This is a genomic window from Pantoea sp. C1E2 (assembly GCF_056491465.1).
In genome coordinates this window covers 3,845,095-3,902,765 of sequence record NZ_JBSZHT010000002.1, presented here as the reverse complement: position 1 = coordinate 3,902,765, position 57,671 = coordinate 3,845,095, and the positions used below count along the sequence as shown (strand labels likewise).

49 protein-coding genes, 1 tRNA gene and 3 pseudogenes (2 of these 53 only partly in view) are annotated in these 57,671 nt (G+C 51.7%); 33 read left to right on the top strand and 20 right to left on the bottom strand.

The features are described from left to right. The 4 genes in view from ACXI0A_RS18500 to ACXI0A_RS18485 are tightly spaced (at most 25 nt apart) and all read right to left on the bottom strand, a layout consistent with a single transcriptional unit that may run on beyond the window. On the bottom strand, positions 1-1,154 hold the 5' portion of the coding sequence (locus ACXI0A_RS18500; RefSeq protein WP_476150951.1) for a fimbria/pilus outer membrane usher protein. The gene continues 1,282 nt to the left of window position 1, outside the view; the window shows 1,154 of its 2,436 coding nt (coding positions 1-1,154); it begins with the start codon at positions 1,152-1,154; its stop codon lies off the left edge, out of view. Continuing rightward, positions 1,154-1,852, bottom strand: coding sequence for a fimbria/pilus periplasmic chaperone (locus ACXI0A_RS18495; RefSeq protein WP_476151211.1), 699 nt, complete (start codon positions 1,850-1,852; stop codon positions 1,154-1,156). Before ACXI0A_RS18495 ends, ACXI0A_RS18500 begins: the two co-directional genes overlap by 1 nt. 25 nt (positions 1,853-1,877) lie before the next feature. Continuing rightward, positions 1,878-2,393, bottom strand: coding sequence for a spore coat protein U domain-containing protein (locus tag ACXI0A_RS18490; protein ID WP_476150953.1), 516 nt, complete (start codon positions 2,391-2,393; stop codon positions 1,878-1,880). Positions 2,394-2,415: 22 nt separating this feature from the next. Then, entirely contained in the window at positions 2,416-2,985 is a 570-nt protein-coding gene (locus tag ACXI0A_RS18485; protein ID WP_224933879.1) for a spore coat protein U domain-containing protein, read from the bottom strand. Positions 2,986-3,534: 549 nt separating this feature from the next. Here ACXI0A_RS18485 and ACXI0A_RS18480 point away from each other — a divergent pair. The 3 genes from ACXI0A_RS18480 to ACXI0A_RS18470 all read left to right on the top strand — a co-directional run bounded on the left by ACXI0A_RS18480 (position 3,535) and on the right by ACXI0A_RS18470 (position 9,415). Continuing rightward, positions 3,535-5,640: a putative bifunctional diguanylate cyclase/phosphodiesterase gene (locus ACXI0A_RS18480; protein WP_224933878.1), complete on the top strand. Its 2,106-nt coding sequence runs from the start codon at positions 3,535-3,537 to the stop codon at positions 5,638-5,640. 160 nt (positions 5,641-5,800) lie between these two features. Continuing rightward, the gene (locus ACXI0A_RS18475; RefSeq protein WP_476150954.1) at positions 5,801-7,891 is read left to right on the top strand and encodes an EAL domain-containing protein; all 2,091 of its coding nucleotides are present in this window, start codon (positions 5,801-5,803) and stop codon (positions 7,889-7,891) included. Positions 7,892-7,999: 108 nt separating this feature from the next. Further along, positions 8,000-9,415, top strand: a complete 1,416-nt coding sequence (locus ACXI0A_RS18470) for an aminotransferase-like domain-containing protein (protein ID WP_224934019.1) — start codon at positions 8,000-8,002, stop codon at positions 9,413-9,415. A gap of 75 nt (positions 9,416-9,490) precedes the next feature. On the opposite strand, the gene ACXI0A_RS18465 is transcribed toward ACXI0A_RS18470, so the two are convergent. After that, positions 9,491-9,973 carry a YlaC family protein gene (locus ACXI0A_RS18465; protein WP_224933876.1) on the bottom strand — a complete coding sequence of 161 codons (483 nt, stop codon included), beginning with the start codon at positions 9,971-9,973 and terminating at the stop codon, positions 9,491-9,493. Positions 9,974-10,226: 253 nt separating this feature from the next. Between ACXI0A_RS18465 and ACXI0A_RS18460 the strand changes: the two genes are divergently transcribed. From ACXI0A_RS18460 to ACXI0A_RS18410, 11 genes are all read left to right on the top strand, one after another. Next, positions 10,227-10,841: a cupin domain-containing protein gene (locus ACXI0A_RS18460; RefSeq protein WP_476150955.1), complete on the top strand. Its 615-nt coding sequence runs from the start codon at positions 10,227-10,229 to the stop codon at positions 10,839-10,841. 125 nt (positions 10,842-10,966) lie between these two features. Then, positions 10,967-12,406, top strand: a complete 1,440-nt coding sequence (locus tag ACXI0A_RS18455; protein WP_476150956.1) for a circularly permuted type 2 ATP-grasp protein — start codon at positions 10,967-10,969, stop codon at positions 12,404-12,406. Further along, positions 12,400-13,329, top strand: coding sequence for an alpha-E domain-containing protein (locus ACXI0A_RS18450; RefSeq protein ID WP_224933873.1), 930 nt, complete (start codon positions 12,400-12,402; stop codon positions 13,327-13,329). The genes ACXI0A_RS18455 and ACXI0A_RS18450 overlap by 7 nt, the downstream gene beginning before the upstream one ends. After that, positions 13,326-14,126, top strand: a complete 801-nt coding sequence (locus ACXI0A_RS18445) for a transglutaminase family protein (protein ID WP_224933872.1) — start codon at positions 13,326-13,328, stop codon at positions 14,124-14,126. Before ACXI0A_RS18450 ends, ACXI0A_RS18445 begins: the two co-directional genes overlap by 4 nt. A gap of 19 nt (positions 14,127-14,145) precedes the next feature. Then, positions 14,146-14,850 (top strand): proteasome-type protease, encoded by a 705-nt coding sequence (locus ACXI0A_RS18440; RefSeq protein ID WP_224933871.1) that lies wholly within the window; start codon positions 14,146-14,148, stop codon positions 14,848-14,850. 236 nt (positions 14,851-15,086) lie between these two features. Next, positions 15,087-16,805, top strand: coding sequence for a bifunctional ornithine lipid synthase OlsF (olsF, locus tag ACXI0A_RS18435; protein WP_224933870.1), 1,719 nt, complete (start codon positions 15,087-15,089; stop codon positions 16,803-16,805). A 122-nt stretch (positions 16,806-16,927) separates the two neighbouring features. After that, positions 16,928-17,995, top strand: coding sequence for an ATP-binding cassette domain-containing protein (locus ACXI0A_RS18430; RefSeq protein WP_476150958.1), 1,068 nt, complete (start codon positions 16,928-16,930; stop codon positions 17,993-17,995). A 24-nt stretch (positions 17,996-18,019) separates the two neighbouring features. Continuing rightward, a complete protein-coding gene (locus ACXI0A_RS18425) occupies positions 18,020-19,009 on the top strand; it encodes an extracellular solute-binding protein (RefSeq protein ID WP_476150960.1) in 990 nt (329 codons plus the stop codon). Between the two features lie 2 nt (positions 19,010-19,011). Further along, entirely contained in the window at positions 19,012-20,754 is a 1,743-nt protein-coding gene (locus ACXI0A_RS18420; RefSeq protein ID WP_476150962.1) for an ABC transporter permease subunit, read from the top strand. Continuing rightward, positions 20,742-21,860, top strand: coding sequence for an MBL fold metallo-hydrolase (locus ACXI0A_RS18415; protein WP_476150964.1), 1,119 nt, complete (start codon positions 20,742-20,744; stop codon positions 21,858-21,860). The genes ACXI0A_RS18420 and ACXI0A_RS18415 overlap by 13 nt, the downstream gene beginning before the upstream one ends. A 166-nt stretch (positions 21,861-22,026) precedes the next feature. Beyond that, the gene (locus ACXI0A_RS18410; RefSeq protein ID WP_476150966.1) at positions 22,027-24,870 is read left to right on the top strand and encodes an EAL domain-containing protein; all 2,844 of its coding nucleotides are present in this window, start codon (positions 22,027-22,029) and stop codon (positions 24,868-24,870) included. A gap of 189 nt (positions 24,871-25,059) precedes the next feature. Here ACXI0A_RS18410 and ftnA read toward each other — a convergent pair whose 3' ends face one another. Further along, positions 25,060-25,569, bottom strand: coding sequence for a non-heme ferritin (ftnA, locus tag ACXI0A_RS18405; protein WP_224933864.1), 510 nt, complete (start codon positions 25,567-25,569; stop codon positions 25,060-25,062). Positions 25,570-25,807: 238 nt separating this feature from the next. Here ftnA and ACXI0A_RS18400 point away from each other — a divergent pair, with 238 nt between their 5' ends. The 11 genes from ACXI0A_RS18400 to mrdA all read left to right on the top strand — a co-directional run bounded on the left by ACXI0A_RS18400 (position 25,808) and on the right by mrdA (position 38,646). Then, on the top strand, positions 25,808-26,911 hold the full coding sequence (locus tag ACXI0A_RS18400; RefSeq protein WP_476150968.1) for an amidohydrolase: 1,104 nt from the start codon (positions 25,808-25,810) through the stop codon (positions 26,909-26,911). A 304-nt stretch (positions 26,912-27,215) separates the two neighbouring features. Then, positions 27,216-28,805, top strand: a complete 1,590-nt coding sequence (prfC, locus tag ACXI0A_RS18395) for a peptide chain release factor 3 (RefSeq protein ID WP_224933862.1) — start codon at positions 27,216-27,218, stop codon at positions 28,803-28,805. Positions 28,806-29,063: 258 nt separating this feature from the next. Further along, a complete protein-coding gene (gene osmY / locus ACXI0A_RS18390; protein ID WP_476150970.1) occupies positions 29,064-29,651 on the top strand; it encodes a molecular chaperone OsmY in 588 nt (195 codons plus the stop codon). 95 nt (positions 29,652-29,746) lie between these two features. Then, positions 29,747-29,908 carry a DUF1328 domain-containing protein gene (locus ACXI0A_RS18385; RefSeq protein WP_007893192.1) on the top strand — a complete coding sequence of 54 codons (162 nt, stop codon included), beginning with the start codon at positions 29,747-29,749 and terminating at the stop codon, positions 29,906-29,908. A gap of 179 nt (positions 29,909-30,087) precedes the next feature. Beyond that, positions 30,088-31,140 (top strand): patatin-like phospholipase family protein, encoded by a 1,053-nt coding sequence (locus ACXI0A_RS18380; protein WP_224933860.1) that lies wholly within the window; start codon positions 30,088-30,090, stop codon positions 31,138-31,140. Further along, a complete protein-coding gene (locus tag ACXI0A_RS18375) occupies positions 31,137-31,913 on the top strand; it encodes a TatD family hydrolase (RefSeq protein WP_476150974.1) in 777 nt (258 codons plus the stop codon). The genes ACXI0A_RS18380 and ACXI0A_RS18375 overlap by 4 nt, the downstream gene beginning before the upstream one ends. A gap of 291 nt (positions 31,914-32,204) precedes the next feature. After that, positions 32,205-32,984, top strand: coding sequence for a deoxyribose-phosphate aldolase (gene deoC / locus ACXI0A_RS18370; RefSeq protein ID WP_476150976.1), 780 nt, complete (start codon positions 32,205-32,207; stop codon positions 32,982-32,984). A 160-nt stretch (positions 32,985-33,144) separates the two neighbouring features. Next, positions 33,145-34,467, top strand: a complete 1,323-nt coding sequence (deoA, locus tag ACXI0A_RS18365; RefSeq protein ID WP_476150977.1) for a thymidine phosphorylase — start codon at positions 33,145-33,147, stop codon at positions 34,465-34,467. 91 nt (positions 34,468-34,558) lie between these two features. Continuing rightward, a complete protein-coding gene (deoB, locus tag ACXI0A_RS18360; protein WP_476150979.1) occupies positions 34,559-35,782 on the top strand; it encodes a phosphopentomutase in 1,224 nt (407 codons plus the stop codon). Between the two features lie 33 nt (positions 35,783-35,815). Then, on the top strand, positions 35,816-36,529 hold the full coding sequence (deoD, locus tag ACXI0A_RS18355; protein ID WP_034828492.1) for a purine-nucleoside phosphorylase: 714 nt from the start codon (positions 35,816-35,818) through the stop codon (positions 36,527-36,529). Between the two features lie 239 nt (positions 36,530-36,768). Beyond that, positions 36,769-38,646 (top strand): penicillin-binding protein 2, encoded by a 1,878-nt coding sequence (gene mrdA, locus ACXI0A_RS18350; RefSeq protein ID WP_476150981.1) that lies wholly within the window; start codon positions 36,769-36,771, stop codon positions 38,644-38,646. Positions 38,647-38,740: 94 nt separating this feature from the next. Here the strand turns inward: mrdA and ACXI0A_RS18345 are convergent, their stop codons facing one another. From ACXI0A_RS18345 to ACXI0A_RS18325, 5 genes are all read right to left on the bottom strand, one after another. Next, the gene (locus tag ACXI0A_RS18345; RefSeq protein WP_476150983.1) at positions 38,741-39,451 is read right to left on the bottom strand and encodes a diguanylate cyclase; all 711 of its coding nucleotides are present in this window, start codon (positions 39,449-39,451) and stop codon (positions 38,741-38,743) included. After that, complete coding sequence (locus tag ACXI0A_RS18340; RefSeq protein WP_476150985.1) at positions 39,448-39,834, bottom strand: SiaC family regulatory phosphoprotein; 387 nt, start codon at positions 39,832-39,834, stop codon at positions 39,448-39,450. The genes ACXI0A_RS18345 and ACXI0A_RS18340 overlap by 4 nt, the downstream gene beginning before the upstream one ends. A 7-nt stretch (positions 39,835-39,841) precedes the next feature. Then, entirely contained in the window at positions 39,842-40,393 is a 552-nt protein-coding gene (locus ACXI0A_RS18335) for a SiaB family protein kinase (RefSeq protein WP_224933852.1), read from the bottom strand. A 10-nt stretch (positions 40,394-40,403) separates the two neighbouring features. Then, on the bottom strand, positions 40,404-41,627 hold the full coding sequence (locus tag ACXI0A_RS18330) for a SpoIIE family protein phosphatase (RefSeq protein WP_476150988.1): 1,224 nt from the start codon (positions 41,625-41,627) through the stop codon (positions 40,404-40,406). 102 nt (positions 41,628-41,729) lie between these two features. Next, on the bottom strand, positions 41,730-43,052 hold the full coding sequence (locus ACXI0A_RS18325) for a methyl-accepting chemotaxis protein (protein ID WP_476150989.1): 1,323 nt from the start codon (positions 43,050-43,052) through the stop codon (positions 41,730-41,732). Between the two features lie 194 nt (positions 43,053-43,246). Here ACXI0A_RS18325 and ACXI0A_RS18320 point away from each other — a divergent pair. Next, positions 43,247-43,322: transfer RNA gene (locus ACXI0A_RS18320), tRNA-Phe, on the top strand. Positions 43,323-43,488: 166 nt separating this feature from the next. Here the strand turns inward: ACXI0A_RS18320 and ACXI0A_RS18315 are convergent. Continuing rightward, a pseudogene (locus tag ACXI0A_RS18315) lies at positions 43,489-43,719 on the bottom strand (TIGR03758 family integrating conjugative element protein); the annotation flags it as partial. 427 nt (positions 43,720-44,146) lie between these two features. Here ACXI0A_RS18315 and ACXI0A_RS18310 point away from each other — a divergent pair. Then, positions 44,147-44,719 carry a hypothetical protein gene (locus ACXI0A_RS18310; protein ID WP_476150990.1) on the top strand — a complete coding sequence of 191 codons (573 nt, stop codon included), beginning with the start codon at positions 44,147-44,149 and terminating at the stop codon, positions 44,717-44,719. A 937-nt stretch (positions 44,720-45,656) separates the two neighbouring features. Here the strand turns inward: ACXI0A_RS18310 and ACXI0A_RS18305 are convergent. From ACXI0A_RS18305 to ACXI0A_RS18290, 4 genes and pseudogenes are all read right to left on the bottom strand, one after another. Further along, entirely contained in the window at positions 45,657-46,397 is a 741-nt protein-coding gene (locus ACXI0A_RS18305; protein WP_476150992.1) for a hypothetical protein, read from the bottom strand. A gap of 72 nt (positions 46,398-46,469) precedes the next feature. Then, positions 46,470-47,474: a nucleoside triphosphate pyrophosphohydrolase family protein gene (locus ACXI0A_RS18300; protein ID WP_476150993.1), complete on the bottom strand. Its 1,005-nt coding sequence runs from the start codon at positions 47,472-47,474 to the stop codon at positions 46,470-46,472. A gap of 892 nt (positions 47,475-48,366) precedes the next feature. Then, a pseudogene (locus tag ACXI0A_RS18295) lies at positions 48,367-48,527 on the bottom strand (lytic transglycosylase domain-containing protein); the annotation flags it as partial. Positions 48,528-48,559: 32 nt separating this feature from the next. Next, positions 48,560-49,161: pseudogene (locus ACXI0A_RS18290) on the bottom strand (TIGR03759 family integrating conjugative element protein). 363 nt (positions 49,162-49,524) lie between these two features. Here ACXI0A_RS18290 and ACXI0A_RS18285 point away from each other — a divergent pair. Genes ACXI0A_RS18285 through ACXI0A_RS18275 form a run of 3 tightly spaced genes read left to right on the top strand, consistent with a single transcriptional unit; the run spans position 49,525 to position 53,208 of the window. Continuing rightward, entirely contained in the window at positions 49,525-50,727 is a 1,203-nt protein-coding gene (locus ACXI0A_RS18285) for an ABC-three component system protein (protein ID WP_479485269.1), read from the top strand. A gap of 1 nt (position 50,728) precedes the next feature. Then, entirely contained in the window at positions 50,729-51,235 is a 507-nt protein-coding gene (locus tag ACXI0A_RS18280; protein ID WP_476147352.1) for an ABC-three component system middle component 4, read from the top strand. Further along, complete coding sequence (locus ACXI0A_RS18275) at positions 51,232-53,208, top strand: exonuclease SbcC (RefSeq protein WP_479485268.1); 1,977 nt, start codon at positions 51,232-51,234, stop codon at positions 53,206-53,208. The genes ACXI0A_RS18280 and ACXI0A_RS18275 overlap by 4 nt, the downstream gene beginning before the upstream one ends. A 26-nt stretch (positions 53,209-53,234) precedes the next feature. On the opposite strand, the gene ACXI0A_RS18270 is transcribed toward ACXI0A_RS18275, so the two are convergent. The 3 genes from ACXI0A_RS18270 to ACXI0A_RS18260 form a co-directional block, all read right to left on the bottom strand. After that, on the bottom strand, positions 53,235-53,720 hold the full coding sequence (locus ACXI0A_RS18270; protein WP_476147354.1) for an STY4534 family ICE replication protein: 486 nt from the start codon (positions 53,718-53,720) through the stop codon (positions 53,235-53,237). Between the two features lie 440 nt (positions 53,721-54,160). Beyond that, positions 54,161-54,652 (bottom strand): type VI secretion system tube protein TssD, encoded by a 492-nt coding sequence (locus ACXI0A_RS18265; protein ID WP_476147355.1) that lies wholly within the window; start codon positions 54,650-54,652, stop codon positions 54,161-54,163. A 247-nt stretch (positions 54,653-54,899) separates the two neighbouring features. Continuing rightward, the gene (locus ACXI0A_RS18260) at positions 54,900-55,421 is read right to left on the bottom strand and encodes a tlde1 domain-containing protein (RefSeq protein ID WP_476147356.1); all 522 of its coding nucleotides are present in this window, start codon (positions 55,419-55,421) and stop codon (positions 54,900-54,902) included. 497 nt (positions 55,422-55,918) lie between these two features. On the opposite strand from ACXI0A_RS18260, the gene ACXI0A_RS18255 reads away from it, so the two are divergent. The 3 genes from ACXI0A_RS18255 (at position 55,919) to ymcF (ending at position 56,814) form a co-directional block, all read left to right on the top strand. Continuing rightward, positions 55,919-56,086, top strand: a complete 168-nt coding sequence (locus ACXI0A_RS18255) for a YhfL family protein (protein ID WP_064511320.1) — start codon at positions 55,919-55,921, stop codon at positions 56,084-56,086. 361 nt (positions 56,087-56,447) lie between these two features. Continuing rightward, entirely contained in the window at positions 56,448-56,660 is a 213-nt protein-coding gene (gene cspE, locus ACXI0A_RS18250; RefSeq protein WP_476147357.1) for a transcription antiterminator/RNA stability regulator CspE, read from the top strand. Next, positions 56,596-56,814, top strand: a complete 219-nt coding sequence (ymcF, locus tag ACXI0A_RS18245; RefSeq protein WP_058959276.1) for a cold shock small protein YmcF — start codon at positions 56,596-56,598, stop codon at positions 56,812-56,814. Before cspE ends, ymcF begins: the two co-directional genes overlap by 65 nt. A gap of 62 nt (positions 56,815-56,876) precedes the next feature. Here the strand turns inward: ymcF and ACXI0A_RS18240 are convergent, their stop codons facing one another. After that, a protein-coding gene (locus tag ACXI0A_RS18240; RefSeq protein ID WP_476147358.1) for a 2Fe-2S iron-sulfur cluster-binding protein crosses the window boundary here: on the bottom strand, positions 56,877-57,671 show its final stretch. 1,248 nt of this gene lie beyond the right edge of the window; 795 of the gene's 2,043 nt are visible here — the last part of the coding sequence; the start codon falls outside the window, past its right edge; it ends in the stop codon at positions 56,877-56,879.

Below are 57,671 nucleotides of genomic sequence, written 5' to 3'. Positions count from 1 at the left end.
AATCCTCCTGCGCCGCCAGTGGCCACGCTATCGCTGCCTTCAGCATGGCTCTCCAGCGTTAGCCAGTCGGTTAACCCGTAACGATAAGAGCCACTGGCTGCCGCTGCGCCATAGTCAAAATTTTCCAGCCCGTAGTTTTCACGAATGGCACCGGCCGAGAAGGAGTAATCAGACAATCCTTCACGCAGCAGGCTGCTGGAGACATAAAACGGCAGCGTGGTGGTGACCTGGCGCCCCACGGCATCGGTGGTGGTGATCACCGCATCGCCCGCGCCATTGACGAAAGGCACATTGGTCAGCGACCACGGCCCCGGCTGCACATTGGCTTGCGTGCTGCGATAACCGTTAATAAACAGATCGACGGAAGAGGGCACTGCGGCCTGACCGGAAAACGCTGGAAGCGGGTAAGTCACCAAATCCGGTCGTACGCTAAAATCACGCGCAATCTGCACGCCTCCCAGACGCACGCTGTTACTCCAGCTCAGCGCATCGGTAACCAAATCACCGGCGCGCCAGCTAATCGCATCGTTCTCATCTTCATTGCTGAACCAGGTATCGTAGCGAATGTATCCCTCTTGCTGACAGCTTACGCCACCTTCAAGCTGCTGGGTGTAGACGCCATTGGTGGAGAATTGTCCGACGGGGCCAAATACGCGCAGCTCATTCCAGCTCGACAGGCGCGACCCGGCATTATCGGTACGGGTGGCGTAAAAGTCGTAATTGAGCAGCGCACCGTTACTGGATCGCCCTGGATAGCGTGGGCCGCGCTGATCTTTACCGATCACCTGGCCGGGCAGCCAGGCGGGGGGAACGGTGAGCAACAGACGCTGGCGGCGTTCGTCATAGTCCACTTTCACATCCGTGAGTTGATTCACATCGATTTGCTCGCCCTGAAGTTTCTCCGCGGGGATGCCAGCACGCTGTAAATCGCCACTGCGCAGCCAAAAGTTCCCGTTTTTACGCTCAACCGGCACGATATCGCCGCGAGCGTTCTGGTTCACCACCAGCTCCAGCATGTATTGCTGCCCACTGGTGGTGTTTTCCAGCGCAGGGGGCGGTGGTAGTTCGGAAAAGGTCTCCGCACTACTGATTTGAGGTAACAGACACAGCACGCTGGCCACGGCCAGTGCGCAGGGATGCAGCGAGAACGTCATCAGCGCGCGGCCGCGCTGCTCCAGTGTCCTTTATTCACTTCGGCAGAGAGTTCACCGCTCACGCTGCTGGTTAATGGCCAGCGGTTGCTGCTGTTTGCCAGCACATAGCCAAACAGGCCATTGCCCAGGCGGCGGCCCCCAATGGTGACGTTACTCAGTCGCGCATGGCCGTTGCCGCGGTTGGTGAGTTCCAGCCAGCGCTTGCCACCGCTGTCCACCTGCTGCCAGCTTAGTTGTGGCTTCGCGCTGTCGCTGGTCACGCCGCTGCCGTAGACAAACAGCGGAACCGAATAGCGCATCTGGAAGGTTAATCCCGCCTGATTTTCACCGGGCGTGCGCGGCGTGGGGATTTCATCCAGCACCACGCGATAGGACATTTCGCGTCCCGCTTCCGGTGGACCCTGTTTAATCAGGCGCACCAGCTGTTTCTGACCCGGCTCCAGGCGCACCATTGGTGGGCTGGCGACCACTTGCTGTTGCGTTTGATACTGTTCCTGGCCGCCCACCTGCTGCCAGCTAAAGATGCGCACCTGCATCATGGTGGTGGCATTACCACGGTTCTCCAGCCATAGCTCGCTGGCTTTTTCGTCGGGGTTGATGGCGGGGTCAATGGGCCAAATCATCAGCGAATTGGCGGCGTGGGCGGCAGGCATTAGGGCCATGATAAACAACAGTAACAGGGCGCGCAGGTTCATGATTATTCATCCTTCTTTATCACTTCCGTCACCAGCTAAGCGTAACGGTTAAGGTGTCGGTATAAGTGCCGGCGCGCGTGGGGCCAGGCAGCGTTAACAGGCCATAAATCGGCAAAGTAATGTTATTGGCGTTGCTGTAACTCAGCGCCACGGCGCTACTCACGGGAATCGCCGTGGTGTGTGCCGCGTTGGTATAGAGGTAATAGGGCACCGTATTGGTATTGCCCGAGACCTTGAGATTGCGCGTAGTGGAGTAATTGCTGCCGCCATTGATACTCATGCTCACGGCGGTGCCTGGCGTGCAGGCAAGGGTGATGGTGGTGTTTTGCACATAGCTGGCGCTCACGCTGCTTGTTGCCACACCGGATTGCGTGCCGAAATCAAGCGTGCCAAAGACCCCGGTATTGGTACCGGAGACGACACAGCCTGCCACTACTGATGCAGAGACCTGGAAGGTTGCGGTTGGCAACCCCCAGGCAGAGACACTCCCTATCAGCAGGGCCAGACCGCCTGCAATGTGCGCCCAACGCTGCACCACGGCCACCCTGATTACCCCACAGCTAACCTCAGTAGTTCACCGCTACGTTTATGGTGTCGGTGTAAGTGCCAGCCGGGACCAATGGGTTAAATCCGCCCCCGACGACTCGACCGTAAATGGCGTAGTTGGTGCCTAACGTCGGGTCGGTGGTGCCGCTGGCGGCAATGTTGGTGTTGTTCGCGATCGCGGTGGTAAATGCCGCATCGCTATACAGGGTATAAGCTATGCCTTGAGTGTTATTAGAACCGAGGATCAGATAGCGCGGCTGGCCGCTGACGGTGCCATAAATGGTGGCAGGTGCAGCGTTACTGCTGGTGACCTGCACGTTGAATGTCTGGCCGGTGGTACAGCGAACAAAGATACCGTTGCCTGATGCGCCGACCAATGTGGCGTTCAGGGTATCAAAGGTCGCTGCGCTACTACCAAAGTTCAGGGTACCGAAGTTAACCCCCGTCGTGGCTGACTGACCATTCACCAGACAACCCGTGGTCAGGGTCAGGGTCGCATTAATGGTTCCCGATGTGGTGGCGGCAAAAGCCGCTGTGGGTGCGAGCACAACGCTCAGGCTGGACGCCAAAAGAAAAAGCTTGAGTTTCATAATCATTCCTTACTGATTATCCAAGGTCATTGCTTTTTCACCTGGTGATTCATTTATGAAAACAAATCCGAATTCGAACAAGAGGCGCGATCGGCCTGACAGCGTAAGTGCCCGACATCTAGGAATATTCTTAGATGATGGGTTTATGATTTATATCAGTTTTCTTTACTATAGATCACGAAATCGCCACCTGTGACGTTGCGCTTCGATTTTTCACTAATCAATTCACACTTTTCACCGATAACTCAGTAATCGCAAGGGGTGACAACCGGTTAAAAAAACTAAACAGCGAGTGATTTAACCCTCTACCGCGATTAACCGTTCAATGCTATGTTCGTGCATTAATCAGATATTATTAATTTTTCTGACTGCGACAGACGATGAAAAACAAAAAACATAATGCGGTGTTTCCAGAATTATCTGGATCGGCTCCTCCCTCTGCCTCACTGCATGCGGTCATTACTCACCCTTAATCAATGTTCTCGAACTCTTTGAACTTTTTTGACGATACAGCACCTGCTCCGCAGCGGGCTGAGTTTAGGAGCGCACATGCTGCTGGTTACCTGGGATAGCGTTCTGGTCACGGTTTCACTCATCGTGGCCTTCATTGCTGCGTTTACCGCACTGGATACGGCCGGACGCGTCGCGGTTTCACGCGGCTGTCTGGCAAAAATGTGGCTGGCCGGCGGCGGCACGGCCATGGGCATTGGCATCTGGGCGATGCACTTTATCGGCATGCTGGCGATGATGATGCCGATGACCATGCGTTACGACATTACGCTCACTGCACTTTCACTGCTGGTGGCTATTCTCTCGGCCATTTTTGCCTTTGCACAGGGCGTACAGGGCAGCCATCTGACCCCGCGTCGGCTGGTGCGGGGCACCTTGATACTCGGCAGCGGCGTGGTGGCGATGCATTACATCGGCATGAATGCCTTGATGATCGAACCGGCGATTCGCTGGAACATGCCGCTGGTCGCGCTCTCGGTGGTGATTGCTTATGCCGCCTCCGGTGCGGCACTGTGGCTGGCGTTTCATCTGCGCCAGGGCGAGAGCGTGTGGATTATGCGCGTCTGTGCCGCGCTGGTGATGGGCATTGCCATCGCCGGGATGCACTACACCGGCATGGCCGCGGCGGAGTACAGCATGCCGAGCACCATGCAGCAGCATCATGGCATCAGTGAGGATGGACTGGCGGTGTGGGTGACCATTATCACGCTGTCTATTCTCGGCCTCACGCTCTTAGTGTCCATGCTGGATGCCCAGCTACGTGCGGCGCGTCTGGCCGCCAAGCTCAAGCGTGCCAACAGCGAACTGCGCCAGCTGGCGATGCATGACAATCTCACCTCGCTGCCTAATCGCGTGCTTTTGGAGCAGCAGCTGACGGCACAGATCAAACAAGCCACCTTGCAGGATGAAACCTTTGCGCTGATGTTTATGGACCTTGACGGCTTCAAGGCGGTCAACGATACCTGGGGTCATCACGTGGGCGACCGTCTGCTGATCGCCGTGGCTGAGCGCCTGCGCATGCATTTGGGCGAGGGCGTGCTGCTGGCCCGACTCGGGGGCGATGAGTTTGTGCTGCTGTGTCCTCAGTACAATGACCTGCAAGCCTCGGCGCTGGCGCAGCAGTTGGTGAATGCCATCGATTTGCCGTTTGAGCTGGATCGCTATTCGCTGCGGGTATCCCTCAGTATTGGCATCGTGGTGTTCCCGCTGCACGGCCGTAGCCAGCAGGAGATGATGTTCAACGCTGACTCCGCCATGTATCACACCAAACACAGTGGCCGAAACGGCTGGTGCCTGTTTGAGCCGGTGATGAGCGCCGTGGCCCAGCATCAGCTGGCGCTGGCGAATGACCTGTGGAACGCACTGGAATATCAGGAAATGTGCCTGTTCTATCAGCCAAAGTTCCGCGCAGGCGGCACGGTGCTGATAGGCTTCGAAGCGCTATTGCGCTGGCAGCATCCGCGTCGCGGCTTGCTGATGCCGGATATGTTCCTGCCGCGCGCAGAGAAAACCGGGCAAATTGTGGCGCTGGGCAATTGGGTAATCAATGAAGCGTGCCGTCAGTTGAAGCAGTGGCACGATGAAGGCCATCGAGACTGGACCGTGTCAGTGAACCTTTCGGCGTTGCAGTTCCATCAGCGCGATCTTATCGACAGCTTGCGACATGCACTGATGCGCTATCAGCTGCCAGAGGGCGCGCTGATGCTGGAGATTACCGAGAATATCGCGATGCGCGATCCGCAGTTTAGCCAAATGCGCATTGCCGAACTGCATCAGCTAGGTGTGAAAGTGGCGATTGATAACTTCGGTATCGGTTATGCCAACTTGCTGCATCTGAAACATCTGGAAGCCACCGAGCTGAAAATCGACCGCGCCTTTATTAACAGCCTGCGAGCCGACAGCGAAGACGCCACAGTGGTGAGCGCGATGCTGACGCTGGCTCAAAGTCTCAATCTGCGCATGGTGGCAGAAGGGGTGGAAACTGAGGAGCAGCAGCGTCTGCTGACAGGACTCGGTTTTGACACGCTGCAGGGCTATCTGCTGGGCAAGCCCACACCGGCAGAGCGTATCGGTGAATTTACCGCTTCGCTTAATACACAGCCGCTGTTGTTTGCTGAGCAGCCGCTGCCGCTCACCAGCGCCTAATAAACAATTTTTATTTTCTTCCGCATCGGAAGGTTTCATCGTTCAAAGACTCAAATCGGCAGTAATTCTGCCGATAAATTACACAATAAAACCAATGGCATTTTCTTTTTCTTCACAACACCACAGCTGAATTACAACGGCTTTAACTTGGGAAATCACTATGTTAGTGACTTCGTACGATTCGTTTACCGTCATCGTTTCCATTCTGGTGGCGATGCTGGCCTCATTTACCGCGCTGGATATGGCGGGACGCGTGGCTTCTTCAACTGGCAAGGTGGCGCTGGTTTGGTTATTGGGCGGTGGATTCGCCATGGGTGTGGGCGTCTGGGCGATGCATTTCATCGGCATGTTGTCGATGAGCCTGGATATGGCGATGAGCTACGATCCGCTGCTGACGGCCACTTCGATGGCGGTAGCGATACTGGCGTCGATTTTTGCCTTGTGGCTGGTGTGCTCATCACATGAACTCTCCTGGCGGCGCTTAACGGGCGGGGCTTTTGTGCTCGGTTCCGGCGTGGTCGCCATGCACTACATGGGGATGGCGGCGCTGATGTTTGCGCCGGGCATCACCTGGAACTGGGGCTGGGTTGCCGCATCGGTGGTAATTGCGCTGGTGGCCTCGGGCGCGGCGCTATGGCTGGCCTTTAACCTGCGTGAAGGACACGGACGCGTGACGATTTTGCGTCTCGGTGCTTCGGTGGTGATGGGCTGCGCCATTGCCGGTATGCACTACACCGGCATGGCGGCCGCCAGCTTCCCGATGATGAGCCACGCCACGCACATTGGCGTTAACAGCAACTGGCTGGCGATTGTGGTCACAGTGGTGACGCTGGCGATCCTCGGCATTACGTTGCTGGTATCGATGCTGGATGCACGCCTGCAAGCGCGCACCTCAATCCTTGCGCACTCGCTGGCGGAAGCCAACCGCGAGCTGGCACAGCTGGCACTGCACGATAACCTGACGCGCCTGCCAAACCGTATTTTGCTGGAAGATCGTCTGGAGCAATCCATCAATAAAGCCAACCGCGAGAAATCGCAGTTTGCACTGATGTTTATGGATTTGGATGGCTTCAAAGCGGTCAATGACGCCTTTGGTCACCATGTGGGTGACAACCTGCTGATTGCTGTCGCCGAGCGCATGATCGGCCAGATGAAAGGGCACTACACGCTGGCGCGCATGGGCGGCGACGAGTTTGTACTGCTGATCGAAATCGATGAGCCCAATGATGCGGCTGCGGTGGCGGATGCATTGGTGAAAGCCGTCGATCGTCCGTTTGATATTTCACGCTATGAGCTGGTGGTGTCGCTGAGTATCGGCATCGCGGTTTATCCTGGCGACGGTAAAGATGAGCGCGAGCTGATGTTTAACGCCGACGCTGCCATGTACCACACCAAAAACAACGGCCGCAACGGCTACAACTTCTTCCAGCCATCGATGAACACCCTGGCGCAGTCGCAGCTACAGCTGAATAACGATCTGTGGCAGGCGCTGGATAACGGAGAGTTGCGTCTGTTCTACCAGCCAAAATACTGTGCGCCGAGCGGTCCGATTCTTGGCTTTGAAGCACTGCTGCGCTGGGAACATCCAACGCGCGGTTTGCTGGCACCGGACAAATTCCTGCCGATTGCCGAGAAGACCGGCATGATCATCAACATCGGCAACTGGGTGATTAATGAAGCCTGCCGTCAGCTGCACAGCTGGCATCTGCAGGGGCATCCACACTGGTCGGTGGCGGTGAACCTCTCCGCGCTGCAGTTTGAGCAGAGCAACCTGGTGGAAACCGTGACCCAGGCGCTGGCACAGCACAAGATACCGGCAGAACTGCTGACGCTGGAGGTGACGGAAACCACGGCGATGCGCGATCCGGAAGAGAGTGTGCGTATTCTGACGCAACTGACGGATATGGGCGTCAAAGCCTCGATTGATGATTTCGGTACCGGCTATTCAAGCCTGCTGTATCTCAAGCGTCTGCCCGCCAGTGAGCTGAAGATTGACCGCGCCTTCGTCAATGAACTGCAGGCGAAATCGGAAGATGCCACCATTGTTTCTGCGATCGTGGCACTGGCGCAGTCGCTGGATCTGAAAGTGGTGGCGGAAGGCGTGGAAACCCAGGAGCAGCAAGCGTTCCTCACCGGCCTGGGTTGCGATACCTTGCAGGGTTATTTGCTGGGCAAACCGGTGCCACCGGATCGCATTCACGAACTGCCGAATTTTGTCGAAAATGAGCAGCAACTGATGCAGTTGTCCTAAGGGCATTAGTGCGGTGATGGCCCTCATCCCAACAATCCACTATCACGCTTGCGGGATAGGGCCATGTTAGTGAAAATGGCCGCACTCATTTCCAACATCGGAGCCAGGGTGGCGAAATATCAGCAGTTGGTCGATCAGCTTCGGACGCAGATCGAAGCGCGCATCTGGCCGCCGGGCGAAAAGTTGCCGTCATTACGTCAGCAGGCAGAACAGAGCGGCCTTAGCCTGATGACGGTGATGCACGCTTATGAAGTGCTGGAAAGCCAGGGCTGGATCCTGTCAAGGCCGCAATCTGGTTACTACGTTGCGCCACGAGCTGCCGAAAGCCGCCCGCGTCTGCCTACCCAGGCGATCGCCAAAACCGATCAGGCGGACACCAACAGCTTCGTGTTTGATGTGCTGCAAGCCACGCGTGATCCGGCCATCATGCCGTTTGGCTCAGCCTTTCCCGATCCCGAACTCTTTCCCCAGCGCCAGCTGATGCGCTCACTGGTCAAAGTCTCGCACAATCTGAAACCCAGCGATGCCCTGAACAATCTGCCGCCTGGCAACGAAGCGCTGCGTAAGATCCTGGCGCAGCGCTATGCCCAGCAGGGCATTACCTTGTCGCCGGACGATATCGTCATCACCAACGGCGCGATGGAAGCTTTGAACCTCAGCCTGCAAGCGGTGACCGAACCCGGTGATTGGGTGGTGATCGAAAATCCTTCGTTCTACGGTGCCTTGCAGGTGATTGAGCGCCTGAAACTGAATGCGATTGCCATCGCCAGCGACGTCGAGCAGGGCATCGATCTCGACGAACTGGAGCAGGCGCTGCAACGCTGGCCGGTTAAAGCCTGCTGGCTGATGACCAACCGACAAAACCCGCTCGGCTTTACTCTGAGCGTTGAACGTAAACAGCAATTGGTTGCGCTGCTGGCTCGCTACAAGGTCGCGATGGTTGAGGATGATGTTTACAGCGATCTCTACAGCGGCCACGATAAGCCTTTGCCTGCCAAAGCCTTTGATCGCGATGGGAATGTGCTGCATTGCGGCAGCTTTTCGAAGAATCTGGTGGCGGGATTTCGCGTCGGTTGGGTGGCTGCCGGGCGCTATGCGCAGCGCGTGCAGCGTATTCAGCTCATGAGCACGCTCTCAACCAGCGCGCCGATGCAGCTGGCATTGGCCGACTTCCTCAGCACCCGCAGCTACGACACGCACTTAAAGAAACTGCGCCAGACGCTGGCAAAGCGTAAGCAGCTGGCTCAGCAAGCATTGCGCCGTGTGCTGCCTGCTGACGCGCAGATCGGTGATACGCCGGGCGGCTATTTCTTGTGGATTACGCTGCCGGAACACATCAATACGACGCAGCTTTATCATCTGGCGTTGAAAGAGGGCATCAGCATCGCGCCCGGTCAGCTGTTCTCAGGTAGTGAAGGATTCAGCCACTGTTTCCGCTTCAATACCGCCTGGCCGTGGGATGCGCGCGCCGAGGCAGCGGTAGAGACGTTAGGGAAGTTGATTGCTCAACTGGAGTCGCCATAAATGGCGACACGACAAATACGCATCAAATTTTCGAAGGGTGCGCATTAATGCGCACCTCCGATAAATGGCGGTGAATCAGATGGATGCCGCCTGTTTATTGCCCCATGTCAGGTAATAAACATCATAAAAATCCACTTCACCTTTCTGCTTCATCAGGCGATCAATGCCGCTGCGCACGCGGTCGGGCGTGCCGGGGTTTTCCACAATCTTATCCAGCGCCTGCTGCGAAACCGGCTGCACGTAATACCATTCACCGTTGTAGCAGACGCGCAGATCCAGGGTATCGATGTCCTCAAAGCGGTATTTGGGGTTGATATCCATCAGCATCAGGAAGCTCATCACCAGCACAAAAGCGGTGGCAAACCAGAACGCTGGCCAGCCGAGCATGTCAGTGGAGAAGATCAGCGCCACGCACAGCGCATAGCACAGGTACATGATCGCCCACAGCCCCGGATGGGTTTTGAGGAATGAAAAGCTAAAGCGTGGCAGATTATCGCGCTGACCTTCACGGTTCAGCGTGGCGATTTCATCGAGCAGGATTTGTTTGATCGTGTCCATTGTTCACCTCTAATTGTTACTGCCTGCCAGTTAATCACATAACAGTGAAGCGAATCAGATACAGAATCGGCGTGTTTTTTTATAACAGTTGTATGCTGCATTTTTTCACCCCACAAAATGTTAAATATGTTGCTAACTAATTTGGCTTTAGTAAGTTAAATCATTCTTTTATGTGAATTTTGTTGGTAAGCGCACATTGCAATGCCCTCGGGCTTTGCCACAATTAAGCAACGTGGCTTCCCGGAGAAAGAGTATGACTGCCAACACTTCCAGCCTGATGTTACTGATGTCTTTCGCCGCCGGTACCTTTTCAGCAGGTTCATCCAATAATCCGCAGCATCTGATGCTGTCGGTGCCCTCGGGCGGCGTCCCGAATAACCTGTTGCCGCTGATCATCTGGCCCGGCATTGCGCCTGATTATGATGAAGAGCTGCAAAGCGACAGCGCAGCCTGGTTTGAAAAAACCTTTACCGATAACGGTTGGCCAGCAGCATGGCGCGCGCCGATTTTTCCCTACACCCATTACCATCCGAACACCCATGAAGTGCTGGGCGTGGCGGCGGGCTGGGCGGAAGTGCTGTTTGGCGGTGACAGCGGCCGTATGGTGACGCTACGTGAAGGCGATGCGGTGTTGATCCCGGCCGGTGTCGGCCATAAACAGGTGTTCGCCTCAGACGATTTTTTCACCGTTGGCGCCTATCCTGAAGGGATGTCGCCTGAAACCGTGCGTGACGAGCCCTCTCGATTACGTGTAGCAAAAGATCAGATTGCGCGCGTGCCGTTGCCGCATCGCGATCCTTTTACCGGTGGCGACGGGGCGATGACAGATATCTGGCTGCCGATTGCGCAGCAGTTAATGCACCAGTAAGGTGCATTGCAACCGTTATCCGGCGCTGTCCCGTGAGCGGGGCGCGTGTGCCGTGAGGGGCGCGAGCCTCTGGCACACTTTGTGCAGGAGAGGATCCAGGTCCTCTGACAAGCGCCGGGTAAATCATGAAAGAAAGCTACCAGATAGCGTCACACTTCTATGATGAGATGTTGCTGAGCGGTGGCGAACACCGTGCGCACTATCAGCATTATTGGGAGTGGTTACAACAGGCGGACAAAGAGGCGGTGGCGCGTAAGCGCGAAGAGGCGGAACTGCTGTTTCATCGCGTGGGCATCACCTTCAACGTCTATGGTGAAGACGGCGGCGCGGAGCGGCTCATCCCGTTCGACAGCGTGCCGCGTATTATTCCGGCCAGTGAATGGGCGATGCTCGATCGTGGCATCCGCCAGCGCGTGCAAGCCCTGAATGCCTTCCTGCATGACATCTACCATCAACAACACATCCTCAAGGCGGGGATCGTTCCGGCCGAGCAGGTATTGATCAACGATCAATATCAGCCCTGCATGCAAGGCGTTGATCTGCATCGCAACATCTATGCGCATATTACCGGCGTCGATATGGTGCGCAACAACGACGGCGAATATTACGTCCTTGAGGACAACCTGCGCACGCCGTCCGGCGTCTCCTACATGCTGGAGAACCGTAAGATGATGATGCGTCTCTATCCGGAGCTGTTCGTTGAGCAGCATATCGCACCGGTAGAGCGCTATCCCTCGCACCTGCTGCAAACCCTGCGCGAAAGCTCTCCGGTCAACGATCCGGTCGTCGTGGTGCTGACGCCGGGCCGTTTTAACAGCGCCTACTTCGAACACAGTTTCCTCGCACAGCAGATGGGCGTTGAACTGGTGGAAAGTGCCGATCTGTTTGTGAAAGACGGCGCGGTGATGATGCGCACCACCGCCGGGCCGTGCAAAATCGATGTGATCTATCGGCGCGTCGATGATGCGTTCCTCGATCCGCTGGCGTTCCGTCCCGACTCGATGCTCGGCGTGCCGGGCCTGCTGTCGGTGTATCGAACCGGCAACGTGGTGCTGGCGAATGCCATTGGCACCGGCGTTGCCGATGACAAATCGATCTACCCTTATGTGCCGGACATGATCCGCTTCTATCTCGATGAAGATCCGATCCTCAACAACGTGCCGACCTGGCAGTGTCGCAAGCCACAGGATCTGACTTACGTCCTCGCCAATCTCAGCAAGATGGTGGTGAAAGAGGTGCACGGCGCCGGCGGTTACGGCATGTTGATTGGCCCGGTGGCCAGCCAGCAGGAGCTGAGCGATTTCCGCGATCGCCTGAGCGCGCGCCCGGAAAACTACATTGCGCAGGACACGCTGTCGCTTTCCACTTGCCCGACTTTTATCGATAACGGTCTGGCGCCGCGCCATATCGATTTGCGTCCTTTTGCCTTGTGCGGCGCGGATATTCGTTTAGTGCCGGGTGGCTTAACCCGCGTGGCGTTGACCGAAGGTTCGCTGGTGGTGAACTCGTCGCAGGGCGGTGGCACCAAGGACACCTGGGTTCTGGAGGATGACGCATCATGCTAAGTCGCACGGCCAGTGGCCTTTACTGGATGGCGCGTTATCTGGAGCGCGCAGAACAACTTGCCCGGGTGCTGGATGTCACCAACCGACTCTCGCTGATGCCGGTGCGTAACAGCCAAACCGATGAGCTGCTGTTGCCGCTCAATCTCACCGGCACGCGCGAGCTGTTTGAAACCCTCAACGGGCGATTCACCATGCCGCAGCTGTTTAACTTCTTTGCCTTAGATGACCGCAATCCCTGCAGCATTTTCAGCTGCTGGCAGGAGGCATGGAACAATGCGCACGCGGTGCGCGGCAGTTTGTCATCCGAGGTATGGGAGAGCATCAACTCGACGTGGATTGAGATGCGTAACATGCGACGACGCGGTATCACCAGCGCCAACGCCGACAGCTTTTTTGACTGGGTTAAAGAGCGATCCCACCTGTTTCGTGGCGCGATGTTCGGCACCTTGCTGCGTGGCGATGCCATGTGTTTTATCCGTATCGGCACGCTGATGGAACGCGGCGATGGCACCGCGCGTTTACTGAGTGTGAACCAGCAACTGCTGGAGCAGAACCCGGACTCGGTGCGTGAATACTACTGCCTCGATACGCTGCTGCGTGCGGTGTCAGCGCGAGAAGCTTACAACGCGATCTTCAAACAGCAGCTGATGCCGGATCTGGTGAATGAGATGCTGATCCTGCGCAGCGAGAGTCCGCGATCGTTGCACTCCTGTATTGAAGAGATCGCCACCCAGCTGGAGCAGATCGGCAGCAGCGGGGAGGATCGTCCACGTTATTTGGTCACGGTGCTGCTGGCGGAAATGCGCTTCAGCACCTGGGAGAGTTTGACGCGCGAAGGGTTGTACACCTGGCTCAACCGTTTTCTGGTGCAGATCACCGCGCTGGCGGAGAGCATCAATCAGACCTATCTGGAGGCGAAATGAGACTGAACATCGAGCACAAAACCTGTTATGCCTACGAGCAGCAGGTGAAACTCAGCACCCAGTATCTGCGCCTGACGCCGCAAAACTCGGTGCACCAGCAGATCCTTTCGTGGGATCTCGATTTGCCGTGTGAAGCCACCCGCACGCTGGATGCTTATGGCAACGTGCTGCATGTGATGACGTTAGACACGCCCCACCAGCAACTGGAGATCGCCGCGCGTGGGGTGGTGGAAATTCTGGATGAAGGCGAGTTTTCACCCGATCCTGAATCGATCCTGTCGCCGTTAGTGTTTCTGCGCGCCACACCATTAACCTTGCCCGATGCAGCAATCCGCGACTTTGCCTTGCGCTACTGGCATGCAGAAAAACCGCTGTCCAGCCTGGAAAAGCTGATGGATGAGTTGCTGCTTAAAATGCCTTATCAACCGGGCAGCACCCAGGTGAGTGATACCGCGGCGAAAGTATTTGCCGCCGGTAGCGGGGTTTGCCAGGATCACAGCCACGTGTTTCTTTCGTGCTGCCGTTGCCTCGGTATTCCGGCGCGCTATGTCAGCGGCTATCTCTATACTGATAATGTAGAACACGTTGCCACCCACGCCTGGGTCGAGGCCTGGCTGGATGGCAGTTGGCACAGCTTTGATATCACCAATAATACGCGCAGCACGCGTCAGCATTTACGTCTGGCGGTGGGTGTGGATTATCTCGATGCTTGTCCGGTGCGCGGTATGCGGCTGGGCGGCGGCGGTGAAGATATGCTGGCGGTAGCGGCGGTGCAGCAGGTGCATGCGCAGCAGTAATTTTTTTGCAGGCGTGACTATGACTTATTGTGTGGCAATGCGTTTATCGTCAGGGATGATTTTTGTGTCGGATTCACGCACCAATGCGGGCGTCGATCATATTTCCTCGTTCCGCAAATTACACGTGTTTCAGGTGGATGATGAACGCACCCTGGTGCTGCAAAGCGCCGGCAATCTGGCCACCACGCAAAGTGTGTTGAGCCTGCTGAGGCGGAATAACCACGACAGCGATCAGCCCAACTTGCTGAATGGACGATCGCTGTATGACATTGCGCTGCTGGTAGGTGAGACGCTGCGTGAAGTGATTAAGCGTGATGGCGAAGAGTTTGGCGGCACGCTGCTGTTAGGCGGCCAGATTCGTGGTGAGGCGCCGCGCCTGTTCCAGATCTATCCGCAGGGCAATTTCATCGAAGCCAGCGTGGATACCCCGTATTTCCAGATTGGCGAAAGCAAATACGGTAAGCCGATCATTGACCGCGTTCTGCGCTATGAAACCCCGCTTAGCCAGGCGATGCAGTGCGCGCTGATTTCCATGGACTCGACGCTGGCGAGTAACATTTCGGTGGGATTGCCGCTGGATGTGATGGTGTATCGCACCGACAGCTTTAGCGATAACGAGCAGCATCATATTACCGATCAACACCCCTACTTTTCGCAGATCCGTCAGCTATGGAGCAAAGGGTTGTTGAGTGTGTTCTCACAATTACCGCCGTTAAAACTGTAATTAAATCCGCGTGATAAATCACGCCGCTACATTGTTCAGTGCGGTTTACGTAGGGTACGCATTCATGCGTACCGGGTTAAATACGCACTCATTGGCTTAAGTGAGCGGCATTATGCAATTTATTGCGCATGCCTCTCTCCCTCGGTTTTTCCGTTCCGCTTTCTCACTGGTCATAAATCTGAAAACAAGCCTGTTTAACTTCGGTGCCATAAACCGCTGCGCACAAAAGGTGAATGATGTTTTCTGTTGATCAGCTTCTCGATACTTACTGGCCAGGCCATCAACCCGCGAACTGGCAGAAACGCCTGGTTAAATGGGCAGTTCGCGAACATGAATTCCAATCTTTTGCTGACCGTTATCGCCACCTGAAAGGGGTGGATATGGTCGAGCAAGTGCTGGAGCACCTGGATGTGCGCTGTGAACTGAGTGAACGCGATCTGGAGCAGATCCCGACCACCGGTCCGCTGGTGATTGTCGCCAACCATCCGCTGGGAGCGTTGGACGGACTGGCGCTGCTGGCGGCGGTATCGCAGGTACGTCGTGACGTGAAAATCGTCGCCAACCGCATGCTGATGATGCTGGAGCCGATCAACAACCTGATGTTGCCGGTGGATAACATGGGCAACCGCACCAGTCGTGAACAGCTGACGCGCATGCAGCAGCATCTCGACAATCAGGGTGCATTAATCATCTTCCCGGCGGGTGAAGTCTCTCGCCTCTCCAGCCGTGGCGTGCGCGACAGTCGCTGGCACCACAGTTTTCTGCGCCTCGCTGCCCGTGCCCGCGCGCCGATTGTGCCGGTGCACGTGGTGGGACGTAACAGTCTGGCCTTCTACGCCGCCGCTAAAATTGCCTCGCCGCTGGCACTGATGATGCTGGTGCGTGAGATGTTCCGCCAGCGCGGTTCGCGCATCAAGTTGCACATCGGCGAACAGATTCCGTTCGCCAACTGGCACGATGGCCACACGCCGGGCAAAGAGCTGGCAAAACGACTGCGCAAACACCTCTATCGCATCGGCCAGGGGCGGCGTGGCTTGTTCCTGACCGAAGCCGCGATTGCCCGCCCGGAAGATCGCGCCGAGCTGAAAAAAGCGCTGATGGAGAGTGAGCGTCTGGGTTCATTGCCAGATGGTAAACAGATCTACCTGTGGCGTCGTAACGGCGCCACCTGGGTGCCGCTGCTGCGTGAGTTGGGGCGCCTGCGTGAAATCGCCTTCCGCGCGGTAGGCGAGGGCAGCGGTCGTCGCCGCGATCTCGATAAATACGATGACGATTACTATCACCTGATTCTTTGGGATGACGACGCGCTGGAGATCGTTGGCGCTTATCGCTTTATCCCTGGGGCAGAACAACTGGAGCGTCGTGGTCTGGAAGGCATCTACAGCGACAGCCTGTTCCATTACGACGAGCGCATGCTGCCGATCATTAATCAGGGACTGGAGCTGGGGCGCAGCTTTATTCAGCCTGCCTACTGGGGCAAGCGTGGCCTGGATTATCTGTGGATGGGCATTGGTGCCTATATCGCCAAATACCCGGAAACCCGCTATCTGTTCGGTCCGGTATCGATCTCCGGCGGCATGCCGCTGGCGGCACGCGATCTGTTAGTGGCCTTCTACCGCATGTACTTCCCGACCGAGTTGCCGCTGGCGAAATCACGCCGTCCTTATCCGGCCTCGCTGCCGGAAGTGCTGGCGCAGTTTACTGGCGATAACTATGCGGAAGATTTGCGCCGCCTGAAGCACCTGCTGGCGAATCTCGGCACCGCGATTCCCACGCTGTACAAGCAGTATTCGGAAGTGTGTGAACCGGGCGGCGTGCAGTTTATCGATTTCGGCAGCGATCCCGATTTCAACAACTGTATCGACGGACTGGTGCTGGTGGATCTGTCACGCGTGAAGCCATCGCGCTATGAGCGCTATATCGGCATGCATTTGCAGGCTGAAAGCGTCGAATAAGCAGCAGGGAGGCTTTCGGGCCTCCCGTTTTAATTGAGCACGGAAACGTCAAATCGATGTCACGGGATCGTCATCTGATTGTCGTAGGGTCTTAGCCGGACTGTCAGATAAAGGCCAGAAACATGGCAACGATCACACTTCGCGGGTTAAGCAAATCCTTTGCTGCACAGCCGGTACTTCAGGATATCTCGCTGCAGATTGCGCAGGGAGAGTTCATCGCCGTTCTTGGCCCCTCGGGCTGCGGCAAAACCACCTTATTACGTCTGCTGGCGGGCTTTGAAACCGCTGATGCCGGTGAAATCCACGTCGGCGAGCGCTGCTTTGCCGGGCGAGGCATCCACCTGCCGCCGGAAGATCGCCAGCTCGGCGTGGTGTTCCAGAGCTATGCGCTGTGGCCACACATGACGGTGGCGGAAAACGTCGCCTATAGCCTCAAAGTCAACGGCGTGGCGCGCCATGAGCGTGACAGCCGCACGCAGCAGGCACTGGAACTGGTGGGGTTAGAGAATTTTGCCTCACGCCGTCCTGCCGATCTCTCCGGTGGACAGCGTCAGCGCGTGGCGTTAGCTCGCTGTCTGGTCGCCAAACCGACGCTGGTGCTGCTCGACGAACCGCTCGCCAACCTTGATGTGCACCTGCGAGCCACCATGGAAGAGGAGTTTCGCCGCTTCCATCGCCACAGCCACGCTACTTTGCTCTACATCACCCACGACCAGCACGAAGCGATGGCGCTGGCCGATCGCATCGTGGTGATGGATGGCGGTCGCGTAATGCAGTTCGCCACGCCGCAAACTCTGTGGCGCGAACCGGCTAACGAAATGGTGGCCGGCTTTATTGATGACGGCAAAGTGCTGCCGGTCAGCGACATCGAACCGACCGGCGAGGGCAAAGCACTCGCCACGCTGTGCGGTCTGCGCGTCACCTTGCGCTGTGCGGCCGATCAACGCCCGATGCCCCACGGCAAAGCCAGTTTTCATGCGGTAGATTTCCGCCTCGCCGAGCCGGGTGAACCGCAGTTTGCGGTGCGCGTGCAGCGGGTGATCTATCGCGGCAGCCATTACCAGATTGATGTTGCACCCATTGAGGCACCAGACCGCAGCATCACGCTGCATCTGGCCGATGCCGCTTTACCCGTTGTTGACGCGACCCTTGGTGTGGCGCTGCGCGACGGTTGGATTCTTCCTTCATAACGTTCAAACCTTAGGGAAATTGCTATGCGCACGTCTTTTAACGCTTTGATGTTAGCCAGTGGATTAGTATTCGCCGCCGCCAGCCACGCTGAAGAGGCCCCGTCGGGTAAGCTGGTGATCTACACCTCGCAGGCACCGGAAATCGCGCAGCAAACCGTGGACGCGTTCAAAGCCGCGTACCCGAAAGTCGAAGTGGAGTGGACGCGTAACGGCACCACGCAGCTGATGAACGTATTGCAGACTGAGATGATGAGCGGTGGTGCCAAGCCGGACGTGTTGCTGATTGCCGATGCCATCAACCTCGGCGCGCTGAAGAATCAGAATCAGCTCTACAGCTACGCGGATGCGCCACTGAGCCACATCAATCCGTCGTTCTTTGACAAAGACAAAACTTTCTTCGGCACCAAAATCATCGCCACGGTGATTGCTTATAACACCCAGCACGCACAGCCGATTGACAGCTGGAACGCACTGGCGGTAGAGGCCAATAAAGGTCAGATCGCCATGCCAAGCCCGCTTTACTCCGGCGCGGCGCTGTACAAGCTGCACACTGATATCAACACGCCGACCATCGGCTGGGACTTCTACAAGAAACTGGCAGCGATTGGCGTGGCACCGCAGGGCGGCAACGGTCCGGCCCTGAAAGCGGTCGCCAGCGGGCTGGATAAGTACGGCATCATCACTGACGCTGACGTGATTCTGGCGAAGAAAAAAGGCTCACCGGTGGATCTGGTGTACCCGAAAGAGGGCGTCTCTTACGTGACTGAGCCAGTGGCGATCATGAAGTCGGTGCACAACCTGCCAGCCGCCAAAGCCTTCGTGAACTTTATGCTGTCTGAACAAGGCCAGAAGCTGGTGGTCGAGCAGGGCAACCGCCCGGTTGACGATCGTGTTTCTGCACCGGCGGGCTTTACGCCAATCAACAAAATCAAACTGCTGACCCCTGACGTGGCGAAAGCCATCAAGGAAGATGCCACGGTGCGCGATCAGTTCACCGCAATGTTTGGCGGCTAAGCATGAGCGTGGTGAGCAACGAATGGCGTAACGCGGCGCGTGGCGGTCAACGCTGGCGTCTCAACAGTGAAAAGCTGATCCTGGCGCTGATGGTGCTGCTGATTGGTTTACTGTCGGTAGCGCCGCTGCTGCGACTGGTATGGACGGCGATTGCCCCGCAGGGCGTGCCGGATATGGCGCGCTTGTCGCGCCTGATAGCCAGCGACCGCGTGCTGATTGCCAGCGGCAATACGTTGCTCATCGCCTTTAGCTCGACGCTGATTTCGGTCGTGCTCGGCACCGCCGCCGCCTGGCTGGTGGCGCTGAGCGATCTGCGCGCCAAAACCGCGTGGGTGTTCGCCTTTATCCTGCCGCTGATGATTCCGCCGCAGGTCACGGCGCTGGCCTGGCTGCAGGCGCTGGCACCGTCCAGCCCGTTAGCACTGCTGTTTGGTTCGCTCGGCTTGCCGTGGTTTGCGCCCGGCGAACAGCCGCTCTATTCGCTGAGCGGCATCGTGCTGCTGCTCGGCACACATAACGCGCCACTGGTGTTTCTCACCGTGCGCGCCGGTTTACGTCGCTTACCTGCCGATTTAGTCGAAGCGGCACAGATCAGCGGCGCCTCGCGGATGCGCGTGCTGTTCACCATCATTCTGCCGCTGGCGCGTCCGGCGATCTTTGCCGGAGCCGCGCTGACCTTTGTCGCCGCCGCCGGTAACTTTGGTATTCAGGCAATGCTGGGTATTCCCGCCCGCGTGCCAACGCTGATCACGCTGGTTTATCAACAGCTCAACGGTATCGGCCCCAGCGCATTACCCAATACCGCGGTGTACGCGCTGCTGATTGCAGCGATCACCCTGGCGGGCATGGCCGCCAGCGCCTGGCTCGGCGGTCGTCACGATGTGCGCGTCAACGGTGCGCCACGCGTGTGGCAGCAACCGCTAGGGCGTGGGCGGTTGGCGATTGAGGGAACGGCCTGGCTGTGGATGGCACTGACGCTGCTGCTGCCGGTCAGTGCGCTACTGATAACCGCACTCACCAGCGGATATGGTCAGGCGCTCACCTGGCAAACGCTGACGCTGGAGAACTTCCGCAGCGCGCTGTGGGGCTATCCAGCGGTGCGCCACGCCTTTATGACCAGCCTCGGATTAACCTCGCTGGCGGCGATTATTTTGACGTCCACCGCGCTGTTTCTGGCGTATTTCCTCAGCTGGCGACGGACCAAACTGGTGCGCGGCCTGTGGCTGGCGAGTGAACTCACCTATGCCTTGCCGGGCATTGTCACCGGTGTCGCGGCGATGCTGTTCTTCCTGCGCCCGCTGCCGATAATCAATGTGTCGCTGTATGGCACGGTGTGGATCATCCTCGCCGCGTATCTGGCCAACTTCCTTGCGCTGGTGCTGCGCCCGACGCTGGCGGGCTTCGCCCAGCTGGAACCGGCGCTCGATGAGGCAGCACGCTTGTGCGGTGCCAGCTTTATGCGGCGCATGCGCGATATTTTACTGCCGCTGGCTGCGCCTTCTGCGCTGGCAGGCACGGTGCTGGTATTCCTCACCGCACTCAATGAAATTCAGGTTTCGGTATTGCTGGTGACCTCGCAAACCCAAACCATCGGACCCACCATCGTGTTCCTTGACGAAGGGGGCTCCGCCTCGCTGGCGGCCGCGGTAGGCTGCCTGATGATTCTGGTCGTGTGTTTGCTGATGGGATTGGCAACGCGGCTGGCGCGGCGTCTGCCGCAAGGGGTTTTACCATGGCAAGCTTAACGGTTATCAGCGGTGTGGGCGGCAAGCTGCCCGCGGCCTTTTTGGTCGAGATGGAAGGCTATCGCCTGCTGTGGGATCTCGGTGCCGGTCCGCAACCCGGCGTACGACCGGATATCCGTGCCATTGGCCGGGTTGATGCGCTGTGTTTGACCCACTCGCACGTTGATCACGCGGCTTCGCTCGACTGCTGGGCACAAATCGGTTCGCCGCCGGTATACGCCACCGAACAGACCTGGTTGCAGCTGCCTAACGTCGCGGTGCCGATGTATGCGCGGCGTCTGCTGCCGTTGCGCGGCCAGAGCGCCATTGGCCCGTTAAATCTGTTTACCGGACGTAGCGGCCATTCGCCGGGTTCGGTATGGTTCCATCTGCCGATTGCCGGTGGCATCACCTATATGGGCGACTGGAGCCGCGAAGCGCTGCTGTTGCCGTTTGATTGTCCACCGCAGGCGAAGCTGTTGATCACTGATGCATCCTACGGCGACCGCACGCAGCGTTTGTGCGATCAGATGGATGCACTGGCGATTGCCGCCACCCACGGCGCAGTGATTGCGGTGCCGGAGCACGGTCGCGGACCGGAAGTGGCTTTACAGCTCACTGCGCGTGGTCTGGCGGTTCAGCTCTGCCCACAAATTCGCAGTGAAGTTGCACAGTTGCTGGCGATGGACAAACTGCCCGCCACCACGGCGCTGGGATTAGTGCGCTTGTTGAAACAGCCGCAGCCGGAACAATGGCGACCTGCGGATGTGATTGTGGCGGCCGATGCGGTGGCCGACAGTGGGTTAGCCGCACAGCTTAGCGAACAGCCGGGATTCAGGCTGATTTTCAGCAGTCATGTTGCGCCCGGTACGCGCGCAGCCAGCTTGCTGGCCGATCAGCAGGCACGCTGGCTGCCGTGGAACGTCCATCCGCCGATTGACGATCAGCTGTGGTTGATAGGTAAAACCAACGCACAATGTGTTATCCCTGCCTTTGTGGCCGCCAGTGAATGCCCGCAGTTAGCGGCGAGTGCACCACTTTGCTGGCAGGCACATATCCCTCTGCAATGTCATCTTGAAAGCCCGCGATTCTGCCGTGAGAGTGGTCAACGCAGCCTATTAATTTAAGTATCCCGCTGAATGTTTTTTCGCCATTGCCGATAACCTGACTACCAACTTTTGTCTGTGGACGATTAACGCTTGTCAGCGCTGCGCTTTTGCGTTTTAGTCACCACAGCGATTAGGATTTTTCTTAAGAAGCACTTTATACCAGGCCAGCAATAGGCGAATAACAATGAATAATAACTCTGACGTCATGTACCGGCTGCTGGTGCAGAGCGTGGTGGATTATGCCATTTACATGCTCAAACCCGATGGCACCGTCGCCAACTGGAATGCAGGGGCACAACGCGCCAAAGGCTACACACCGGACGAAATCGTCGGTAAAAACTTTGCGCTGTTCTATAGCGAAGACGATCGTAAAAACGGAGCGCCACAGCGCGGACTTTCCGTGGCGACAGCGGTGGGGCGCTTCGAGACCGAAGGCTGGCGCTATCGTAAAGATGGCAGTGCCTTCTGGGCACATGTCGTTATTGACGCGATTCGTGATGATTTCGGCGAACTGCTCGGCTTTGCCAAAGTCACTCGTGACTGCACGATTCAGCAGGAGCAGCAGCGTAAACAGCATGAACAGGAGCAACGTTTCCGTTTATTAGTTGAAGGCGTAACGGACTACGCCATCTACATGCTTGATCTTGACGGTAACGTCGAAAACTGGAACGCCGGCGCACAGCGTGCCAAAGGTTACGTGGCCGAAGAGATTGTTGGTCAGAACTTTGCACGTTTCTACAGCGCGCAGGATCGTAAAAATCATATTCCGGAAAAGAACCTCAGCACCGCGTTCAAAACCGGCCGCTTCGAAGATGAAGGCTGGCGTTATCGCAAAGATGGCAGTGCGTTCTGGGCACATGTGATCATTGATGCGATTCGTGATGATGCGGGTAAGCTGATCGGCTACGCCAAGATTACCCGTGACTGCACCGAGCAGCGTGAGCTGCAGCGCAAGCAGCAGGAATACGAAAAAACCTTCCGTCTGCTGGTGGAAGGCGTCACCGATTACGCCATCTATATGCTGGATCTGCAGGGCCGCGTGGTGAACTGGAACGCCGGAGCGCAGCGTGCCAAAGGCTACATTTCAGATGAGATTGTTGGCCAGCATTTCTCGGTGTTTTACGGTTCGCAGGAGCGGCTGGCCAACACGCCGGAAGCCAACCTGGGTATCGCGCTGAAAACCGGCCGCTTCGAGGATGAAGGCTGGCGCTATCGTAAAGATGGCTCTGCCTTCTGGGCGCATGTGGTGATCGATGCCATCCACAATGAAGATGGCAAGATGATCGGTTTCGCTAAAATCACCCGTGATGTCACCGAACGTCGAGAGAATGAACAGCAGCTGCTGCGCGCGCGGGATCTGGCGCAGGCGCAGAGTGCCAAGATGTCTGAGCTGTCTGGTTTCCTCGATACCATCATCGCTAACATTCCGTCTTGCGTGATTGTGGAAGACGCCATCAGCCGCGAGATTTTGATGGTCAATGACAAAGCCGAGCAGCTGTTTGGCGTGAGTAAATCGTTGATTATGCACAAGCGCCCGCACGAGTGTATGTCGGCGGAGCTGAGCGACTATTTCAACAGCCTGGCGGATATCGCGCTGCGCAGTGAAGGCATTCATTCACGCGAACAGCTGCTGCTGACCGCAGGCGGCGATCGTATTCTGCATACCCGCGCCACCACTATTAGTGGCAAAGATATGCGTCAGAACTACGTGATGCTGATTGTCGAAGACGTTACCGATCAGCGCGAAGCCGATGCGCGTATTCACCATATGGCGCACCACGATAACCTCACCAGCCTGCCGAACCGTATTCTGTTCCGGCAGAAGCTGAGTGAAGCGCTGCGTCAGGATAATCATCACCATGCGCTGAGCGCCACGCTGTGTCTCGATCTCGATAACTTCAAGAACGTTAACGATGCGCTGGGCCATCAGATCGGTGACGATCTGCTGCGCGTGGTGGCAAAACGCTTGCGCACTGCGCTGCGCGATCACGATACGCTGGCACGTATTGGCGGCGACGAGTTTGCTATCGTGCTGCCCAATATCAACAACGCGCAGGAAGCGGCGATAGTGGCACAACGCCTTATCGAAGCGATTCGCCCACCGGTTAACGTCGAAGGGCACAACCTTTCCGTTGGTTTAAGCGTGGGCATTGCGTTGACGTCACAGGTGACCAACACGCCAGAGCATATGCTGCGCTGTGCGGATATGGCGTTATACGAAGCCAAGCGCAACGGGCGCAACCGCTTTGAACACTTCACCATGGAAATGGATGATGTGGCGCGCAGTCGCCGCGTGATTGAAAACGATCTGCGTGATGCGATCACCGGGCGTCAGCTCAAACTCTACTATCAGCCAATCACCAATGAGGACGAAATCATTGGTTATGAGGCGCTGATGCGCTGGCACCATCCGGTTAAGGGTTTAATCATGCCAAATGATTTCATCCCAATTGCCGAAGAGACCGGGCTGATCCACATGCTGGGTGCGTATGCGCTGTATGAAGCCTGTCGCGAGGCGCAGAGTTGGGGCACCGAGCAGTCGGTATCGGTAAATCTTTCGCCGCTGCAGTTTAAGAACAGCTCGCTGGTGTCGGTGGTGGAAGGCGCGTTGCGTGAATCCGGGCTGGCACCGCATCGCCTTGAAGTGGAGATCACTGAATCGGTGCTGCTGGATGACACGCTCGGTAATATCCGCACCCTGCAAAGCCTGAAGGCGATTGGCGTGCAGATTGCGCTGGATGACTTCGGTACCGGCTATTCATCACTGAGCTATCTGCGATCCTTCCCGTTTGACAAGATCAAAATCGACAAGTCGTTTATCAACGACATGGGCGACAGCCGTGAAGCCATGGCGATTATCCGCGCGATTACCGGCATGAGCCGCAGTCTGGATATTCAGATCACCGCCGAAGGGGTGGAGAGCAGTGAGCAATTCGCCAAGCTGCGTGAAGAGGGTTGTACGCTGTTCCAGGGCTATTTCTTTGGTCGCCCGCAGCCTTCAGAACTGCGTTTGAAAGAGCTGGAGTAAGCGGTCGCCATAAATGGCGACCCTACGGCGTAGGGGGCGCATTGATGCGCTCCTGGTTAAGTATGCGCTCCTGGCCAGGTATTCGCTCCTGATCGGGTACACTCTCGTCGCCATCTAAGCGCACGATTTCAGCATAAAAAAACGCCCGGCATTGCCGGGCGTTGTGCTGTTTGCTGTGTGTAATCTTTATTATGACTGGCCGTGGCCTTCGACGTTCATGCGGCCCAGGTCTTTGTCCACCAGGAACAGGCCTTCGCCTTTGTTGCCCACCAGCGCCAGTTTGTCCAGTACGGTTTTGAACAGCTTCTCTTCTTCGTGCTGCTCAGCCACATACCACTGCAGGAAGTTGAAGGTTGAGTAGTCCTGCGACATCAACGCGGTGTGCACCAGGTCATTGATGCGCTGCGTGATCAGCTGCTCGTGCTTCATCGCTTCTTCCAGCACGTCATTCAGTGAATTCCAGCTAATGGCTGGAGCGTCAATGCTGCCCAGTACCGGCATGGCACCGGCATCGCTAACGTAATCGAACAGGCGCTGCATATGCTCCATCTCTTCGCGAGAATGCGATTTCAGGAATGAAGCGGCACCTTCAAAACCTTTGTCGCTGCACCATGCGCTCATCTGCAGATACAGGTTGGCAGAGAAGAATTCGAGGTTCAGTTGATCGTTCAGGCGAGAGGTCATTTCAGCAGTTAACATGGCTGAGTCCTTTTAAATTTGTCAGGTGAAGTACGGTGAATTATGCATCAATCTATACTTTTTTGTGAAGGCTTTTTCGCAAAAAAGTTGAATTTATCTTATTGATTGTAAATGGAATTATTCAGTTTGTTGAATGCGAAGAATTCTCAGTTTTAACTCATTTTCATTCACGCTGGATTGATTATAGCTGCCCAACGGCGGATGCTGGGGCTAGCCTTTACATCTCAGGAGCTTAGCGGTGTCGAACGTATTAGATCATTATCATTTCTTGCACGAAATCCCGGAGTTAGGTTTCGAAGAATTCAAAACCTCTGCTTATATCGCCGACCAGTTGGAACAGGCAGGGATTAAGGTCACACGCGGGATTAACAACACCACCGGCATCGTGGCGGAAATTGACAGCGGCGTGCCGGGTCCGGTGCTGGCGCTGCGTGCGGATATGGATGCACTAGGCCACATCATTAATGGCGTCGCCTGTGCGCGCCACACCTGCGGCCATGATGGGCACTCCTCGGTGGTGCTGACGGCGGCGCAGGAACTGCTGAAAGAGGGCGCGATCAAGCGCGGCAAACTTAAGCTGCTGTTCCAGCCAGCGGAAGAACTCGGTGCCGGTGCGCTGTCGATGATTGAAGGCGGCGCGCTGGATGACGTCGAGATGATCCTCGGTTTCCACGTGCGTCCACTGGAAGAGTGCCACGTCGGACAGGCTACGCCAGCAGTACTCTATTCGGCGTGCAGCACGCTGGAAGCAACGATCAAAGGTTTGCCTGCGCATGCCGCGCGTCCACATTTGGGCGTGAATGCTTTAGATGCTGCGGTACAAGCGGTGCAGGCGGTGAACAGCATCCATCTGGCGCCGGGGCTGACCTGGAGCGTGAAAGCCACTCGCTTCTTGTGTGATGCCGGTGTCACCAACTCAGTGCCGGATGAGGCGCGTGTGGTGTGGGATCTGCGTTCGCAGGAGAACGCACCGATGGACGTGTTGAAACAGAAGGTGACGCAGGCGATTCAGCACAGCGTTGCCGCCTTAGGCGCAACGGCTGAAGTTGTCGTGCTGAAAGAGATGCCGGCGGCGGAGATTCATGAAGAGGCCACTGCGGTGATCCGTGCGGCCATCGTTGATGTGCTCGGTGAAGAAGGGCTGCTGGATACCAAATCGACCCCCGGCAGCGAAGATTTCTTCTACTACCCGGTGAAGAATCCGCAGGTAAAAGCCGGTTTCTGGGGTTTGGGTACCAATCTGGTACCGGGCCTGCATCATCCTGATATGCGTTTTGAACTGAGTTCGCTGGAGATCGGAGTGAAGATCTTTAAGGCGGCCGCGGTGCGCGTTTTAGGTTGATAGCATTATTCCGCGCAATGGATTGCGCGGTTACGCATCTGCACTCTGCTGTTGCGGCGCGATTCATCGCGCATTATTGGTGACTTCACGCTTATCCCACGATTTCCCCGCCTGCTGAAATATTGTATGCTATGCCGCCTCAACGCTTACTGGATAACCGGATTATTGCCAATGTAGATCGCGCACATCTTGCTGTGAACTGACGCTACTGCGTCGCCATTGGTTCCGTTATCCCCCGGCTTTGCCCGGAACGATTTATTCGCAGCGCGCTGCCCGCGTGTTGCCCTTAAAGAAGAATTCATACATGTCTAATCCTTCCTTTTTAGATGAAGTGGCGCGCCGCCGTACGTTTGCGATCATCTCGCACCCGGATGCCGGTAAAACCACCATTACCGAAAAAGTGCTGCTGTTCGGGCAGGCGATCCAAACCGCCGGTACCGTCAAAGGCCGTGGCTCCAGCCAGCATGCAAAATCTGACTGGATGGAGATGGAGAAACAACGTGGTATCTCCATCACTACTTCGGTGATGCAGTTCCCGTATCGCGACAGCCTTGTGAACCTGCTGGATACCCCAGGACACGAAGACTTCTCCGAAGATACCTACCGCACCCTGACGGCAGTTGACTGCTGTTTGATGGTGATCGACGCCGCGAAAGGTGTTGAAGATCGTACCCGTAAGCTGATGGAAGTCACCCGTCTGCGCGATACGCCGATCATCACCTTTATGAACAAACTTGACCGTGATATCCGCGATCCGATGGAAGTGCTGGATGAGGTCGAGAGCGAGCTGAAAATCGCCTGTGCGCCAATTACCTGGCCGATTGGCTGCGGTAAGCTGTTCAAGGGTGTGTATCACCTCTACAAAGATGAAACTTACCTGTATCAAACCGGTAAGGGCCACACCATTCAGGAAGTGCGCATTGTCAAAGGTCTGGCGAACCCGGATCTCGATGCGGCGGTCGGTGAAGACCTGGCTCAGCAGCTGCGCGATGAGCTGGAACTGGTGCAGGGCGCATCCAATGAGTTCGATCACGAGCTGTTCCTGAGCGGTGACCTCACGCCGGTGTTCTTCGGTACTGCATTGGGTAACTTTGGTGTCGATCATATGCTCGATGGCCTGGTAGCCTGGGCACCGACGCCAATGCCGCGCAAGAGTGATACGCGTCTGGTCGAAGCCAAAGAAGAGAAGTTCAGCGGCTTCGTGTTTAAGATCCAGGCAAACATGGATCCGAAACACCGTGACCGCGTTGCCTTTATGCGCGTGGTTTCCGGCAAGTACGAGAAAGGCATGAAGTTGCGCCAGGTGCGTACCGGCAAAGACGTGGTGATTTCGGATGCGTTGACCTTTATGGCCGGCGACCGTTCGCATGTTGAAGAAGCCTATCCGGGCGATATCATCGGCTTGCACAACCACGGCACCATACAGATCGGCGACACCTTTACCCAGGGTGAAAACATGAAGTTCACCGGTATTCCGAACTTCGCGCCGGAACTGTTCCGTCGTATCCGTCTGCGCGATCCGCTGAAGCAGAAACAGCTGCTGAAAGGTCTGGTTCAGCTGTCGGAAGAGGGCGCGGTGCAGGTGTTCCGTCCGGTCCACAACAACGATCTGATTGTGGGTGCGGTCGGTGTGCTGCAGTTCGAAGTGGTCGTGGCGCGCCTGAAAAGCGAATACAACGTCGAAGCGATTTATGAAGCCATCAACGTCTCAACCGCCCGTTGGGTGGAGTGCAGCGATGCGAAGAAATTCGACGATTTCCAACGCAAAAACGAAGTTAACCTGGCGCTGGATGGCGGTGATAACCTCACTTACATCGCCCCAACCATGGTAAACCTCAACATCACGCAGGAACGCTATCCTGACGTGAAGTTCCGCAAAACGCGCGAGCACTAATCCCGCCTCACAACAGGGCCAGTGATTTTCACTGGCCCTGTTTTTATCCTACAGACTCCTCCTAATTGCGCTGCGTTTATCGTTTTTTGGCGAGATATCAACCACAAAAGCCAGCAAAACCTGTAATCCCTACTATGATTATCCTGTCGGACGAGAAAAGAGACCTCTGGTTTCATTACGTCTATGAATGCAGCAACGCCGTTTGTTGCTGGCGCATTCGCAGTTGCGAGTGAGTTAACTGATAGAAGGATGATATCGATGAATAAGACTAAGATTGCTAAAACCCTGATTGCCGCTCTGGCTACCACTGCACTGATGGGCGGCGCAGCCTACGCTGCGGACACCAGCAGCACGGGTTCTAAAATCGATAGTTCTATGAAAAAAGTCGATGGTTTTATGGATGACAGCGGCATCACTGCTAAAGCCAAAGCGGCTCTGGTGGATGATGAAGCGATTAAAAGCACGGATATCTCAGTAAAAACGCATCAGGGTGTGGTCACGCTAAGCGGTTTTGTCGCTTCGCAGGATCAGGCAGAAAAAGCTGTCGCGCTGGTGCAGAAAGTTGAGGGTGTGAAATCCGTCAGTGACAAACTGCACGTTAAAGACAGCAAACAGGCATCACTGAAGGGTTATGCGGGTGACACCGCGACCACCAGTGAAATTAAAGCTAAGCTTTTAGCAGATGACATTGTGCCATCGCGCAACGTGAAGGTGGAAACCACCGATGGCGTGGTGCAGTTATCAGGAGAAGTGGCGAACCAGGCACAGTCCGATCGTGCTGAGAAAATCGCCAAAGCCATTGAAGGCGTGAAAAGCGTGAAGAATGACCTGAAGGTGAAATCTTAACGCGAGCGAAGCGGCACTGTTTAGGTGCCGCATCGTAATAAAAACAGTGATGTACTAATAAGCAGTTCGATTTTCACTATGGTAAGGAGAGGCTTATGTTTCGTTGGGGTATTATCTTTCTGGTCATCGCTCTGATTGCTGCAGCATTAGGTTTCGGCGGTCTGGCGGGTACGGCAGCATGGGCAGCTAAAATTGTCTTCATTGTCGGTATTATTCTGTTCCTCGTAAGCCTGTTTACCGGGCGTAAACGACCCTGACCGATTGCGTTAACACAACGCTAACCCGCGAGTCACTTAAAGCGGAGACCAGTCATTTGCGGCATAATAGTTAGCCGCACCGATTGCACGATGCAATAGGTCAGGGAATGACAATGACTGGTTCTCCGGGATGCTGCCGTTAGCGGCTCCCTCAGAGCAGGAACACTGAGGGACATCCATTGGGAATACGCATCCCGGTGTCATTAGACACCTTTGAGCCCCTGGCGCTCACCCCGTTCAAATCCAACAAAATTGCTCTGGTCTGCGAAGGCGGCGGTCAACGCGGCATCTTCACCGCAGGCGTTCTTGATGAATTTCAACGCGCCGGTTTCAACCCTTTCCAACTGATGTTAGGCACCTCCGCAGGCGCCCAAAACCTGTCCGCGTTTGTCTGCGCCCAGCCGGGTTACGCGCGCCGCGTCATCACGCGTTACACCACCAGCAAACTTTTTTTTGATCCGTTGCGCTTCGTGCGTGGGGGACATCTGATCGATCTCGACTGGCTGATCGACGTCACCAAACAAGAATTTCCCTTGTCGCTCAGCAACGCCGAAGGGCTGTTTGCCAAAGGCAGCGAGTTCTATATGTGCGCCTGTCGCGGTGACGATTACCGTGCCGAATATTTCAATCCCACCAGCCTGAACTGGCATGACGTGATCAAGGCCTCCAGCGCCATTCCGGGCTTCTATCGCAGCGGTGTGCTGATGGACGGCGTAAACTATCTGGATGGTGGTATCAGCGATGCGATTCCGGTACGCGAAGCGGCACGACGCGGTGCCGATACCATTGTGGTGATCCGCACCGTGCCGTCACAAATGTCTTATACGCCTAAGTGGTTCAAACGCATGGAGCGCTGGCTGGGTGACAGCGCGCTGCAGCCGATGATCAACATTCTGCATCATCATGAAGAGAGCTATCGGGAGATTCAGCAGTTCATCGATGAGCCACCCGACGATCTGCGCATCATTGAAATTTACCCGCCAAAACCGCTGGCGAGTATGGCGCTGGGCAGCCGTTTGTCTTCACTGAATCAGGACTACCATTTAGGGCGCCGCAGCGGTCGCTACTTCCTCGCCACGCTGGGTCAATGGCTTAGCGATGCCGAACCGTTCCTGCGCCAGACCACCGTAACGCCGCCGGCCGCCGTGGCGAATGCGCCGGACAATCGTGCGGTGCACACCCCGCCGCTGGCGGATAACGATGCAGACTTTGATGCAGGATCGCTGGCATGAGATTTATCGACACACACTGTCATTTCGATTTCCCGCCGTTTGTTGATGATGCGACTGAGAGCATCGCGCGGGCGGCGCAGTCGGGCGTGGAACGCATCATTGTACCGAGCGTGGATGCCAGCCGCTTTGCGTTGGTCAGCCAGCTGGCGCAGCAGCATGACGCGCTGTACGCCGCGCTGGGTCTGCATCCGATCAATATTGCCGTGCACGAAGACTCGCATCTGGATCAGCTGGAACAGTGGCTGCAAACGCCGGATAGCAAACGCGTGGCGATCGGCGAGATCGGCCTCGATCTCTATATGCAGGACGCGCAATTTGATAAGCAGACACGTTTGCTGGATGCACAGCTCAAACTGGCGAAAAAATACGATTTGCCGGTGATACTGCATTCACGTCGCACACACGATCAGTTGGCGCTGCATTTGCGTCGACATGATTTACCGCGCCGTGGCGTGGTGCACGGTTTTGCTGGCAGCCAGCAGCAGGCGGAGCGTTTTATCCAGCTTGGCTATGCGATTGGCGTGGGCGGCACCATTACCTACGAACGCGCCAGTAAAACCCGCAATACACTTGCCAGCCTGCCGCTCACCTCATTGTTGCTGGAAACCGATGCGCCCGATATGCCGTTGCAGGGTTATCAGGGCCAGCCAAACCGCCCTGAGCGCGCGCGTAATGTGTTTGACGTGCTGTGTCAGTTGCGCAGCGAATCGCCCGAGATCATTGCCGATGCGCTGTGGCAAAACAGCCTGCGGGTGTTTGCCCTGCCTGCCTGATCCTCTCCCGACACAATCTGGATTTGCCGCTATTTTGGCCGGCATTGGCTACAGTAATAAAATCGGCATTACACCTTCTCGCCCTGTTTTGTGATAATATTCACAACCTGTATTACGCCTGAAAAGCGCTGTGCTAGCGATTATTTGTGATGTGAATCACTAAATAATTGTATTCATATGACGAATTTTCTTTTTTCATGTGACATGAAGCGCAATTCATTCAGGTGTGGTTTGTTAGAATTGTCACATTATCCGGTGGCGTCGTCTGCCGGTCACCTTTTGGAGAGCATCATGACCGATCTTAAAGCGGCTGCACAACGCGCCCTGCAACTGATGGATTTGACCACCCTGAACGAAGATGACACCGATGAGAAGGTGATCGCGCTGTGTCATCAGGCGAAATCGCCAGCCGGTAACACCGCAGCGATCTGCATCTATCCACGTTTCATCCCTGCGGCGCGTAAAGCATTGCGCGAGCAGGGCACGCCTGATATCCGCATCGCCACTGTGACTAACTTCCCACACGGCAATGATGACGTTGAGATCGCGCTGGCTGAAACGCGTGCGGCGATTGCTTACGGTGCAGATGAAGTGGACGTGGTGTTCCCGTATCGCGCGCTGATGGCCGGCAACCGCGACATCGGTTTTGAGCTGGTGAAAGCCTGTAAAGAAGCCTGTGCCGCCGCCAACGTGCTGCTGAAAGTGATCATCGAAACCGGTGAGCTTAAAGAAGATGCGCTGATTCGTGCGGCTTCTGAAATCGCTATCGATGCCGGTGCGGATTTCATTAAAACCTCCACCGGTAAAGTGCCGGTCAACGCCACGCCAGAAGTGGCCGCGATCATGATGCAGGTGATCCACGATAAAGGCGTGCAGCAGCAGGTAGGCTTTAAGCCTGCGGGCGGCGTCCGTACTGCGGAAGATGCCGCGATCTACCTGAAGCTGGCGGATGACATTCTGGGCGAAGGCTGGGCGGATGCGCGTCACTTCCGCTTTGGTGCTTCAAGCCTGTTAGCTAGCCTGCTGAACACGCTGGGTCACGCCACTGCGACCAGCAAAGCCGGTTACTGATTCCAGCCTGTTGGTCGCCATAAATGGCGACCCTACGTTTGTTCGGAGCGTTTTCGTAACGGATGTTTGGTACGTTCCGTAACGGATGTTTGGTACGTTTTCGTAGGGTGCGCATTCATGCGCACCTGGCCGTTTTCACAGCACCCCCGGGGAGGCAACCGTGTTCCTGCCACAAGAAATAATTCGAAAAAAACGCGACGGCCTGCCACTGAGCGAGGCGGAGATCCGCTTCTTCATCAATGGCGTGCGCGACAACAGCGTATCAGAAGGTCAGATTGCCGCGCTGGCGATGACCATCTATTTCCATGATATGAATCTGGAAGAGCGCGTGGCGCTGACCATGGCGATGCGCGATTCCGGCACTGTGCTGAACTGGCAGTCGCTGAACCTCAACGGTCCGATTGTTGATAAACATTCCACCGGCGGCGTGGGCGATGTGACCTCGCTGATGCTCGGCCCGATGGTGGCAGCGTGTGGTGGTTATGTCCCGATGATCTCCGGACGTGGCCTCGGCCACACCGGCGGCACGCTGGATAAGCTGGAAGCCATACCCGGTTTCGATATCTTCCCGAGCGACGATCGTTTCCGCCAGATCATCAAAGATGTCGGCATCGCGATTATCGGCCAGACCAACTCACTGGCCCCCGCCGATAAACGTTTCTACGCCACGCGTGATATCACCGCCACCGTTGACTCCATCCCGCTGATCACCGCCTCGATCCTCGCCAAGAAACTGGCGGAAGGTCTGGATGCATTAGTGATGGATGTTAAAGTCGGCTCCGGTGCTTTTATGCCGACCTTTGAAGCCTCGGAAAATCTGGCGCAGGCGATTGTTGGCGTGGCGAACGGTGCGGGCTGCAAAACTACCGCGCTGCTGACTGACATGAATCAGGTGCTGGCGTCGACCGCCGGTAACGCGCTGGAAGTGCGTGAAGCGGTGCAGTTCCTCACCGGCGAGGCGCGTAATCCACGTCTGCTGGAAGTGACGATGGCGCTGTGCTCGGAAATGCTGATCTCCGGCAAGCTGGCAGAGAATGACGCCGAAGCGCGTCAGAAATTGCAGAACGTGCTGGATAACGGTAAAGCGGCGGAAGTCTTTGCCCGCATGGTGGCGGCGCAGAATGGTCCGGTGGATTTCATCGAGCGCATGGACAGCTATCTGCCTGCGCCGATGCTGAGCAAAGCGGTGTACGCCGATCGCGCCGGCATTGTCAGCGCCATGGATACGCGTGCGCTGGGCATGGCGGTGGTATCGCTCGGCGGTGGCCGTCAGCGCGCCAGCGACAGCATTGATTACAGCGTGGGCCTGAGCGAGATGACCACGCTCGGCACCAAAATTGACGTGCAGCGCCCGCTGGCGGTGATTCATGCTGCTTCGGAAGCACAGTGGCAGCAGGCGGCAGAAGCGGTGAAAGCGGCAATTACCTTGAGCGACCGTGCACCCGCAGAGACGCCAGTGGTGTATCGCCGCGTCAGCGAGTAACGCTTCTTCGTGCCAGGCAGCGGCCGTTCGGGTATACTGATCTGATCGCTTTTTTTTGACTTGTCATCGCGCCATTGCGCAGGAGACTTGCATGAAACGTGCTTTTATTATGGTTCTCGACTCCTTCGGGATCGGCTCCAGCAAAGACGCCGATAAATTCGGTGATGAAGGATCGGATACGCTCGGCCATATCGCCGAAGCGTGCTTCGAAGGCCGCGCCAATGAAGGTCGCGAAGGCCCGCTGCATCTGCCCAACCTGACCGCGCTCGGTCTGGGTAAAGCGGCAGAACTCTCTACCGGCCGCTTCCCGCCGGGCCTCGACGCCAATGCCGAAATCATTGGTGCCTACGCTTACGCCAGCGAGTTGTCATCCGGTAAAGATACGCCGTCAGGCCACTGGGAAATCGCCGGCGTGCCGGTGCTGTTTGACTGGGGCTACTTCAGCGACAAAGAGAACAGCTTCCCGCAGGAACTTCTCGACGTGCTGGTGAAACGCGCCAATCTGCCGGGCTATCTCGGTAACTGTCACTCATCCGGTACGGTGATCCTCGACCAGTTGGGCGAAGAACACATGAAATCCGGCAAGCCGATTTTCTACACCTCGGCGGACTCGGTGTTCCAGATTGCCTGCCACGAAGAGACCTTTGGTCTGGATCGTCTGTACGAGCTGTGCGAAATCGCGCGTGAAGAGCTGACCAACGGTGGCTACAACATCGGTCGTGTGATTGCGCGTCCGTTTGTCGGCGACAAAGCGGGCAACTTCGAGCGTACCGGCAACCGTCACGATCTGGCGGTGGAACCGCCTGCGCCGACCATGCTGAAAAAGTTGGTGGACGAGAAGGGCGGCGAAGTGATCTCCGTGGGTAAAATTGCGGATATTTACGCCGAGCAGGGCATTACTCAGAAGGTGAAAGCCACCGGTCTGGATGCGCTGTTCAACGCCACCATCGAGCAGATGAAAAAGGCGCCGGACAACTCCATCGTGTTCACTAACTTCGTTGATTTTGACTCCACCTGGGGCCATCGTCGCGATATCGCCGGATATGCGGGCGGTTTAGAGTTCTTTGACCGCCGCTTGCCGGAGCTGATGGAGCTGGTGAAAGAGGGTGATATTCTGATCCTCACTGCCGACCACGGTTGTGACCCAAGCTGGAAAGGCACCGAGCATACGCGCGAGCACATTCCGATTTTGATTTATGGTCCGAAAGTGAAGCCGGGATCGCTGGGTTATCGCGATACCTTTGCGGATATCGGCCAGACCATTGCGAAGTATTTTGGCCTGTCCAGCATGGACTACGGTAAAAGCCTGCTGTAAAACAGCCCACCAATTTTAAAAAGGAAAATAACCATGGCAACGCCTCATATTAATGCAGAAATGGGTGACTTCGCGGACGTGGTGCTGATGCCGGGCGATCCGCTGCGCGCTAAGCACATCGCAGAAACCTTCCTGGAAGACGCGGTTGAAGTGAACAACGTGCGCGGCATGCTGGGTTACACCGGGACGTACAAAGGTCGTAAGATTTCGGTCATGGGTCACGGCATGGGGATTCCATCCTGCTCGATCTACACCAAAGAGCTGATCACCGATTTCGGCGTGAAGAAAATCATCCGTGTCGGTTCCTGCGGCGCGGTGCGTGCAGATGTGAAACTGCGTGATGTGGTGATTGGTCTGGGTGCCTGCACCGATTCCAAAGTGAACCGTATGCGTTTCAAAGATCACGACTTCGCAGCGATTGCTGACTTCGACATGGTGCGTAACGCGGTTGATGCGGCTAAAGCACTGGGCGTTGATGCACGCGTCGGTAACATCTTCTCTGCTGACCTGTTCTATACGCCAGATCCGCAGATGTTCGACGTAATGGAGAAGTACGGCATCCTCGGTGTGGAAATGGAAGCCGCCGGTATCTACGGCGTGGCGGCGGAGTTCGGTGCTAAAGCGCTGACCATCTGCACCGTATCGGATCATATCCGTACTCACGAGCAGACCACTGCGGCTGAGCGCCAGACGACCTTCAACGATATGATCAAGATCGCGCTGGAGTCGGTGCTGCTGGGGGATTAATTCTCTCAGGTTTACAAGGTGCGCGAGAATGCGCATCTTGTAAAACGCACTCGCCAGTCAGGTCGCCATTGATGGCGGCCTGATTCATCACCGCGAGAAATTAACCACGCCATTTATGGCGATCTCTCCCCCTCGTAAACATCTGACACACTTTTACCCAGGCTTGTGCATCTTCGTGCTGGCTCTAAAACAATCTCTGCTTATCATTAGCGTGATAACAAAGAGACTAAGCCCCCCTGATGAATTTCCGTAATTTCGAAGCCGAAGAGAAACTGTTTGTCCGCCGCGCGCTTGTCGCTTTTGCCCTGGTCGTCATCTGCTTCATCATTCTTGGCGTTAACCTGTATCGTATTCAGGTGGAGCAGCACAGCTATTACCAGACGCGCTCCAACGAAAACGACATCAAAATGATCCCCATCGCGCCGACGCGTGGCTTGATTTACGATCGCAACGGCATTCCACTGGTGCGTAACGTCACCTGGTACGACATCCTCATCACGCCGTATAAAATCGACAACATGCAGGAAACGCTCAAAGAGCTGACGCCGATCGTCAACCTGACGCCAGAAGAGATCGACACTTTCGAGCATGAACTCAAACAAAACAGCCGCTACAAACCGGTCGAACTGAAAGGTGAACTCACCGACGAGCAGGTGGCGCGCTTCTCCGTCAATCAGTTCCGTTTCTCCGGTGTCACTATCGATACTTACCAGGATCGTGAATATCCGTACGGGGCCGATTTAGCCCATGTGGTGGGTTATGTTTCCAAGATCAATGATAACGATTTCAAACGCCTGAATGCCGAAGGTGTGGGCGAAAACTATGCAGCCGACCACAACATTGGTAAGCAGGGCATTGAAGGCTATTACGAATCGCTGCTGCACGGCAAAACCGGTTATCAGGAAGTGGAAGTAGATAACCACGGCCGCATTGTGCGCGTACTGAAAGAGGTACCGCCGGTAGCCGGACAGAACGTCTATCTGACGCTGGATCTGCATCTGCAGCAGTATGTGGAGAGCCAGCTGGTGGGGCAACGTGCGGCGGCTTTGATTGAAGATCCGCGCGATGGCAGCGTGCTGGCGATGGTGTCAGCGCCGAGCTATGACCCGAATCCGTTTGTAAAAGGTATCAGCTACAAAGCCTATAAAACCCTGCTCCAGGACAAAAACCTGCCGCTGATTAACCGCGTCACGCAAGGTCTGTATCCACCGGCTTCGACGGTTAAACCTTACATGGCGATGTCCGCGCTGCTGACCAAAGTGATCACCCCCAGTTTCACCATATTTGGCGCGCCGACCTGGACGCTACCGGGCACCGATCGTAAATATCGCGACTGGAAAAAATCGGGGCACGGCACGCTGGATGTCACCAAAGCGATTGAAGAGTCGGCGGACAGCTTCTTCTACCAGGTGGCGTTTATGATGGGTATCGATCGTATTCACACCATGCTGAGCCAGTTTGGCTACGGTAAACCGACGGGTATCGATCTGAATGAAGAGTATGCCGGATTGCTGCCGAGCCGTGAATGGAAGCAGAAAGTGCACAAACATGCGTGGTATCAGGGCGATACGGTATCAGTAGGTATCGGGCAGGGTTACTGGATTGCGACGCCGATTCAGATGGTGAAAGCGCTGGTAGCGCTGCTCAACAATGGCCGGGTGATTAATCCGCACCTGCTGGAGAAATCACAGCGCGGCACCGAACAGCAGCTGTATCAGCCAAAAGCGCCACAGCCGCAAATTGGCGATCCAAAATCACCGTACTGGTCGCTGGTGCGTCACGCGATGTTCGGCATGGCCAATGCGCCAAACGGTACTGGCTATAAGTACTTCCACACCGCGCCTTACGGCATAGCGGCCAAGTCGGGTACATCTCAGGTGTTTAGCTTGAAGCAGAATCAGGTCTACAACGCGAAAATGATCCCGACGCGCCTGCGTGACCACATTTTCTATACCGCGTTTGCACCGTTTAATGATCCAAAAGTGGCGGTGGCGTTGATTCTGGAAAACGGCGGCAGTGAAGGGGTGACGGCAGCACCGTTGATGCGCAATATTCTCGATCACATCTTCCTGCCACCATCATCTGAACCACCGGTGGAAACGGCGCAGAAAAATTAATTTGCGCGAGACCGCACCCAACGTAACGGTGCGGTTTCTCGCGCGAAGCTGATAACGCGGTATTGCTGATCTCTGCGCTAAAAATAATGCTCTATTAGCGGAAGAACACCCGGTTGCGGCCGTGGTTTTTCGCATCATACAGCGCGGCATCGGCGTTGTTATACAGGGTTTCGAAATCGGAACCTGGCTTGCCATAGCTGACGCCGAGGCTGGCCGTGACCAGTTGACCCGGCAGCACCGCCAGCGGTGAAGCATTCAGCGAAGCATGCACTGCGCCCGCGACAATTACCGCGTCCGATAAACGGTAATGCGGCAGCAGTACGGTAAACTCTTCCCCGCCTATACGACCAATGCTGGCATCTTCCGGACAGTGAGCCTGAATACGCGACACCAGGCCACAAATCACCTTATCGCCCATCGGATGACCGAACTCATCGTTGATCTTCTTGAAGTGATCAATATCGAGGATGATCAGCGCCGCCGGGCCATTGCTCAACGTATTAGTAATACGCTGAATGATGGCACCGCGGTTCCAGACAGCAGTGAGTGGGTCGTGGCTGGCTTTGTATTCCAGCTCCTGAGCCAGTTGTTGCAGCTGCTCATTGACGCGGTTCAGCTCGCGTTCAGCGCGGTCACTGCGCGAGATCATACGATAGGTCTCGCGCATCAGGCGCTGATAGTGGCGATTAACGTTCAGCAACGCATCACGATAATCGTCTGCACTGAGCGAGGTCTGAGCCGCCACATCCTGAGCGCGCGTTAGCACCTCGCTCTCTTCGCGGAACAGCTCATTCAGGTCCATCATGAGGCCATTTCCGCTCGCAGATTCACCTGCAGATCGGTAAAGTCCAGCGCCAGTTCCTGACCGAACTCTTCAGACACATCATCTTCTTCATCAAAGAACCAGTTGAGTTCAACCGTCTGGCCTTTTTGCGCCAGCTGATTAAATAGATCAAACAGGCTAAACAGCATTTTGGTGCTGGAGCTGTTGAAATAGCGCAGGGCGATATTGGCTTCAATCTGGCCGCTTTGCGCGGGCTGCCAGCTTTCCAGCGCATCCAGCAACGGGCGATAGAAGGCGGCGGCGTTTTCCGGCCAGGATTCTCCGCGCAGGGAGAACTGGCCAGCTTCGAAGTCAAAATTGACCTCAGGCGTGCTTTCTGTGGCAGCAATAACAAGGTTTTGCATAAACAATTCAATCCTGGTGAATGGTGGCTTTGAGCCAAAACGTGGCGTAACCACTGGACTCCAGCGGACGCAGTTCATACTCCAGCGGTTCACTGACATCGCGGGCAAGCGTCAGTAATCCTATGTTGGCCCCTTTGCTTGTAGCAGGGCTCTCAGCTCGCAGACCTACACGGTAAGCCTGTTTGATCTCTTCATTGCTCATGGTGCGCAGCAAATCCAGCCAGTAACGCAGCTGCTCACAGGCGACTTCATCGACCTGATTGCTGCTCTCCAGCACGTAATTGTCACCCTCTACGCGCAGCGAGACGGTGCCGAAGCGAAAATCCTGCTCGGCGTGGATCATCACGCGGCTATCCTGCGAATAACGCAGGATATTCTGTACGATTTCAACAAAGCTGGAGAACAAGCGGCGGCGCACTTTTACTGGCGCCTGCTGGTTCTCCAGAAAGACCTTAATCACCTCGCCCATGGCGGTGATGTTCTGCGGCGAGAAGAAGCCAGTATAGTGCAGCGCCACGCTTTCTGGCGGGACGCGGCTAACGGTTGAACCTGAGTTCATAAGGTGCTCATTAATAACGGAAGCCAAACCAGGTGACATCATCGCGTCGCGGCTGGTTGCCTTGCCAGTTGAGAAATTCCCGCTCGAAGGTCGCTGACAGCTCGGTCATCGGCAGGGTTTGATATTGAGTTACCAGCGTCTGAATGCGCTTTTTGCCAAACATAATGTGACGTTCACCGCCAGGTTGATCGGTTACGCCATCGGTCATCACCAAAAACATATCGCCGGGATGCAGCGTGCGTTGGTGTTCCGGCCAGATGTAATCATGCGGCGTATCGGTGTAACCCACACCGACGCGATCTGCCTTCAGCGATTCCGCTTCGCCTGCGGCCGGATGTAACAGCGCATGCATACGTGCGCTGGCCCAGCTGAGTTGATGTTGGCCGGTATCGAGGCGCAGCGCGATGGCATCACAGCCGTCGTTGGAGAGCGACGTTTGCTGCGTGGCATTGAGCTGCCCAAGGGTTTGTTTAATATGACGATTCAGTGATTGCAGCAGATCGGACGGTGCCCGACGGTTTTTCTGCAGCGCGTTTTCCAGCGCGGATTGCAGGATCACCGTCATAAAGGCACCCGGAATGCCGTGGCCGGTGCAGTCGGCAATCAATGCCAACCAGCCGTGTTCATCCTGATGGAATGCATAATAATCGCCGCCCACACCATCGCGCGGCTGCCAGTGCAAGCACCAGTCATTGAGCTGCTGGGCCATTTGCTGTTTTGAGCGATCAAGCATCGCGTCCTGAATCACGCGCGCATAATCGATGCTCTGCAAAATTTGTTGATGCTGCTGCGCCTGCAAATCGGAGACGGTGCGGATCAAATCGATCCCCAAACCGATACCGATATAGCGGCCTTGTTCGGTCAGAATAAAACCGTCGGTGACCGATTTGTCACCGGTCGCCACCACCTGATGTGCCACCTGATCCAGCTCGGTATCGGCATCAATCACCAGCGGCTCTTTATCCATAAAAGCGATGCAGCTTTTGCGGTCATAGAGTTCGCGGAAGAATGGACGCGTCATCTGTGACAGGAAGATATGGCGGTTGATCATGCCAAACGGCGTACCGTTCTCGATCACCGGCAATCCGATCAAATCTTTGTGTTCGGTAAACAATGCCATCACCGCAGTGTTGTCCATGGCTGGACTGACAAACGGCACCTCAATGCACAGCGAACGCGCACGGGAACGGCTCGACAGGGAGGTTAATCCTGCGCGTAAATCAGGCAGCTGCATAAGAATTATTCTGGCATTGATTAGGATTTATCTTAGATTACTGCACTGCCATGACAGTTTTATGTCACAGCAGTGCAATAGAAGAAGAGAGAACAGGAAAAATTACTCTTCTTTCAAGGCTTCAGCCACATGACTGATGGCGCGCACCACTTCGCTGGAGCTGCCGCGGATCTCAGAGATCACGCCACCCGCCTCTTTGGCTAACACGACGCCATGATCGGCACGTTTCAGGTTCGATTCGATGCCTTTTAACGCTTTTTCGGCGAGAGTATGGTTATGCTGCACCATATTCTCGATCTCGGTAGTTGCGCGGTTGATGTTTGCCGCCAGCGTGCGCACCTCGTTAGCCACCACGGCAAAACTGCGACCGTGCTGACCCGCTCGCGCGGCTTCCACTGCTGCATTGAGTGCCAGCAGATTGGTCTGATCGGCAATGCGGCGGATGCTCTCGACAATCGCACCTATGCGGTCGGAGGATTCGCTGAGGTTGCTGATATCGCCGGAGATGCCATGCAGCTCGCCCGCCAGTTCATTGATGGTTTGCACACTGTTTTCAATGACCGTGGCACCGAGGCGCGTGCTCTCGCTGGTTTGCAGTGCGGTTTGATAAGCCTGCTGTGCCGCCTCGCGTTCCAGATGGTTCTTCTCTACCTGCGCGGTGACATCGGTGGCAAATTTCACCACTTTGTACAGTTCGCCGGCTTCGTTGAACACCGGGTTATAAGTGGCGCGCAGCCACACGGTGCGACCCAGCTTGTTGACGCGCTCAAACTGGCCGGAGATAAATTCGCCCTGATTCAGCTTGTGCCAGAAGCGGCGATACTCGTCACTGTTGCGCATCTGCGGCGGGCAGAACTGACTGTGATGTACGCCAATCACCTCATCACTGCGATAACCCATGGTTTTGAGGAAATTGTCATTGGTCATCAGCACTTCGCCTTTGAGGTTGAAGGCGATGACCGCCATCGAACGCTCAATCGCGGTAGTCATGGATCGCTGCTCTTGCGCATCAATAATGCGTGCGGTGATATCACTCGCCAGCTTAACGATTTTGATGACCCGACCGCTGCGATCCTGTACCGGCACATAGTTAGCCTCCAGCCAGATAGGGCGGCTGTGCTTGGCTACGCGCAGGAATTTATCGCTAAAGCCTTCGCCACGGTTCAGGCGGCGCCAGAAATCGCGATACTGCGGAGATTGGACTAAATCTGCGGTGCAGAACATGCTGTGATGCTGGCCTGCAATCTCCTTTAGCGTATATCCCATTCGCTCCAGAAACAGATCGTTGGCGGTGAGGATGTTGCCTTCCGGCGTGAATTCGACCATCGCAATCGCATCCTGCAACGAACTGAGCGTTGCGCTGCTGCGAGCGCGCTTCTGCCACGCCAGGCGTGACAGTATTCCCGATGTAATAGTACTAAACATGGTGGACCTTATTATTGGTATTAGTCGTCACATCGGTTATCGGCGGGTGCGGTTAAAAATTCACCACTAAAGTTGGTAGTTGCGTTTATTTTTTACCGGATGGTCTGAAGGTTGCTGTAAAAGCCAGCAGTCAGCGGATTTTTGCCGAAAAGCGTTTGACGGTGCGGCCTGAGTAGGGTTTAATGCGCCCCGTTGCCCGGATAGCTCAGTCGGTAGAGCAGGGGATTGAAAATCCCCGTGTCCGTGGTTCGATTCCGCGTCCGGGCACCAACATTTTGAAAACCCAGCCTTTATGGCTGGGTTTTTGCTTTTCTGGGTTTTGAAATATCTCCAAGCATAAATCCAATTACAGTCCCCCATTTCAATCACCGCGCTTTAATGATGCACAGATTTTTCCTCCCCCCTTTCGCAGCACAACCAATCGATAATCTGTCCTTATCCAGATGCAGACGATCAGTAAAGCCACAGAACGGATAACAAATAGGGCAAGCGCGGCATCCCTGACTTTGGTATTTGCCCAACCATGCCAGACATCCACAGCCGCCCATGCTGCCCAGAGAAACAGCTCGCACAGTAGTAGCCCAACGGACACCAGATACAGAACGCTAATATCGATATTGCCGGATGCCGTTTTAAACGCGTTGATCTGCGCGGCAGCCATCGCCATAGCGGACGGCCACGCGTGTAATCGCCGCTGACCTTGCCGTAATCCAGCGGCTGCGCACGCGAAGGCTGCGTGTAGCGGTCGATGCCAGAACGCATGGTATTGAGGTCTTCGTTGGTTTTTTTGTAATCGAAAAGATAACTGCGGCGGTTTTTTGGGATCGGATTGCGCGGCGACGGTTCGGGCCCGGGGTAGCTGGATTTAATCGAGTAGACGTTGGGTGGGGGCGAGTTCGTCGAGCTCTGAAGCTGCGGAAAAAATGATGTGAATATTAAAAATGTACCCATAACAGATCTTTTGGCCTTAGATGAAGATAACCTTTTCATGTATTCACCCTCATAACAATAATATTTTGCTATCATGGTTACCGCTGAGGATTACATACATCCTAAAATAAGATATGTTTCTGAATAATTAAAAAGGGACAGTCATGAATATGTTTAAGTCTATTTTGTCAAGTTGGAAGAGAACACTTACTTTGAGCTTTATTCTTTCAAATGGCTTAGGGCTTTATTATTACTTACACCCAACAGAACCAAGTAGTGAAGTTAGTGGGAATTTGATTGGCGACTGGCAAGTCGATTATCAATATGGATATGGGGAACTATCTGAAAGAGTAACAGGGGTAACGTCATACTTCTCTAATGGGAAATATAATTTCTCCGGAGATTTAATTATTAAAGGAGGGAGTGCAGATAACATAGTGAAAGTCACTTATCATAGTGATGCTGCAGGAACGTGGATAAGATATGATAATAAAATAATAACTTCACTTGATAACATGAAATCATTCCCCATTATGGTTCAATTGAACGGTAAGGAAATGCCAAAAGAAATAATTGAAAAGGGCGAGGGGATGAAAAAGTATTACCCAGAAGACTTTAGGGCTACAGGAAAAAATCAACAGTATCAGGTAGTGGAGGAAAGAAAAAACTCCATAACTTTTAGGACGATAAATCCGTATGGAATGGATTTTGATTCTGTAATGAAAAGAATTAAGTGAGTTAATCATAATGACTGTGTTTTAAATATCTCACTGAGTTCTCTATTATGTCAGTAGCTGGCCAAATGCGTAAAAATATAAATGTGAAATATCCAGTAATAACTGAAGCTCCTATATTAAAAATGCCTTCAATGATTATCCAAAGCAACTTCCCTGAATGGAGGGAGACTTCGATGTTTGCTTGCGGGTTACCTCCCTAATAATTATTGATAAAAATTGCCGATGTGAAGTAACAGGCAAGGATATAGGACATATTCATCATTCTCATCTCTTTTATTTTCTTGCTTGAATCCCATTAGTCATTTAAATCTACGCGAACCAATCCATTACTAAATCTTAGTTTAAATGCTTTGACATGCCGTTTTACTTTTAAGTGATCCTTTATGGCCATATAAGGGTGATAATGCTTGAATAATACAACTATATCACTGAATGGCATCGTGCTACATTTAAATGCTGATGAAAATAAAAACTCAATGAGGAGTTTGTTAGGGGAGCTCCTGTCTATTTCTTTAGCCAACTCAATTGCTATGGAGCTTTTATTTTTTCTCACGCTCACGCTCACGCTATACATATGCACAAAGTAACTAATCAATATAGCAAGGGAGGGTAATCCAAAGATATTAATGGTGTCATTTTACGTTTAATTTCCACTTGAATAAGATTAGGGGTATAAAATGCATAAAGAGTTCAATCAAAAATCCAGTGATTATATACAGTTGTCACGTAGCTAATGCGGATTCTCTGTTGACGGCAGCGCACAAATGCGAGCTTTTCACGATGCCGTCAATGTTGCAAATATTATTGTGGGCACCTGTAACCCTGAGGTTTATAGAGATTTATCACTGTGTGACACCCCCGCTTAGTGCCATCGACTAGACGTTTTAAATCTTACTTGCAAAGAGTGCTTTAAGTTATAGCACTTAAACATAAACCATCAAAAGTGCCAAGGGAAATGGTAAAATCGATTTTCAATGACAATCTCAATTTTATCTATATTTTTAGAAAGTGTGTCCTTGTTAGATGAGTTTGTTGAATTACCTAATGATAATGAAATGATAGCTGCTGTCACTACTATGAAAATGAACATTATGATAGATGCCCATAGGGTAAGGTTTTTAGCAAAAATATAAGCAGGCTCTCCTGACTTCACTATTTTCCAATTCTCTTTAATAAGTTCACCTAATTTATTTTCCAGGTTAAGTATTTCGACATCGATACTCATTATCTCGTTTTTTTCGTAATCAAGAGCAAAGTCGTTTATAAGAGAGTTTATCTCTATCATTTTAGTGCTTACAGCATTTTCAATGCTCCCTTTAGCATTTAACTTTTCAGGGTTTAGCCTAATTCTTATTTTTGAAGAAAGTTCTTTAATTTCTGCTTTTAATTGCACAATCATTAGCATATGTTCATAGATGTTTACTACAATACCGCTGAATGCCAATTTAGATTCACTTTTATTCATAAAAACAGCTGATACAACTGATAATTGATTTAGCTTTGATATTAATTTCGAAGATTCATCCCTTAACTCACTTGCCCACTCTTGTCTAAAATCAGATATTTTATTCTCTTTGTTATATACAGCGGAAACATATGCAGAAAGGCATGAAATTAATGCTATTGATAAACTACCTGACATAACGTAAATGCTAGGAGGGATTTCTGAAAGATTCATTTATTTGCCTTAAGTTAAATAATCCCGCCATTCATAATGAATCGCGGGAAATAGTTAGTGATAAATTAAAATTCAAACAATCTTCTTGGATTTATCTAGTTCGCCATAAAGTTCGTTTTGGTTAGGCGTTTTTTCCGGCTTTCTTTGGAAGATGTATGCTAGAGCGCTATCAACCTCTGCAACCGATCTTCTGGCATCAGAATCACTACCAGACTTGATGGCATCTTCAATTGAAAGAACTGATGATTCTAATTTCAATAATAGTTCCGACTGGCTTGGATCTTTACTTGTAATATTAATTTCATTTTTGATTAAATTCTTTATCTTTGAAAGTGCTTCATTTCTAACTGATGTTGAAATTATCCTTCCTGAATAATTATCGCATACGCATTCATTATTATTGCATGATGGGCAGCCATTAATGTAGTAGCTATCCATAGCCTCCCCTAAATCTATTTCCTTAAAAATTATCCCCCATAATGATAACATCCATGCCAAAATATCGGCTAATTCATCATTTATATTATTTTTATTATAGAACTTATCTTCATTGAGCTTTGTGTAAGCTTCATGTAATTCGCCCAATTCCTCAAACAGCCTAGATGAATGATAAAAACCACCAAATATATTAAAAATATTCTTATTTGATGGATAGATATTATTTATCATGTCAGGTGCATATGGCATAGTTTGACCGACTCTGTAAATAGAATTCTTCTTCTGAAATAATTCTTCTTTTATCGCTCTAGCATTTGATGTAAACTCAGGCTTCCTGTGAGTTTGCGAGCAAATACATGGGGCCTTTATGCAATAAGGACATATTGTAGGAAACTTACTGAAGAACGAAGACTCAAGGTCAATTTCAAGCTTCTGGCTTATAGCAATCAACCACGATAATGCCTCTATGTACGTTTCTATTATCTTCGATTTTTCGATACCATCAGTTCGTACTATTTCTCTTGTTAAGTATGAAGTTTTCCTAGTCAAAAAAGAGTACATATATTCAAAGTTAATGTTTTTATTTTTACTTCCATAGATTGAACTAATTACGTTACTGGCATTTGTTATGGTAAACATTTTTCATTCCTATTTTTCATTATTTAAAAGCACATATTTAGACAAGCTTCTCAATAGTCTGAGCAAGGTTGGATCACACAAAAAACATTGCTGGTTAAGCATCTAGTAGAATTAATCTCGCTCACAAATATATTGGTGCGGAATAGATTGTAATAATATTCACATGGAAATCCGAAACTCATGTCCATACTGTATTTTCCTAATGAGAATTTTTTGTAATTTCTTCAGGTAATGGCTAAAGTTTCTTACATTACTTTTAGTTACTGCCTTAGCTCATTTCATCTAACTTTAGTGTTGAATTAGAGAAACATTGATATAATTCTGCAACCAATGCTTAAGAGGATTTTTAAATATGTGGCACTGAACTATCAAAATTCTTTGAACCACAATTTTGAAAATATCCTTCTCCATTTAAATTAAAAAATTAACGCTTTGTTTTTTTATGAGTGATTTTGATATTGGAGGGTTTTTAGTAAACGACAACTGGTTATAGCGAAAAGCTACACATAAATCCTCCTTGAATGCTAGCCTTAGCTAGGGCAACTCTTTAAGAAAAATCATGAATTTGTTAGCGGATCTTCCTAACATCCAGCAACCTGAAACTAAAGGGAGCAATGTTATGCCGTTGACCTAGTGACTATTTATTAACACAGTACGTTTGCTTAGTACACTGTCATCGTTTAAAAAATTGTGAACCTACGCTTTTCGATCAAGATAGTCATTCAGGTCGGCTGTATTAATTCATAATATTGTTGATCCCTAAGTTAAAGCTGTTTTAACTTACATGAACTAACTTGTTTTAATCGAAAAATCAATGCATTAGATTAATTCTTAATCTGCCGCGTCGCCAATGCGGCTTGCCTGCTGACGACAGCGCACAAAGTCCAGCTTTACCCGCGACTTTGATTGTCCAGGGCCACGGGCGCGTACCGTGTGGCAGTTTGCGTGACGACTCAGTAAGCGCCAGTGAGTAGAGCGATCAGCTGGAACACCGTGCTGCAGAGCGACTTTCTGATAGCCCGACGGCACGCTTTGCATGCTGGTTGACGCCATAGAGCTGGCGGCACTCAACAATAAAACGATGGTTAGAACGCTGCAATATGCCATCCGCTTTCCCCCTGCTGGAGAAGGACCGGCATGATACCGTTGCCGTAGCGCATCCAGCGGCCTGCATCGTGGTTCTGTGTGATGCGGCGTTCACGGACTTATTCGGCGGAGAGACGCGCATCGCAGCGCTGGCAATCTGTTTCGCGCACGAACAACGCGAGCCGCCCACCGGAGTCATGCGCGATACCTGCGGCGTTGCCCATATTGACCGGCAGCATGTTGGGCATCAGGCGTTTCCAGGCAGCATCAACTTCGCGCTGGAATTTGAGCTCTTTTTCGGTGCGTTCGTATTCCTGTTTAACCCAGAGTTCGGCGTAATGGCGGCGTTCGGCGTCGTTGCGGGCTTCAATGCCCAATACACTTAATGGGTCTAAAGAAGGGGAATGAATTCCTTAGGTCCATTAATAATTGATTTGAATCGTAGATGTTCGGATTTACTAATGCCCCATAGGTCCATTTCGGCACTAGGATTAACACTTGTATTTTCATAATATTCAAATTTCGAATTATCAACAGATTTATTGGCACAAGCATTTGCAACTATTAAGGAAGAGCCAATAACAATATTTTTTAAATTCATAGAATTATCCATCAGATGTTCATACTTGAGTGTATAAGAGAAATTCAATGCATCCCCAATATAAAAGCAGTTACCCAAAATGGAGATTAACAGTTTAATTCCATATTATTAAAATCAATTAGAAGATAATTCCTCTCTTACTCAACCTGAGCGGCAGTATTTGACTTATGTGAGGACGCATCAGATAAGCTTTCCTTTCAGCTGAGGTTTACATAGGCATCAAAAAGAAATACACCCAGCAACCTGTTGTTTTTATTGAACAAGTTTAAATTGGTGGTATGGGGTTGCTTTTTTTTTTAGTTGAAAAAATTATCATTTAGTACAAAAATATGCTCAACACTATAATATTCAGGAAGAAATATCATGAGCATGCTCATATGGCATAAAAAAGAAGACTCACAAAATTTAGTTTTATTTATTCATGGACTGAAAGGTGGTAGTAGCACATGGTCTCATAATGACGAAACATCATTCCCTAAACTCATTACTGAGGATGTTGAATTATGTAATTATGATGTTGCATGTTTTGAATATTTTACGAACTTCACTAATTTGTACAGCGATACAGCAAGTTTATTGAAAAGAATATTTACTAGCACGAGAAGAAAAGAAATAAACCTGCCTATTAATGAACTGTCAAACTTATTAGTTACTGAGATTGATGTTAATCTTACTAACTACAAAAACATTACAATTGTTGCCCATAGCATGGGAGGGTTGGTAGCAAAGTCATGTATTTTAAAAATGATAAGCTATGGTAGAGGTCGCAATCTCAATGGTTTTATTTCTTTAGCTGTACCCCATTCCGGTTCAATTCTTGCGAAGACAATGGCAAAACTTATTACCAAAAACGTTCAGATTGCAAATCTAAGCGTTTTTAGTGATGAAACTGATTCTCTTAACCGTGCATGGATAAACAATCCTTTAATACCTAATTCTAAATTTGTATATGCGACAAATGATACCTTTGTTAGTAAAAGCAGCGCACTGCCAATACAAATTCAGCCCAAAGATTCTACTGCGGTACATGAAGATCACTCTTCGATTTGCAAGCCGGACGGCTACGAGAGCATTACTTATAAAATAGTAAAAAACTTCGTTATAGAAATTAATAGTTCTAATCTCCCCAGTATTATTCCAACTAATTTCGAAAATGACAAGAGATATGATAATGAGTATTTTGTTCTTAAAATGATAATTGCGGATGTACACAATGACATAGCGACCCATGCTAAAGAATATTATTATAATGCGGAGCTCGCCAGAAACTTATTTACAAGTGATCATGATCGTTCAATTCTTAATGAACTGTATCGAAAAATTAAAGACTTGTATCAGACTCAATATCAATTAGCGATCTCTAAAAAGCTTACCCCTGATGAGCTTGTTTATGCTATTCATAATAAAATAGATGATGAAGATAAATTGAAGCTATCCTCGTTACTAAAAGATTTGGATAATCTTCATAAAAAAGGAATGCTCCATCAATTAGCGAATCAACTAGATCGTAATGTTGTCTGGTCACCGGATACAACAGTGGAATCACTAGTTAATTTGAAGGGGTAATATGAATAATTTGCCATATATACCTTTGGATGAAGAATTCAATCTAAACTTAGGCATACTTATTATTTTATTAAAGACTTTAGGGATTAATCGCGCCGGGAATGGTGTTATAGATCTGGATAAGTCACAAATATTTATGTACTTGCTTAAAAATCCATCTAAAATTGACAAGGTGATGTTTATTACTGGTAAAAAAAATCCAGAAATTGATGAGGAAGAAACATATACAATAAAAAGCCTGTCATCTAACGTCGACATTTTATTTAAAAATTCAAAAATAAAACATTTGTTAAGATACATGTCCGCTAAAGGTCTGTTAACCGTAGCCAAAAATGATAAAAAGAGTTATTTAAAACTTACTGATGCGGGCTTGGAAATCTGCGAAAACCTTACTGGTTCATTTTATGAATCTGTTAAGAGAAATGCATTCTCATTAGCTAGCATCAAATCTTTACCAACATCTAAACTTTATAAAATTTTAAATGAAGTATTCAAGGAGCGCCAATGAATTCTTACATGAGAGTGGATGCATTAAATCTCATAGGGTCAAGGAAAGACTATATAATTAAATTTGAAGATGGCATCAACATAATTCATGGTGACTCTGACACAGGGAAATCAAGCATATTAGAATTCATAAATTATTTTCTTGGTAGCTCAGGAATCGAACTTGCTGATGAGATAATCAATTCGGTAACTAAAGCATTTCTTGAAGTAACTATTAACGATCAACCTTATACAATTTATAGAGATATATTTAAAGTTACAAGTCTAATTGAAGTTTATAGTTGTGTATTGAGTGAAATTGACCAAAACGTACCTAAAAGATATGCACCAAGATTTAATATAAAAAGCGCACCAGATGGGTTCTACTCGGACTTTTTGATGGATTCCTTAAACTTCCCTAGGCTAAAGTTAAAGGTTTCTCCAACGCAAGATGTATCAAAATTCAGAAGGTTAAGCTTTAGAGATATAATGAAATTTTGCTATATAAATCAGGATGATATGGGTAGTAAGTCACTACTTGGGCTTAGGGATTGGGTGAAGTACACGCATGTTAAAGAAGTTTTTAAATATATTTTCAATGTTTTTGATGCTGACATCGCTGATATCGAGTCTCAGATATCTCATAAATCATCTCTTCTTGGAAAAATCACTAAAAAATACGAAAATGTATCTGAATTTCTCAGGGATACAGGCTATGGTTCAATTAACTCTTTAGATGATGAAATAAATAAATGCGACTTAATAATAGAAGCGCTTGAAGCAAGTCTTTCAAAAATAAACGAGTCTATGACTAGCGACTCTGAATTATATAATCAATTAAAAGCCTATCACGCTGAGTTTAATCTTAATTCAAAAGCAATTGTAAAAGCCGTAGATGAACTGGTTCATAAAAGAGATCAATACATAAGGCTGAAAAATGACTATTCAAATGATATAAAGAAAATTCAAGCAATACATTCTGCCAATAATGCTATAATCCCTTCATCTCAGGTGAGTTGTAATTGTCCAATATGTGATGGTTCAATCATTCTAGAAAAAGATGATTCTGGGTTTATAAATACAACCTCAGATAAGCTTGACGAGGAGTTAATATCTCTCAAAAAAAGAATAAATTCAATAGAGGAATTGATATCTGAAATTGCAACTAAAGAAATAGAACTAAAAAAAGAAAAAGCAATAATTGATAGTGATTTGAAAGATGTCTCTCAGATGATTGATACCGAAGCCAAAACCATGGTTGCACCATTCCTTACGCAACGAGACTCTTTGGTTCTAAAGTTGTCAAACACTAAAAGCAAACGCGATAGTTTAGTCTCTAGTTTAAGAGTAAGGAATCACCAAGAAGACATTTTGAATCAGCAGGTTACTCTTAAAGATAATCTCAAAAAACTCAATGATGAATTAGACAGACTCAAAGCTGACACTCCAAGTATTGATGGCATTCTTTCCAACCTTGCAGATAACCTTAGTGATTTTCTTACTAAGGTTAACATTAAAAATAGAACCGGAATAAGCATTAGTCCTAATACTTTCTCTGCAGTAGTGAGGGGTAGGGATTATTTTAATATTACATCCGGAGGGCTAAGGACATTAATTACCATTGGCTATATCTCATCTATTCTAAAGCTTGCCACAAAGAACAATATTAATCATCCAAGATTTTTGTTGCTTGATACAGTAGGAAAGTATTTAGGTAAAAGCACAAAACTGTCCTACCTATCGGAGACTGATGCTAAAGAGGATGAAAAGGAAGGCACCTCAAATCCTGAAAAATATGAAGAGATATTCAATTGGTTAATTGAGCTAACAAACCAAGCGCAAAGTAAAAAATCGCCATGCCAAGTTATAATAGTTGACAATGATGTCCCTGATAAACTCTCTGAGAGGCTAAAGCTTGTGACAGTGGCTCAATTTAGCTCGGGTGGTGATGGCGGCTTATCTCCTGGTTTGATTGATGATATAAGCTATATTTAAAAAAATGCCCCTTTTGGGGCATTTGTTCAGAAAGAATTATCAGCATATATTTGCTGTTCTTTTTTTGTAAGTGGAGGCGATGATTCCAGCTTCTCCGGTTTGTATACCATTATTTGACCAATCTTGATCCAATCAACCTTAATCAGTCTGGCTTTCAAGCTAACCCGCTGTTCGCCTGCATGATCACCTTTGTTGAGCGTGAAAATGTCAGACGTCAGGTTGCTGAGAGTAAACCCAAGCAGCACTATCTGGTCCTCGTCTACAGCTTTCTGGCAGCGGCTTATAAGGTCCGTTGCTTCCTTACCGGCGACAGTGGCCTCAAAGCGCACATAGGTATGGTTGTCAGTAGGGCCGCTTAGCGCATTAATCATCACGCTGAGGAAGCTGCCAGTGAGGGTTTCAATTCTGTGAATGTTGCTCAGATAACCCAGGCCCTTGATGTTGAAATTAAAGTATTCCGCTTTGGTAGAAGTGGTGTTGTTTGCAGCGTTGTTGGTAGTGGTAGCAGTCATGATGTTTACTCCAGGAGTGGGAAATAGTGACGGAGAAACATTCATCCCTGACGGATAAATGCTTTCCATCAGGAAGCGCGGATAGCCAGGCTGCTGAAACATTGGCTGGTTGTTGATACAACAACAATAATGCCGTTCCAGTGTCCTGCTGCTAAAAGCGGATGTCAGCGATAAAGTAGTTTTGCGGGGGTGAAAATAAAAAAGCGCCAGCAATTGCCAGCGCTCAGGGCCTGCACGCAGACCGGTTGTGTATTCGTTACTCCGGGAATTGAAGCTCCGGCGCGGTTTTCACGGAGGGCGTGCGCCTTACAGACCAAATCGGATGTGCGATGATTTGCCTGCCGGACTGATGATTTTCTGTCCTCGTAAAAGGCATTCACTCATCCCTCAGTTGCTACGGACATTGCTGTAGCCCAGCGACTGCTCTCGCAAAGCCAGCGTTAAGCAGTAGGACGTTCGTTCCACGCATCGGCATATTGAATGTTGCCATCAACAATGCGCCAGGTGATCTTCTCATATTGCATACTGACGCTTTCCGAATGATTCATTTTGTCGTTACCAGACAATTTCACATTGGGTACGCCACAATGAACGCTGGTGATCTTCACGTTTTCCAGCAGAACTGTGTAATAGCAGACCTCTTGCCCAGCATCGCTAATATTGTAAAAACGAATTTCAGCACTTTTTAACGTCTGCCCGGTAGCTGAAGCTTTATAAAGATAGGGTGTTGAACTATCAACTTCCTTTTCAATACGCATTGATGAGTGCTGGCGTGTGCCGGTTATTTTTCCAGCGGCGGTATCAACCGGAAGGCTGATACCGTGGCTCAATCCGATGATTTCAATACTGCCTTCTCGATTATGCACATCAACAGAGCCTCTAATATCTGCGCCGCCATCGTCTTTGAGCCACATGTAGGGAGGGATTGGCATTTAAATACTCCTTATTTTTCGTAGTAACTTCATTGTTAAAATGTAAATTGCAGTAGTTATAGAAAGTACTGAGATCACGGAAATGTAGAAATATAAATCATAAAAATTGTCTGCTCCAATCTCACCATCTCCGTAAAAAAAATGTGCAATACGGGTTGCCAATCTATGATCGAACCATATTTCAGGACTACCTAATGTCCGCCCGACGACCAACGACAAAGTCAAATAGAAGATGACTTTAAATATCTTACGGGCAAGTGTTGTTATTGCCACTGACAATTACCTCAATCCAACCGCGTGCCATCAATGATTTCATGCAGGGAACTTGTATCAATGAAGTCTGCATTAATGCATTACGAATCAATGCATAATCGGAGTTATGAACTAAAGTGATGCATCCTTTCGATACACGACCCGGATGAAGCCTGAATAATCCACGTTTAACTCCATCAATCCAACTGTGATCATCAATAGTCCAGTCATCTCTGAACAAAGCAAACCATTCGTCATGGTCAAACTCTGCACCTTCGTACATTCTGTTATAGAAATCCTGGGACTTTGCTATCAATCTCGATAAGCGGCCACCGCTACCACGATCTACAATCCAGTACTTACCCGGTGGTATTGGGCCTTCATTGGGGATTGCTCCACATGCAGCGTTATTCATATAAACGCCTTTGCCTGAAAACGCCATAAAAACGCCAACGCCGTAAAGATTGAAAGGCACATAATCAGCGCCATTTAGAATCAATGTTCCCTGAAGTGCCATTACCTGTCCCTAATTAACGATCATGTGAAAACTGTGGATTATGTTACATATGGTGAATTTTAAGGGCTAGTAATAATAATGGCGTGTTTTCAATTTTGCGTAGTCGCCCACATTATATGATCTTCTGAAGACCAGACTTGATATGGATACCGATTAATCCTTAATAACGAAAAGAGCTGATTGAAAACTAGCTTAGTCGTTTACCTAAAGGGGTAATTAACTCTTTAACTGATAATTAAAATTTTTAATCTGAAAGATATCCTTACGTTAATAAATGCCGTCAGGCTTCCACTACAAAAGTTTAATCTAAAAATGATAATAAACAGATGGTTCGTAATGTTGTCTTTAGTTATGTGTTTAATTAATAATTTATCGCATAAGCGCTGTAAGGTTCTTATGTTCTGTTGCTTGCTATTTTCAGTGATTTCATGATTTTTAAGTGCACGGGAATAGCGGTTCAACTTCTTAAAACACTTTTAACAAATGGACGCGTTATTATGAACAAGCTCATCAAGTTTTCAATTGCCGCTGCGGTAGTGGCTCTGCTGTCTGGATGTACTGGAAGCGTGTACAACAAAGAAAAGAACTGTGATTACGATTATCTGCTTCATCCGGCTGTATCTATCTCGAAAATTATTGGCGGTTGTGGGCCAGTAGATAAATAGTCTGCATTGATGATTAGCGGCCAGTCATGCCAGTTAACTGGCCGCAACAGCTCTAAAACCTCCGAAAAATCTGAAAGATAAATGTCTATCCTGTTGTTTTGAATTGGTTTTATTTGATGTTAAGAGTGTTAATCATAAGGACGGAAAGTTTATTGTTCTTTTGTCTTGCAATGTTGCATTAGACATGCGTAAATGACCTCCAGTCTGATTTGCAGACAGTTTCAAAGTTAGTTCACAGTTTATCTCTCATCTACGTCAGTGCCGAAAACAAGCCCTTTCTCTTTGAGTTTTATCTCAGTCCTGATTTTTCTCTGCGATTCAGTTTACTCAGCCTCACGGCAAAAAAGAAAAGGTATTAATTATGTCTAATAAAATTCTCGGTACTGTAAAGTGGTTTAATTCTGAAAAAGGTTTCGGTTTTATTACCCCTGAAAATGGCAGCAAAGATGTCTTCGTACATTTCTCTGCTATCACTGGTAGTGATTACCGCTCCCTTGAAGAGGGTCAGCATGTTGAATTCTCAGTACAAGATGGACCGAAAGGCCCTTCAGCAACCAATGTTACAGGTCTCTAATATTAATTTGTTCACTACTTTTATGAAATGCCCTCAGTGTCAGGGTTCTCAATATCGCAAGTCGGTATTTGATGTCAGCCAAAAAAATCCGCATGGTGCGACCTGCATTTTCTGCAAGTCCATGATGATTGAGAATAAAAATATCGCTGCATAAACGCAGGTTTGCACTACTTTTCGTGTAACGTCCTCACGCTGTATCTGAACGACATTCCCGCGTTATAACTCGAGCTGAATCGGCTCGATATCGCCATTCTGCTGTGCCGGCTGCGCGCAGCAGATTAATATCTCCCCCTCTGCCACACTGGCACTCGGCGCAGTCGGGTAGGTTACCGCTCCCTTTAGAATCCGCGTTTTGCAGGATCCGCAATGTCCTTCACGACAGCTGTACTCCGGGCTAAGACCGCGTGCTTCGGCCAGTTCCAGCAGAGATCCGCTATTCGGTGTCCAGCGCGCCTCTTTGGCTGAATTCATGAACATCACCGGTATGGATTTAGTCGAAATCGGAAGTAAGGTTTTTTCTGTTTGCTCTACATCCATGCGGCGCTGCAACGAGGATGGGCCAAAGGCCTCGGCGTGAATACGGCTATCCGCGATGTTGTAGCTGCGCAGCCCGTCATATAACGCCTGAGTAAATAGCGGCGGGCCACACAGGTAAAAGTCGTAGTCGTTAAAGGGCAGCACCTGTGAAAGCAGCGCCATATCAATGCGTCCTGCGACATCGTAATCGAATCCCAATTCTGCATCCTCCGGCTGGCTCAACGCGCGTACCAGTTTGAATGCGCCTTGTGAGGCCGCCAGCAACGCATCCAGTTCTCGTACAAATGGGCGTTCCGCTTTGTTGCGCGCGGACTGAATAAAATAAGTAGGGCGCATGCGCTGTTTGCGGCGCCCTTCATAAACCAGATGGCGCAGCATCGCCAGCATCGGGGTGATGCCGACGCCCGCCGCAATTAAAACCGCTGGGCGTGTCTCTTGCGCATCGATAGTGAAATCACCGGCTGGCGCGCGCGT

What these genes read in the sequence shown, in the direction of transcription:
- ACXI0A_RS18330 (WP_476150988.1), bottom strand. Translation starts at nt 41,627, where the DNA reads ATGCAGCTGCCTGATTTACGCGCAGGATTAACCTCCCTGTCGAGCCGT.
- deoC (WP_476150976.1), top strand. Translation starts at nt 32,205, where the DNA reads ATGACCGATCTTAAAGCGGCTGCACAACGCGCCCTGCAACTGATGGAT.
- ACXI0A_RS18445 (WP_224933872.1), top strand. Translation starts at nt 13,326, where the DNA reads ATGAGACTGAACATCGAGCACAAAACCTGTTATGCCTACGAGCAGCAG.
- ACXI0A_RS18265 (WP_476147355.1), bottom strand. Translation starts at nt 54,652, where the DNA reads ATGCCAATCCCTCCCTACATGTGGCTCAAAGACGATGGCGGCGCAGAT.
- ACXI0A_RS18325 (WP_476150989.1), bottom strand. Translation starts at nt 43,052, where the DNA reads ATGTTTAGTACTATTACATCGGGAATACTGTCACGCCTGGCGTGGCAG.
- ACXI0A_RS18485 (WP_224933879.1), bottom strand. Translation starts at nt 2,985, where the DNA reads ATGAAACTCAAGCTTTTTCTTTTGGCGTCCAGCCTGAGCGTTGTGCTC.
- ACXI0A_RS18340 (WP_476150985.1), bottom strand. Translation starts at nt 39,834, where the DNA reads ATGCAAAACCTTGTTATTGCTGCCACAGAAAGCACGCCTGAGGTCAAT.
- ymcF (WP_058959276.1), top strand. Translation starts at nt 56,596, where the DNA reads ATGTTGAATTCTCAGTACAAGATGGACCGAAAGGCCCTTCAGCAACCA.
- ACXI0A_RS18440 (WP_224933871.1), top strand. Translation starts at nt 14,146, where the DNA reads ATGACTTATTGTGTGGCAATGCGTTTATCGTCAGGGATGATTTTTGTG.
- mrdA (WP_476150981.1), top strand. Translation starts at nt 36,769, where the DNA reads ATGAATTTCCGTAATTTCGAAGCCGAAGAGAAACTGTTTGTCCGCCGC.
- ACXI0A_RS18280 (WP_476147352.1), top strand. Translation starts at nt 50,729, where the DNA reads ATGAATAATTTGCCATATATACCTTTGGATGAAGAATTCAATCTAAAC.
- ACXI0A_RS18455 (WP_476150956.1), top strand. Translation starts at nt 10,967, where the DNA reads ATGAAAGAAAGCTACCAGATAGCGTCACACTTCTATGATGAGATGTTG.
- ACXI0A_RS18415 (WP_476150964.1), top strand. Translation starts at nt 20,742, where the DNA reads ATGGCAAGCTTAACGGTTATCAGCGGTGTGGGCGGCAAGCTGCCCGCG.
- ACXI0A_RS18375 (WP_476150974.1), top strand. Translation starts at nt 31,137, where the DNA reads ATGAGATTTATCGACACACACTGTCATTTCGATTTCCCGCCGTTTGTT.
- ACXI0A_RS18430 (WP_476150958.1), top strand. Translation starts at nt 16,928, where the DNA reads ATGGCAACGATCACACTTCGCGGGTTAAGCAAATCCTTTGCTGCACAG.
- ACXI0A_RS18275 (WP_479485268.1), top strand. Translation starts at nt 51,232, where the DNA reads ATGAATTCTTACATGAGAGTGGATGCATTAAATCTCATAGGGTCAAGG.
- ACXI0A_RS18425 (WP_476150960.1), top strand. Translation starts at nt 18,020, where the DNA reads ATGCGCACGTCTTTTAACGCTTTGATGTTAGCCAGTGGATTAGTATTC.
- ACXI0A_RS18345 (WP_476150983.1), bottom strand. Translation starts at nt 39,451, where the DNA reads ATGATGGACCTGAATGAGCTGTTCCGCGAAGAGAGCGAGGTGCTAACG.
- ACXI0A_RS18420 (WP_476150962.1), top strand. Translation starts at nt 19,012, where the DNA reads ATGAGCGTGGTGAGCAACGAATGGCGTAACGCGGCGCGTGGCGGTCAA.
- ACXI0A_RS18300 (WP_476150993.1), bottom strand. Translation starts at nt 47,474, where the DNA reads ATGTTTACCATAACAAATGCCAGTAACGTAATTAGTTCAATCTATGGA.
- ACXI0A_RS18260 (WP_476147356.1), bottom strand. Translation starts at nt 55,421, where the DNA reads ATGGCACTTCAGGGAACATTGATTCTAAATGGCGCTGATTATGTGCCT.
- ACXI0A_RS18255 (WP_064511320.1), top strand. Translation starts at nt 55,919, where the DNA reads ATGAACAAGCTCATCAAGTTTTCAATTGCCGCTGCGGTAGTGGCTCTG.
- ACXI0A_RS18450 (WP_224933873.1), top strand. Translation starts at nt 12,400, where the DNA reads ATGCTAAGTCGCACGGCCAGTGGCCTTTACTGGATGGCGCGTTATCTG.
- ACXI0A_RS18385 (WP_007893192.1), top strand. Translation starts at nt 29,747, where the DNA reads ATGTTTCGTTGGGGTATTATCTTTCTGGTCATCGCTCTGATTGCTGCA.
- ACXI0A_RS18410 (WP_476150966.1), top strand. Translation starts at nt 22,027, where the DNA reads ATGAATAATAACTCTGACGTCATGTACCGGCTGCTGGTGCAGAGCGTG.
- olsF (WP_224933870.1), top strand. Translation starts at nt 15,087, where the DNA reads ATGTTTTCTGTTGATCAGCTTCTCGATACTTACTGGCCAGGCCATCAA.
- ACXI0A_RS18465 (WP_224933876.1), bottom strand. Translation starts at nt 9,973, where the DNA reads ATGGACACGATCAAACAAATCCTGCTCGATGAAATCGCCACGCTGAAC.
- ACXI0A_RS18305 (WP_476150992.1), bottom strand. Translation starts at nt 46,397, where the DNA reads ATGAATCTTTCAGAAATCCCTCCTAGCATTTACGTTATGTCAGGTAGT.
- ACXI0A_RS18335 (WP_224933852.1), bottom strand. Translation starts at nt 40,393, where the DNA reads ATGAACTCAGGTTCAACCGTTAGCCGCGTCCCGCCAGAAAGCGTGGCG.
- ACXI0A_RS18285 (WP_479485269.1), top strand. Translation starts at nt 49,525, where the DNA reads ATGAGCATGCTCATATGGCATAAAAAAGAAGACTCACAAAATTTAGTT.
- deoD (WP_034828492.1), top strand. Translation starts at nt 35,816, where the DNA reads ATGGCAACGCCTCATATTAATGCAGAAATGGGTGACTTCGCGGACGTG.
- ACXI0A_RS18475 (WP_476150954.1), top strand. Translation starts at nt 5,801, where the DNA reads ATGTTAGTGACTTCGTACGATTCGTTTACCGTCATCGTTTCCATTCTG.
- prfC (WP_224933862.1), top strand. Translation starts at nt 27,216, where the DNA reads ATGTCTAATCCTTCCTTTTTAGATGAAGTGGCGCGCCGCCGTACGTTT.
- cspE (WP_476147357.1), top strand. Translation starts at nt 56,448, where the DNA reads ATGTCTAATAAAATTCTCGGTACTGTAAAGTGGTTTAATTCTGAAAAA.
- ACXI0A_RS18310 (WP_476150990.1), top strand. Translation starts at nt 44,147, where the DNA reads ATGAATATGTTTAAGTCTATTTTGTCAAGTTGGAAGAGAACACTTACT.
- ACXI0A_RS18270 (WP_476147354.1), bottom strand. Translation starts at nt 53,720, where the DNA reads ATGACTGCTACCACTACCAACAACGCTGCAAACAACACCACTTCTACC.
- ACXI0A_RS18460 (WP_476150955.1), top strand. Translation starts at nt 10,227, where the DNA reads ATGACTGCCAACACTTCCAGCCTGATGTTACTGATGTCTTTCGCCGCC.
- osmY (WP_476150970.1), top strand. Translation starts at nt 29,064, where the DNA reads ATGAATAAGACTAAGATTGCTAAAACCCTGATTGCCGCTCTGGCTACC.
- deoB (WP_476150979.1), top strand. Translation starts at nt 34,559, where the DNA reads ATGAAACGTGCTTTTATTATGGTTCTCGACTCCTTCGGGATCGGCTCC.
- ACXI0A_RS18480 (WP_224933878.1), top strand. Translation starts at nt 3,535, where the DNA reads ATGCTGCTGGTTACCTGGGATAGCGTTCTGGTCACGGTTTCACTCATC.
- ftnA (WP_224933864.1), bottom strand. Translation starts at nt 25,569, where the DNA reads ATGTTAACTGCTGAAATGACCTCTCGCCTGAACGATCAACTGAACCTC.